The organism is Acaryochloris sp. 'Moss Beach', from assembly GCF_021497025.1.
GTDB classification, from domain to species: Bacteria; Cyanobacteriota; Cyanobacteriia; order Thermosynechococcales; family Thermosynechococcaceae; genus Acaryochloris; species Acaryochloris marina_A.
Genome location: NZ_CP071717.1, coordinates 2,478,057 through 2,534,967, shown reverse-complemented (window position 1 = coordinate 2,534,967; position 56,911 = coordinate 2,478,057). Strand labels below are relative to the sequence as shown.

The following is a 56,911-nucleotide window of genomic DNA, read 5'->3' as shown; positions in this document are numbered from 1 at the left end:
GGATGTGGATGGAAGGCTGTCGCTGCAAGACCCCCAAAATCCTAACGGAGAGGGGTTGTAACGCTGACTTTAAACTTTGAAGATGACGATCGCTGCCCACACGATTGAGAATGACCCCTGCAATCTGAATCTGTGGATCGAATGAGATATAGCCATGCACTAAGGCCGCGATAGAGTCGGATAAGCGACTACAGTCTAGAACTAAAGCGATGGGTAAATTTAAAAGCCGAGCAATATGAGCAGTACTGCCTCTTCCTTTTTGCCCTCTGGCGCCATCAAATAAGCCCATAACCCCTTCAATTAGAGCATAGTGGGTCTGCTGGGTATGGGTTTGAAATAGTCTCTGGGTATAGGTGTCAGACGTGAGAATGGGATCTAAATTTCGGCAAGGTCGATGGGTGACCACCGTGTGAAACATCGGATCAATATAGTCAGGCCCCACCTTGAAAGATTGCACGGTTTCCGGTCGACCTTGCAAGCTCGCTAGGATAGCAGCAGTCACAGTGGTTTTGCCCACACCACTTCGATCAGCTGCTATCACTAGTGACATGGATGGTCCTCTTCAATACGGTATTGCTACACCTCAAAGATGCTGTGCTAGCGTACAACATCTATGTTCAGAAAGTGAACTCTTCTCCCTCAAAACCTCTGATAGTCGGTGTCTTCGCGGAGTCTCCGTAGGTTCACGGGGAATTAGCCTTGAGGGAAAATAAAGAAATCCGTAATCCTACGGTTTTGGGTCCCTAGTAAACCCACTATTGTCAAATTTAGAGGTTGAATTTTTTATCACTGTTAAGGCTCCGTTACGGGTGATTGGCAATCCTGGGAGCCTTGGTTACTAAAACATTTATTTCCAACGGGGGGAACCATGGGAATATCCATTTATCCTGACTGGCAACTGGGTCGAGCATCTTTTAATCAAAAACGGCGAGCACGCAAGCAGAGAACCCACCGGTATAATCAGGGGCAGCTAGGAACCGAGTTTTTTCTGGAAACGAGTGCCGATACTTCGGTCAGCTATATGACCGCGCAAGGCCCTGTGGTCCGTCCAGGTGACTATATTGACATTGCAAGTCCAGACGGACACCTCAAATTTCAGGTTGATGAAATTGAATATTACAGCGATCCAGCGGATATGTGGATGGCTCAGCTTTACCCCTTAGCAGCATGACACGCTGCTAAGGGAGTACTGCGAGTCTTCTCGCCTTTGAGGTGCTTTAGCTCGATGCCAGCTGTACCATTTGTGCGGTTACGGCAAGACTTTCGGAATATAAAACGTCTTGGTCCCAGCGTTGTAATTGTTGGCTGAGCAAAGTCTCAGAGGATTGATCCTGCAGTGGAGTGACATGCTGAATGCGGCAGGATTGGGCTCCGCCGCCGGCTTCCATGCGCATACAGCCTTTTGTTTCTGAACAAAGTACCGTGCAACAATCCGCCTGTAAATTGGTGGAGGCTAGTTTCAGATCAATCATGTCTCCGGCGACTTCCCCAGGTTGGGTGGGTATGGCTGCTAGTTCTGCTTGAATCGTTCGCTGTTCGGAATTGACAAATTGAATCCGTTTGAGGTCATAGTCTCCACCTTCGGAGGTGAAGGCAACCGGTTGCCATTGCAGGCGACTGGCTAACCAACCCAAAAACATCAGTGCTTGGGCCGGATTTCCTTTCTCATAATCTAATGTGACGCGATCGACTTCGCTGAGGGCGGCTCTTCTGGTCGGTGGATCAAAAGCTTCTGCCGTTAATTCTTGCCAAGCTGCTAACCGTCGCCAGTTGAGGTCAACGATGTTGGTCCCTTGGGACATGAGTTCTTGCAAATGAATCAGCTCTGATTGAGCATCTTGATATTGGCTGGAATCGACAATCACAGCAGTGCAGGAAGTGGCTAACCGCTGGAATAGCTCCATATTGGCGGCAGGCAAAGCCTTCCACCACAAAAATTTGGGGAGGCCACCAATCATGAGGGACTGGACCAGTCCGCCTACGCGGTCAAGGGCAGTTTCGGTGCCCTTGAGAGAAATATACTCACAGCAAATCAGTGAGCTGCGGTTCTGCTTTTTGACAGGGCAGTAGGCAGAAAGCTGGGCCGATACCCCTTCGTCTTCACCGGCCATGGGGAAGAGGGAGATGACTCGACAGGGGCTTTGGCTTGCGATCGCATCTGCAATACCGGCCCCCCCAGCATCCAATACATAGCCATCATTCTGAGCCTGGCTGAGTTGCTGTTCCTTCATTGCCTGACGTAGTTGGGCGAGAGTTTCAGGATTTGGCTTGCCTGTTTCTGTCAATCCGAACTTCGTTTGGGCTGATCGCAGCGCTGCCCCCATGCGTGGGCCATAAATGCCATCCACGGGGCCGGTATAAAATCCCAACGCAGCCAGAAGCTGTTGGGTTTCTTCCGGTTCATAGACGATTAAGCTAAAGGTCGCTGCTCGGGTGGCGGTGGGAAACATACCGCCATTGCCCGAAGAATTATAGCTGGTCCAAATCTTGCTTAACTCAGCATTGATGTCATTCAGGGAAACGTCTTTTGGGGCTTGTAAAGAGACGATGGGAGCAGATTTAGTAGTCATAGACCTGATGAAGACAAAGGGAATGGAGAAGGAATCACAAATATGAGTGTTCAGGGATTACAGCCGACGCCAGCGCCGACCATCGCGATTAAGCAATAGTTCAGCCGCTTCCGGTTCCCAGGTCCCGGCCTCATAGGTGGGCACTAGGGCAGGATCTGTGGGCACTTCCCAGGCCGTTAACGCAGGGGTTAAAACCCGCCAAGACTCTTCAACTTCATCCCCCCGGGTAAAGAGGGTTTGATCCCCCAGCATGGCGTCCAAGAGTAAGCGATCATAGGCATCCCCCGTGGATTGGCCAAAGAAAGAGCCATAGCTAAAGTTCATGTCTACAGAGCGGGTCCGTAAGTCTGGTCCGGGCATCTTGGCTTCAAATCGTAATGAGATCCCTTCATTAGGCTGAATGCGCATGACTAATACATTTGGATTCGCCTGCTGGGCAGCGGATTGAAAGATTAAGAATGGCACTTGGCGAAAATGGATGGAAATTTCTGACACTTTTTTGGGCAAGCGTTTGCCAGTGCGCAGATAAAAGGGCACTCCTTGCCAACGCCAATTGTCAATCAGTAGCTTTAAGGCTACATAAGTGGGCGTGGTGGATTTGGGATTAACACCGGGTTCTTGGTGATAGCCGGGCACCTGCTCGCCTTTCATCCAGCCCTGGGTATATTGGCCGCGAATGGCGGAGTTTTCTAAGTTATGGATATCTGCCAAGCGCATCGCTTGGACCACCTTGACTTTCTCCGTGCGAATCGCATCTGCATCCAGAGAGTTAGGAGGCTCCATCGCCGTTAGGCAAAGCAACTGCATAATATGGTTTTGCACCATATCTCGCAAAGCACCAGAGGTTTCGTAATAGCCTGCCCGCTCCTCCACCCCGACGGTTTCAGCTACGGTAATTTGAACATGATCAACAAATTGTCGATTCCAAAGCGGCTCAAAAATGGCGTTAGCAAACCGGAAGATCAGCAAATTCTGAACGGTTTCCTTGCCCAGGTAATGGTCGATCCGATAGACCTGATTTTCGGCGCAGACTTCTTGGACGACTTTATTCAATGATTGGGCAGAGCCCAAATCGTGACCAAAGGGTTTTTCAATTACCAGCCGTGTTTTGACCGGATCTGCCAACATCTGGGCTGCCCCCAACTGTTGAATGGCCTCCGCAAAAAACTTGGGAGACACGGCTAGATAGAATACCCGGTTGCCCATCGTGCCGCGACGGCCATCCAGCTCTTCCAGACGGGTTTTTAGCTTTTGATAGGCTTCGGGATCGTCCATATTGCCAGGGCAATAAAATAACCCTTCAGCAAAGCTGTTCCAGACCTCTTCGGACTGTATGCCATCTGAGAATTCTTCAATGCCTTCTCGCATCTGTTGACGGAAGAAATCATCACTCCACTCGCGTCGAGCAACCCCGACAATAGTCAGTTCAGCCGGAAGTCGACGCTGTTGTTTGAGATGGTAGAGGGCAGGAACCAGTTTCCTTTGGGTGAGGTCGCCAGAGGCACCAAAGATCACCATGATCAGAGGTTCTGGTGTACGTTCTTGACGTAGACCGGCACGGAGAGGATTTTCAGCAAGCGTAACCATAGGCTGGGCAAACAAAGGGGAATAGGTGAACTTGGAAACTGTGGGAATGAGTATTAGGAACTAGAGCAATATGATGTCTTGGCAATGCCAAATACTCTAGACCCAACACTAAGGATCAAATGGTCTCATCGGTAACTAACCGTTTATCTTTTGCTTCTAAAGACTTCAGCAATGAGCTAAAGGGCTGCACAACGTTGATCCTTACTTCAATCACTTCAATAGTTGGTGTCATAGATGGCATTGCCTGGTCTTCTCAAAGATGGCTGGATTGGGGGTGATTCCATGAATGCCTTGATCTTGGGGCATCTGCTGCAGCTTACCCGATTCAGTTAGATCACGACTGAGATTATCTATCCCAAAGCTTTGATCGAAGGTACTGATTTCTAGGAGATGATTCGTCATAGGAAACTCTGTAATCGATCGGGAAAACAGTTGCAGATGTTGCCATTAAGGCTTCAGCGCGAGTTCTTCTTCTGCCTGTCTTTCTCTGTCTTCAATAAAGGACTCAACTAAGGCCACATCCTCTGTACTCCCAATAATCAAAGGTGTGCGGGCATGGAGATGATCGGGAATAACGTCCATTAAAGGGGACTGGCCAATACTCGCTCGCCCTCCAGCCTGCTCCATCAGATAGGCCAAAGGTGCAGATTCGTAGAGGAGTCGCAGCTTACCTTCAGGATTCTTCAGCGTTCCTGGGTAGATAAATACGCCCCCTTGGAACAAAATGCGATGGAAATCTCCCACTAAGGCCCCACTGTAGCGGGCAGTATGGCCTTCATGACGGTGAACATAGCGAGTAAAGTCACGGAGGGCCTCCTCCCACTGCCAAAAATTCCCCTCATTGACGCTGTACACCGGACCATGTTTGGGGATGGTGAGGTTTTCAGCGGCGAGAATAAACTCTCCTATACTTGGGTCTAGGATAAAAACATGGACCCCTTTGCCGATGGAATATACCAGAACGGTACTGGGACCGTACAGAATATAGCCTGCGGCAATTTGCTGATGCCCATCTTGTAGGAGATCTTGTCCCGTATGGTCGGGATCGTTGCCGACTTGTTGACGGATAGAAAAAATAGAGCCAACATTCAAGTTCACATCAACGTTGGAGGACCCATCAATGGGGTCATACAGCAGGGTATAACGACCAATGGGACAGTTCTCAGGAATATAGTAGGGCTTCTCCATTTCTTCGGAAGCTAGTCGGCAGACGAGGCCACTTTGCTTAAAGGCAGCAATAAATACTTCATTGGCATAGATGTCCATTTTTTTGACTTCTTCGCCCTGGACATTGACGTCGCCCGTGAAGCCTAAAGCGCCTTCCACCAGACCCGCCCGGCTTAGGCGGCGAGCAATTATTTTCCCTGCTAACCCAATCCGAGTCATCAGAGCACTCATATCTTGGGCTTCTGGACCAAAACTTTGGAGATGTTCTAGAACGTGACGAGACAGGGTTGTGCAGTCCCGATCCAGTGCAAAATCGTAACTCAGTTCAAGTGAAGTGCTGTCAGAACTATTCATTATTAATGCCCCGTAATGGGTGACAGACGGCCCTGTTGCGGGTGGCTCTGTCTTTATACCTCCCATCTTAAGAAGGCATTCTGAAAATGGCCTGAGTCTTTAGGTGAACTACAGAATACCTTTATATTCTGCGAGTTTAGCCATTCTTATCCTTGTTGATCCAGGGGTAAGCAACACCTGTCCAAATCGCTGGTTTATCTCGGTTGGAAGGGGCGATAAGGCAGGTCTTATGTCTGTTAATTCGGTGGGTAAAAACTGGTGATAGAGAAATTCTGTCAGGTGAAAGGACTTTGGGAATGCTGGTCGATCGGTGGTCAACAAGAGCGTGTCAGTGATGTCATGGCCCTGATTCACAAAGGGTGACCGTTATCGTCTATGTGCTCCAATCTACTGTGAAAATTATCTCCATTTCGGGCGAAAAATAGCCTAGGCTTTTGTATGACTGCCTTTAAACTCTTAGCTTCCATCCTATCCTTGCCCCACTATGCTTACTGCATCTGCTCAGCTTCATGTCATTACTGATGGCGAAGAGATCAATCGAGAATTTCGGTTAACGCAAGCCACCTTTAGTATTGGGTCTGATCCAGATAACTCCCTTGTCTTGGAAAGTGGATCGATACTGCCGCACCATGCCGAAATTTTGTGGCAAACCGATCATTATGTTCTGAAGCTGTTGAGTAACCAAGCTATCCTCCAAGTCAACAAGAAACCGCTGCTATCGAACGAACCTATCAATCTCCATCCTGGAGATGAGATTCAGATTGGCGATACGGCCATTCATTTCCGAGAAACCCTGGGAACAGGGGTGTTTCCCCAAGAGTCAATTTTGCCAGGAACGGTCGTTAGTCAAACCCATTGCGATCGCGTTCTACAAGTCACCACTTCTAAATGGACCCAGGACTTTCCCCTCAACCAAGAAATCCTGACCCTAGGCCGACATCCCCAGTGTGATATTGTCATCGATTTACCTGTGGTCTCTGACCGTCATGCCCGCTTGAGTTGGGAGAATGAGACCTACACCATTAGTGATCTAGGGAGTGCCCATGGGCTCACCTTTGCGGGAGACCGGATTCAGGAGAAAGCCCTCCAGGATGGAGATTTTTTCTCCATTGATGATCAGGTCACGTTGACCTATCAGGTCATTCCGCAAACGGATGTCATCGAACAGGTCGAAACCCTTGTGTTGCGAGAGTTGAAAAGCCTGAGCTTTGGCCGCGATCCACGCAATACTACGGTGATTGATCATCCTGTAGTCTCCCGGTTTCACGCCCAAATTGATCTCAAAAGCGGCACCTGGGTGATCGAAGATCTCCATTCGTCGAATGGCACCTATGTTAATGGTCGGCAGCTCCGTAATCCTCAACCCCTCCGTCCTGGCGATACCATTCGTATCGGTCCGTATCACTTTGTCTTTAACTTTGATGAAACTCTGATTCAGCAGAATGACTCGGGAAATCTGCGTCTAGATGCAGTCCATCTGAGTAAGGTGACCAGTAAGAATAATATTCTTTTAAACGACATTTCCTTGTCTATTCTGCCCCAGGAGTTTGTCGCTGTAGTGGGTGTGAGTGGAGCAGGGAAGTCGACTCTCCTCGACGCTTTAAATGGACTCCGCCCCGCTACCAGTGGCTCGGTCTTAGTGAATGAGCAGGATCTATATAAGAACTTCAACCTCTTTCGCACGGACCTGGGCTATGTTCCCCAGGACGATATTATCCACCGCGAATTAACGGTGAGTCAGGCCCTGGATTATGCTGCCCGCTTACGCCTCCCGGCTGATGTAACGCGCGCCGAGCGCAAACAGCAGATTCAATCCGTTCTCCAAGATTTAGAGCTGCGGGAACGGGAGCATCTGCGTGTGCGTTCCTTAAGTGGAGGTCAGCGTAAACGGGTCTCTATTGGGGTTGAACTATTGACCCAACCCAGTTTGTTTTTCTTGGATGAAGCTACCTCGGGTTTGGACCCTGGTACTGAAACCTTGATGATGCGCTTACTGAGGCGGCTAGCGGATCAAGGGCGAACTATTCTCTTGATTACCCATGCCACCAAAAATGTGATGGTTTGTGACCTGGTTGTGTTTTTGGCTAAGGGGGGGCGGATTGCCTATTTTGGCCCTCCTGCCGAAGCCCTTACCTATTTTGGGGTGGAGGATTTCGATGAAATCTACCTAAAAATAGAAGGGGAGCAAACCCCAGAAGCATGGGAACAGCAATACCGTCAGTCCACCCTCTATCAGACCTACATCACTCAGCGTCAGGCAACTTTATCTGTCCCGACGACGCCCCAAAAAGCGAAATCTAAGCCCCCTCAGCCCCGAACGACCGCTATTTCGGGCTGGCGACAATTTTCTATTCTGGCCCAGCGCAATTGGACTATCTTGCGTCAGGATCGTGCCAGCCTGATTTTGATGCTGGCATTAGCCCCCATCTTGGGATTGCTGGATTTTGTCATGTGGCAGCGCCCCATGTTTGATGTCACGAATGGCGATCCGGGTCAGGTCTTCACGCTTTTATTCATTACGGTCTTGACTGCTGTGATGGTCGGTAGCTTGGCGATGATGCGGGAGATTGTCAAAGAACGGGAGATCTACCGACGTGAACGGATGATTGGGCTGAAAATTTTGCCCTATGTGCTCTCTAAGGTATGGCTCAGTTTGCTGCTAGCCCTGTATCAAGCGGCGATCTTTTTGCTGACGAAGGTATTGGCCGTGGACTTGCCGATTGACTGGCACAACCTGCTGGGCATGTATTTCACTCTTTTCTTAGCCACTTTGGGCGGCATGGTCATGGGTCTATTTGTCTCCGCATTGGCCCCTAATCAGAGTGTGGCCCCTTTGCTAACCATTCTATTTCTGCTCCCCCAAATTACCTTTTCTGGAGCCATTATCTCCCTTGATTCTTTAGGGACGCCAGGACAAGTTCTTAGCCAAATCACGGTCACGCGTTGGCCCTATGAGAGTTTAATTACATTGTCTGATGTGGGTAAGGATATTGCCGGAGATTCTTGTTGGCAACTGTCGTCAGACGAGCGCGAAAAGTTGAGTGACAAGGACCAAGAAAAATGCCAGTGTCTGGGGCCGCAAATATTTACTCAATGTACCTTTCCTGCCCTACGCCAAGAATATGATCCAGCAGTGGATCAGCCTCAGCCTGCTAAACCTGAGGATCCGGGTGATCCTCCTAAATTAACGGCTGATAATCGGTCTACCTATGAAGATGAGATAGAAGACTATAACGATAAGGTCAAGGATTATCGTGACCAATTGGACACTTGGCAAGATCAGTTTAGCGACTGGCGAGAGAAACGTGGGACTGCGATTGCAGCTGCAGAACTGTTAGTCGGTCGTTTTCATGACAAGGCTGGCACTGCATTTGCCGTCAATGTCGGTAAACATTGGCTGAAATTAGGACTAATCATGGTGGGAATGCTGAGTCTGGTGGTTTTTATCCAGCATCGTCAAGATGTCATCTAATTTTGATAAATATATGTAAATTTAGGTTTCAAACCACTGATATTGCCCTGCTTCCCCTGAAGAAAAAAGCTATCTTGTATGAGGTGGTCCCATACTGACGTTTTTAAGGTCGCGTTCTGTATCTGTCGGTTGTGAACCGTTCGAGCAGCTATCAATTCTAGGCTTCAGTTTTAGCTTAAATATTTTTCTCTAATCCTAGGTCTGCAGATATGGAATGTTATACGGTTCAAAGCGTACGTAGATAAATTGCTTTGAGTCCAATTCCACCATAGCTCAATTCATAGGGCACTCCCATGCACGACGAAAGTATCATTCCACCTTCTGTTCCTAGGCTCAAAACCTTGGTGGGTTCTGAGCTTAATAGCCATCGGTGGCAAGACAAGCTACTGCCAGTCGATACAATGTTGGGAGAAGCAGATGTGGCAGTCTTGCGGCAAGAATTGGAAACCGCCCATGATTTGCTGCAATATCAGCAATGCTTGATCGATTCTCTCACTGAGCAATTAGTGGGGCATGAATCCCATCAGGTCCAACTCGAACAAGATTTAGAAAATGCCGAGCGTGATTCTCGGCGAGAAGCAGAGAAGCTGCAAGAGTTTCAGTCGATTTGTCAGGACTTGCGATCGCAACTTCGTCGCCAACAGGCCCGCATTTATGAATATAAGACGGTGCTGAAAAATAATTCCAACACATTTGCACCGAATGCCAAAGTAACCCCTCGCCAAATGGTCTCCTTTGGGTATGCCACCGTAGCTGTGGACGATTCTCTGATGGTCTCTTCTTCCGCAGTCTCTCCTTGGTCAGCAACTGATTCTGTGAGTAGCGTTTCCGATGCATTTGCGATTTGCTGTCGTAAGCTTGCTGCCTTAGGTTTACAGAATACATCCGACGTTCGGCAGACTAGCCCCCAGGCTTTGGCTTTACCTATTCCTCAGTCTCCTGAGGAGAAGAAACAACCTCCAACGGTAGATGTAGAGCTCCAATCATCCTATCCGTCTTCTCCTCAGCCAGAACTCCCTAATTTCGTTCATTAGGCTGATAAGTATACTACCCTTTCAACGTCATCAAGGGTTCAAGAATAGTACATAAACTCGACAGGAATACGGAATAAGGTTTTAGCGATTTTGGAGAGTCCAAATTTTCGTTTTAAGCCCTGGGGAAGTTCTTGCCACTCAACGATCTGGAATCCCATTCGTTGATAATACTGGCATAGTCGTTGCCCAAGACATTCGAGATAGAGGGGGTGGGATGCATTTTCGATTAAGTGTTGAGCCAAAATTGTTCCCAGTCCTTGACCTTGATGGGTGGATTTAACGACTAAACTACCGAGTTCTTGAGCGCCTGGAAAGACCCGTAGTTGGCCACAAGCAACAATCGTTAAATTCTGTTCAATCACCCAAAACTGAGCCCATCGGATTTGCGTCGGATCCAGTCTGGCAGACCAGACTAATCGCCGAATTGAGCCGATATCTGTGGCTATGGCAGGGCGCAATTGGCAATCTTTTGGCAGTAAAGGCTTCTGCATATTGACAAGTTGCGCTAGTTTAGACGGTAACGATCAATGGATTCAGGTGAGCAAGTATGGCTAACTTACTGCCACTTCCCGGGCTATCTAATTATACAATTGCTGTTCTTACCCCCCAAACTTTTGAAGAAACCGCCCAGGCGGTCGATGCCCTCAAGGGGGGAACCGTTATCTTATTAAACTTTGCCAGCTTGGGGACTGAACTGGCTCAACGATTTGCCGATTTTGCTGCTGGCAGTACATGTGCGATCTCAGGACATCAACAACAACTGGGGCATCAAATCTATTTGTTTACGCCCCCCACCGTTGACATCATCACACAATTAAAGACTTGCTGAGAGAGTGTTTGTCTCGGCAAGCCTTTAATTGTGATTTGAATGGTGCAAGATACAGTTTATCCAGCCTGGTGAACCAGGCTAATGGGTAACTGCGAGAACTGCTTACTTGAGAGCAACTTTTCCGCCTGCATCTTCCAGGCTCTTCTTGGCTTCTTCGGCGTCCTCTTTGGAAACCCCTTCTTTAATAGATTTGGGTGTAGATTCCACCATTTCTTTGGCTTCTTTCAAACCTAAGCCGGTTAGAGTACGGACGACCTTGAGAACGGCAATCTTCTTGTCGGCAGGGACTTCTTCCAAGACGACATCAAATTCAGTTTGCTCTTCAGCTTCTTCAGTAGCACCTGGTGCACCAGGTGCTGCCATCATCACACCAGCGGCAGGAGCAGCGCTCACACCAAAGGTTTCCTCAATTTGCTTGACTAGATCAGCAGCTTCTAGGAGGGTTAGGGATTTTAGCTTTTCTAGAATTTCTTCAGTTGCAGACATGGTTCACTTCCTTATATGTATTCAATGGTTTGATCGAGAATGCGGTCAGGCAGATTTATCAGAGTCTGCATGAGCGTGTAACGCCCGGGCCAGTGAAGCGGGAACCTCATTGATACCCACAGCAACTTTGGCAGTTACAGAATTGATAGCACCAGCAATTTGAGCCATCAAGACTTCTTGTGACGGGAGGTCACCGATAGCCTTGATATCCTCTTTGGAGAGGAGTTGGCCATCCATGATGCCGCCCCGAAGCTCCGTTTTCTTGGTTTCTTTTTGAAAGGCTTGGTAGGCCTTAATGGCACCACCTAAGTCATCCTTAATCAACAAAAAAGCAGAGGAATCGGATAACCAGTCTGATAAAGGCTCCCATTTTTCATCACCTTTGATGGCTCGACGCATCAAGGTGTTTTTGGTGATTTTGCACTGAGCCCCTGCAGGCCGCAGCTTATTTCGCAGCTCCGTGATTTCAGCAACAGTTAACCCTTTGTAGTCGATGACAATCGTCATGACGACATCACTTAGGTTCTCTTGCAGTCCTGCTACAATTTGCTGTTTATCTTCTAGGGTTCTACCCATCCTTCTGTTCACCTCCTTAATCGGTACATAAAAATGAAACTTATCCCCATAACAAAAGACCTTGGTTATGGGTAGGGCCAAGGTCTTTTGAGAGTGCTGACTCAAAACGTTAACAGAGTGTTTTAAGGGCAATCATTCAAAACCTCAGTAGGCCATTAAGCATTTAGCCCCTACCATCTACGGTCTTTCGATATTCAGTTGAGGGATTAATTCAAAGGCTCTATCCTTGAAAAAATTTGGGTGTTTCCAGACTTATTCAGCCAGGGTTAGGTCTCGCAGAGACGAAATATCGACTTCGATGGATGGTCCCATAGTGGCCGATACATAAAGACTTCGCCAGTACTTTCCCTTGGCACCTGAAGGACGATTCCGATCAATGGTGTCTTGCAATGCTTTGAGGTTCTCTAACAAATCTTCTGCAGAGAATGTTGCTTTGCCAAACATCACGTGAACAATGCCGGTGCGGTCTGCGCGGAACTCAAGCTTACCAGCTTTGAATTCTTCAATGGCTTGAGGCAGATCGAAGGTCACAGTTCCTGCTTTAGGAGAGGGCATTAATCCGCGAGGACCAAGAATTCGACCTACTTTGGCGACCTGGGGCATCATATCTGGGGTCGCGATCAGTAGGTCAAAATCCATCCGACCTTGCTGAATTTCAGTGATCAGCTCTTCAGAGCCAACGATATTGGCACCGGCATCCGTAGCTTCTTTGACCTTTTCTCCACGGGCGACTACAGCAATGCGAACTTCCTGACCGGTGCCTTTGGGTAAGGCAACTGTTGTCCGTAGTTGTTGATCCGTATACTTGGGGTCAATACCGAGACGAATATGTGCTTCAGCAGATTCTGAAAACTTAGCCGTGGCCGTTTTACACAGTAACTCTAGTGCTTCTAGCGGCTCATAAGCGCGTTCTGCAACTTGCTGTCTTAACTCGCGCATTCGGCGAGATTCTTTCTTAGTCATAATTTACTCCTGGGGTATTAGCGAAGCAATGGCCTCTTCCCCAAATGGGTTAACAAAGACGGGTACTAAATCATACTCCGATGCCTGGGCTTAATCAACGACAGCAACGCCCATGTTGCGGGCGGTTCCAGCCACAATATTCATGGCTGCTTCAATGTCATTGGCATTGAGGTCAGGCATTTTGGTTTGGGCAATTTCCTGCAATTGAGCCTTAGTGATTTGGCCGACTTGGGTCTGGTTGGGTTCACCTGATCCTTTCTCAATGCCAGCGGCTTTCTTGATCAGAACAGACGCTGGGGGTGTTTTGAGGATAAAGGTAAAACTGCGATCTTCGTAAACTGAAATTTCAACAGGTACGACGAGCCCAGCTTGATCAGACGTTTTGGCGTTGTATTCCTTACAGAACATCATGATGTTGACACCATGTTGTCCTAAGGCGGGTCCAATTGGGGGAGCAGGGTTGGCTTTGCCAGCTGCGATTGCCAATTTAATGATTGCTACTACTTTTTTTGCCATGGATGAATTACTCTTTTTTCACCTGATTAAATTCCAATTCTACGGGGGTATCCCGCCCAAAAATCGAAAGTAGCGCTTTGAGCTTGTTCCGCTCAAGGCTAACTTCAATTACTTCACCCTCAAAGTCTTTGAATGGACCATTGAGAACTTGAATCTTATCGCCAACAGACATATCGACTTTGACTACAGGCTCTTGTTCTTGGGCCTGGCGGAAAATTCGCTCGACTTCTGAAGGGCTGAGAGGCATCGGTTTGACATGGCCACGGCCACGACCGTACCGACGTTGTTGTTCGGCACCGACAAAGTTGATGACGTTGGGGGTGTTTTTGACCACCTGCCAGGTTTCGTCATCTAAAATCATGCGGACTAGCACATAGCCTGGAAATACTTTTTCTTCGCCCGTTAAACGGCTGCCATCTTTCCGAACTTTGATGGTGGGCGTTTGCGGGATTTCAATTTGAACAATGCGGTCTGCAACATCTAGGGTTTGCAAACGTTGTTCAAGGTTATGCTTGACCTTTTTCTCGCACCCGGAGGCAACTTGGACGGCATACCAATGCCGAATTTCGAGAGAACCTTCAGGGACTGAACTAACAGCCGGGGTTGTACTTAGGGGGTCATCAGTCATGGGTACTTATCCAAATACGAGTGTGGAAACCCACCTAAACAAGTTATCGATGAATGAGAAAATAATCGCAGAGAGAGAGACCATCAAAAACACTGCAATCGACTCACTAATCAGCTGTTGCCGATCGGGCCATACCACTTTCTCAAATTCTTCCTTAGTGCTTTGGAAAAAACTAGTAGAGCCAGCGGCACTAGAAGTTGCTGCCACAGCAGCTCGCTCTGGAGTAGAGCTAGAACTCTCTAAAGACTCTCCAGTATCAGCAGTAGTGGCAGCTATCGGTTCAGACGTCGCATCAATGTTGGATGGGGGTGACGGCTGACTATTTGCTGCGTTATTTTTTTTCTTTCTTCTTTTAGCCACTTTTGCTAATCCTTGGATGCCAACTGCTGGGTATTTATACTCCGAGCTTGCCCACTATCGAATGTAAATTGAGCTTGCCCACTCAATGGGCTGATCGCTTGTGCAGATTAGGCAATTGCATGATCAAGCGAACCTAGGGCATGAGTCTAAGAGCAATCTGATTGACTCAGCCCACGACACAGTCCATCTAAACTGATCTGAATTGAGCGCGCCTTGGAGGACTCGAACCCCCGACATCAGGTTTTGGAGACCTGCGTTCTACCAACTGAACTAAAGGCGCATAGGGCTACCTAGATGGACTGAGTAGGTTTGGGGTCTAAGGGACCTCTCTACTTTCTCAAGTTTACCTTGCTACGGTAGCACTCATGGACGATTGAGGCGGGCTGGATAATGTGTGGATAACCCTAAACTCCATCTACAGCTCTCGATCAAACCGTTGCTTGACACGAGTTGCCTTGCCGACGCGATCGCGTAAATAATACAGCTTAGCTCGGCGCACTTTACCTCGACGAACCACTTTGATAGTGGTGATGCGAGGAGAGTGAATTAGAAAAACTCGCTCTACACCGACACCCTGAAAAATTTTCCGAACGGTGATGGTCTCATTGATCCCACCATGACGCTTAGCAATGACGGTCCCTTCATAGGGTTGGGTGCGCTCTTTATTGCCTTCTCGGATTTGAACTCCGACTCGGACAGTATCGCCAACATAGATGGTTGGTAATGTTTCTTTGAAATGCTCCGCTTCAATTGAGCGAATGATCTCCTCAGCGTGCATAATTTTTCACAAAAAGTCACAAGATCTAAGGATACTCTATTTCCCGACTAATCGTCCATCATTTATGACGGTTTTTGTGATAATAGATTTATGCTGGTCAGCGATAAAGTGGGTCTAGGTCTGCATAGAAGTGGATTGACTTAACTCTGGACCAGATACTAAGGTTCGCAACATGGATTGAGGCTGATTGCGTTGGAGCCAATTCGCTTGCAAAATATCTGTTGTGCTATCCACACTCAGGGGGCGACTGAATAAATAGCCTTGGACAATTTCACAATTTAGGGACCTGAGCAGTTCTAGCTGTTCTTCATTATCGACACCCTCGGCAACCACTTTCAGATCGAGGCCTTTGCCTAAGGCAATGACTGCATTGATAATTTCTATATCCTTAGATGCAGGCTTTAAATCTTGAATAAAGGACTGATCAATCTTCAAGGTATTGAAGGGGAGTTGCTTGAGATAATTGAGGGAAGAGTAGCCGGTGCCAAAATCATCCATGGCGATGTAGACACCCAGCGCTTGCAAATTACAGAGAATGGACTTTGCAAAGTCCATATTTTTAACCGCAATGGTTTCTGTAATTTCCAGTTCGAGTTGTTGTGGATCTAAGCCAGTACTTTCTAGGACCTGAGCCACAATTTCAACTAAATTCGGTTGATAAAACTGGCGAGCAGATAGGTTGATGGCAACGGATAAAGGCGCTAATCCCATTTGGTGCCAGAGCACGGCTTGTTGACAGGCTGTTCTTAATACCCATTCTCCCAACTCCACAATTAAGCCGGTTTCTTCCGCAATTGGAATAAAAGTGGCGGGTGAGACTAAGCCCATTTCTGGATGTTCCCAGCGCACAAGGGCTTCTAGGCCGACAATCTCACCGGTACAGATATTGACCTTGGGCTGGTAGTGAAGAATAAATTCATCCCGATCTAAGGCGTGACGCAAACTGTTTTCTAGAATGAATTGCTCTTTGGCATTCATCGTTGGGTTATACAGCTGGCAAGTGCCCCGGCCCTGCTCTTTACTGCGATATAAGGCAACGTCCGCATTTTGCAGCAAAATTTCTGCTTCTTGGCCATCTTCGGGATAGATGGCAATGCCAATGCTGGTGGTGACAAACAATTCATGTCTGCGGATGACAAATGCAGCTTTTAGGGCATCCAAAATTCGATAGGCCGTGTTAATGGCGTCGTTAACGGACTCAATTTTAGGTAAGAGAACGGTAAATTCATCCCCACCCCACCGCGCGACCGTGTCTCCATCTCGCAAACAATCTTGGAGGCGGAGTGCCACTTCTTGGAGAAGCTCATCACCGATGGAGTGCCCTAACGTGTCGTTGATTAACTTGAAGCGGTCTAAGTCCATAAACATGACCGCAACACTGCCATTGTTCCGTTGGGCGGCTGCTAAGGCGATATTCAGGCGGTCGTTGAAGAGGACGCGGTTGGGCAGATCAGTGAGGGCATCATGAAAGGCCTGATGGCGGATAATTTCTTCTTTGTCCTGTCGTTGTAATGCTGCGCTAATACTGGCTGACATGGCAAATAGAATGGACTCTTCTTGCAGAGACCAGTGATATTCGCGGGTGCAATTATGCAGTTCAATAAATCCCCAAAATCGGTGATTGACAATAATTGGAACTACTAAAATCGACAAAATACTGTCTTGAGCTAAGACCTGTTGTTCGATTTCTGGCAGGTCTTGGACCAGGCTGCGAATAGTGACCTCATCCGTTAAGGCGTGATACCAACGTCTGAGATGGGGCGAGTGATAGCTTTGCTCCTGTCTATGGGGACGGTGGCGTACGGACTCTATGGATGAACGAATCCACTCAAATCGCATACTGGTACCGCTTTCACCAGTGTCTGGTAGCGTGTGGTTTTTGCAAATACAAATGCGATCGACACCAGCGGCTTCTCCTAAAATCGCCAAAGCAGTATCGATGGCGTCGTATCCGACATTTTCAAGGAGATGGGTGGTGGCTTGAGCCACACTCTGTAGCAAGCGATCGCGTTTACGAAGTTCAGCTTCGGCCAGCTTGCGCTCCGTAATATCAAAGACGCAGCAGCGAATCAGATCACTTTCGGAAATAAAGTGAATGGATTGCTCATACATCTTGTCGGCAACGGTAATTTCCCGGACCAGGATGTTGGTATCAGAGGTGTGAATGAAATTGAGCAGGCCGTTTAAGGCTGGATGTTGCATCCCCAGGAGAGGGAGTTCTGGAAAGGCGCTGACGGCGGCTGGATTGAGATAGGTGAGTTCCCCATCGAGATTAATCTCTAGCATGGGGCTGGGAGAAATTTCGGGGAAGGAGGCCAGTCGGATCAGGGGAGCTTCATCCAGGCCTTCTTCTTCTAGGGCTGAAGGTTGTTCTGGGACGACGGTAGATTGAGAGGCGGGAGGGGTGAAGAGGGCTTCGTGATCAGCGGTACGACAATATTCCTCAAATTCTGCGTCGGATTGAGGAACTACGGCAATGTATCGGGCTTTAATGTGGTTGCCAAAGGTGAGCAGATCTTGATCTTGGAGGCGGCGTGAACGGCATTTAACCCCATTGATTTTAATGCCATTGGTACTGCGTTGGCCTTGTAAGTCTCCATCAATAAGTAAGAAGCCATAGTTATTCGGATCAGAGCTGGTCACCCGCAGTAATAAAGCATGCTGACGGGAGACTGCTTTTGAGTGCAGCACGATGGAATTGGTTGGATCACGCCCCAAAGAATGTGAAGATGCCTCGAGAGGCACCAACCTTAGCCCTTCTTTGTCCTCAAAAAGGAGCAAATGTCGGGCCTGTTTTTTCTGATTGATTTCCACAACCAAGTCGTACTCAAGTCTATTGAGAGTTGTAAAAAGGCTGGTAACAGCAGCGCCTTCTTTTTAAGTTTCTGCATTGATATCGACAACCTCATAACCTATTGCTAGGTTTCCCCCTTGAGGTAGAACGAATTGGTTCTTGATCTCTAGGATGCCCAGAAAAGTCTATTTAAAGTGCATTTTTCTTTAGGCATTGATTTAGCAGTCTGTTCATAGACTCAGTGTTCATTTATGTTAAAGCTAATTACTCTCAATTGACTGAAGATGCCTGCTCGAATTTGGCTAGTTGGAGGGACGACCGAAAGTGTGCAGTTAGCATCTGCGTTAGATGGTGCTGGCCTCCCTGGCGTGGTTACGGCCCTGGCTGACTCGGCTCAGGATCTGTATCCTCCGTCGTTGAGCCTAAGAATTTGTACGGGCGCTTTGACGGATCACACCTGGCAAACATTTTGCCAAGATCAAGAAATTGGCGTGATTTTGGATGCGTCTCATCCCTATGCCACGGAAATTTCGAAATTGGCCATACAGGCATCAACCCAGCTTCAGATTCCTTACTTACGATTTGAGCGGTCCTCTGGGGTTGATAATACGGCTGCACAAAATCCCTGGGTGGTGGAGGTTGATACCGTTTCGCAACTAGTGAATGGGCTATCGCTGAAGGGACAGAGGGTTTTACTAACGATTGGCAGTAAATGGCTCCCGCAATTTAAGGAATGCCAGTCCACCAGCACATTATTTGCGAGAATTTTGCCTCGTGCTCGGGCGTTTCAGGTGGCAGATGAGGCGGGATTTAGTTGCGATCGCATCATTGCTTTGCGCCCTCCTATTTCCTTTGATCTGGAAAAAGCCCTCTGGCAGCAATGGCAAATCTCTGTTGTCGTCACTAAAGCATCCGGTCAACCGGGGGGCGAGGATATTAAGCGTCGCGTGGCGCAAGCGTTGGGAGTAACCTTGATCATCATCAAGCGTCCCCTATTGACCTATCCTCAGCAGACGAGCGATATGGAAACAGCGGTGCAATTTTGCCAGGCTGCCTTACATCAGAAACCAGTCTAAAATATTGGAGGCCAGACAGCTGATGTGGGCTGCCATGATCTGAAATACGCTCAGCTATGACCACACCTTCCATTGTTAAAGTCGAATTGCTCCTCCAGGGGGGCCACCATCAAACGGTTTATCTGCAGTCTACAGACCCACTGCTACAGCGTCTGTTCCAGGCTGTTTCGGCCGCGGCTCACCCTGAACGGCCCCCAGAATTGTTCCAAATTCCGTTACAGGCTGGTCATGCTGGGCTCTGCTTTTCTAGCCAACATTTAGTGGGTTTGGTGACTGAACCCCCCATGTATATTCAGTCAGACCTCAATCCAGCCCCGGCGGAGGTGATCCCATCTCCCTATGTGCAGATGGATGAGTTCTTAACAACCGTTGAACATCAGGTCTTACTCCAAACAGCCATTCAGCGAGAATCTGCCTTTATACCGACCCAAACTACAACGGATACCCCTGACTATCGACAGTCCATGATTCTGCCGAATGTGGACGGATTGGCCAATCACATCATGAAACGAATTGAACAAGTCTTGCCAGGGGTGTTGCAAGAACTCAATCTGCCGGTGTTTACAGCCTCTGAGATTGAAACGCAGCTTACGTCCCATAATGATGGCAACTTTTACAAGCTGCACAACGACAGCGGTAGTCCAGATACAGCTACTCGCGAGCTGACTTACGTTTACTACTTCTACAAGGATCCCAAACCTTTCTCAGGGGGAGAGCTACGGGTGTACGACAGTAAAATTGAGAACAACTTTTACGTTGAAGCCGATTCCTTTCAAACCGTTGATCCTCGCAATAACAGCATCGTCTTTTTTCTCAGCCGTTATATGCATGAAGTCTTGCCGGTTCATTGCCCCTCGCGCACGTTCGCTGACAGCCGCTTTACGATTAATGGTTGGATTCGGCGTTAATCAACTGGGAGTCACAACCTGGCCAGGGTGACCTGCTCATCTTGGTCTTGATATTTACCCTGACGGGTTTCATAACTGACGGTACAGGGCTCGCCTTCAAAAAATAGTAATTGGACAATCCCTTCATTGGCATAAATCCGGCAGTCTGCGCTGGATGAGTTAGAAAACTCTAGGGTTAAATGGCCACGCCAGCCGGCTTCGGCTGGGGTCAAATTGGCGATTAGACCGATACGAGCATAGGTGCTTTTGCCGATACAGATGACGGTAACATTTTCAGGCACTGCTAAACGCTCTAGGGCTACCCCTAGACCATAGGAATGAGCGGGCAAAATAAAATAGCTGCCATTCTCATCGGTATGTAGGTCCGCAGGCTCTAAATTAGCGGGATTAAAGTGTTTGGGATCAACGATGGTGCCAGGAACATGGCGGAAAACTCGAAATTCATTCGAGCTGAGCCGCAAATCATAGCCATAGGATGACAAGCCATAGCTAATGACTTGCTGAGATACCCCTGGATTTTCTTCAACTTCCCTGACCAGATGGGGCTCAAAAGGGCTAATCATGCCTTGAGCAGCCATCCTGGTGATCCAGGCATCATTTTTGATCACAGAAACCTCTTGCGGACTAAGGGCAAACGTTGCGTCGCATTTCAGTAATTTGGTCGGCGACATCCATGAGTGATGAGGGCATATTGGGCCCTGTCAAAATCATATCAATATGCCGAGGACGCTGCTCAATCAACGAAAGGACTTCTGATTCGGGGATGAGATTCAGGTGGAGAGCCAAACTGAGTTCATCCAAAATGACGAGGGAGTAATCCCCCTCTGCGATCGCAGTTTTCGTATGTTGCCACAGATCTTCCATGGCCTGCATTTCATCGGTCTCTAGCTCTGGTGTATCAATACAGCGAGGTAGATTGCAGCGATACCAGTCCAAGTTTTGGCAAAGGTGCATGGGGTGGTGGTGGCCCATATTGATGCCCCCTTTCAGAAATTGGACAACGAGTACCCGTGTTCCTTGCCCAGCCTCCCGGAGTGCTTGTGCCATCACCGAGGTGAAAAAGCTGCGATGAGGTGCGGTAAAGATTTTGACTAAGCCTTCGATGATGTGGCGTGATGGGGCGTCGAAGGCGCGAGGCGGCGTATCTAGCTGGGCTACCATAGTTTAGATGCTAACAACAGATGTAGCGTTCATCTGTAACTTTCCTCCATAGTCAACACCATATCTATAGGATTCGTCAACACTTTTATAGGAAGTATTAAGTTTTGAAAGAATCTTTTACTTAAGCCTGGATTTCTTTTGGGCGATGACTAGAGTATGCTGATTGGGGCTTAAATTGGCTATCCCATACTGTGTATTTGCAGGTGGAAAATGCCAGTTCCTGTGTAGTTGAGAATTAGCATACATGACTTGGCAACGTCCTGATGGCCGTCAACCGGATCAGCTCCGACCGATTCGGTTTCACCGAGAGTATACCCACTTTGCCGCTGGATCGGTACTTGCAGAATGCGGGCAGACGAAAGTTCTGTGCACGGTCTCTGTGCAGCCTGGCGTACCTAGGTTTTTAGAAGACACAGGCCAGGGTTGGTTAACCGCAGAATATCGGATGTTGCCGGGGGCGACCCCAGAACGGCAGCGCCGAGAACTGATGAAATTATCGGGACGAACCCAAGAAATTCAGCGGTTGATCGGTCGGAGCTTACGAGCAGCCCTCGATTTACAGGCCTTAGGAGAGCGCACTCTAGTGGTAGACGCCGATGTCTTACAGGCAGATGCAGGCACCCGTACAACGGCAATTACCGGTGGATTTGTCGCTCTAGTGGATGCCGTCAATCAGTTGGTGAACAAAGGGGAGCTGTCTCAATCTCCGATTCGTCATCATGTGGCAGCAGTTTCCGTGGGTTTGCTAGAAGGTCAGTCCTTTCTAGACCTTAATTACCCCGAAGATGTGGGTGCTGCTGTGGATTTGAATGTAGTGGCAACGGAGCAGTTAGAGCTGCTAGAAGTGCAGGGGACTGCCGAGGAAGGTACCTTGCCTCGGCCTCAGCTCAATCAAATGTTGGACCTCGCTGAACTTGGTATTCAACAGTTAATTGAAGCCCAACGTCAGGCTTTAGCTTCCTAACGAACTAGGCTTTGGGTGAGATGGTCAACAATTCGGTCTAGCCCGACGGAGTGAGAGGCTTTGCACAGTAGGCGATCGCCCGACTGAATATGTTGATCGAGATAGTCCATTAAGGCTTGATGTTCGGCAAACTGCTGGGTGGGAATAGATGTGGCTCCCTCTGCAAGAGCGGTCCCTTCGGGGCCTTCATCTAAGATCAAGAGCTGATCGATATTCAATTCTTGTACGAGGTGACCTACCTGCTGATGGAGTTCGGCGGCATAGTCCCCTAATTCCTTCATGGGTCCCAGGACGGCAATGCGCCGCTCACCCGGCGTTTGAGCGAGTAAGTGGAGGGCTGCCTGCATTGATTCCAGGCCAGCATTATAGGTTTCATCTAAAACCACCACATTGTTGGGCAGGGTGAGTTTGCGAGCGCGACCGGAGGGGAGTTCTAGCGATATACCTTGCTGTAGGGGCATTAAATCAAGGTTGAGATGCTGGGCGATGGCTAGGGCGGCTAAATAGTTCAACGCATTATGAGCCCCCGGTAGGGGCAATGGGAAGGAATGGCCCGCTACCTGTAGGGTTTGAGTCTCTAACTGTCCTCGTAAATCACCAGACTCCAGGCCATAGGTGACTTGAGCCCCCGACCAAACAGTTTTGGCGGTTTCAACCAGCAAGGGATTATCGGCATTGAGAACCGCGAGACTGTCTGAGGGCATCTGGGCCAATAGCTCACATTTAGCGATCGCGATCGCTTCCCTGGACCCTAAACGACCGATATGAGCAGTGCCGACGTTGGTAATGACGCCAATGGTGGGTTGGGCAATCTGAGATAGTTCTGCGATTTCTCCGGGTCCTCGCATCCCCATTTCCACAACGGCATAGTCATGATTGGGCGTTAACCCTAACAAGGTTTTAGGAACGCCAATTTCGTTGTTGTAGTTGGCTTCTGTTTTGAGGACGGATCCTGCAGTGCCGAGGACAGCGGAAATCAGCTCTTTGGTGGTAGTTTTGCCGACGGACCCCGTGATAGCAATAATCGGGATTTGAAACTGCTGCCGCCACCACTGGCCTAAGCGTTGATAGGCCACGAGGGTATCTGGAACCACTAACTGGGGAATGGCTGCGTCGATGGGGTGATCGACAATGGCGGCGATGGCCCCCTGCTGCACTGCGGATTCTACAAACCGATGACCATCAAAGTTCTCTCCCGAGAAGGCGAGAAAAATTTCATTAGGTTTCAGGCTGCGGGTATCGGTATTAACGCCTTGAACCTGCTGGGAGGTTAAAGCATCAGAGACATGAAGGGGCTCTGCGGACAGAATCTCGATCAGTTGGGCAAGGTGAGCCTGCAAGGTCATGGGAGAGGATGCGTTCTAAAGACTGCTAGTCATTATCCCCTAAACCTTGCGGGCCGTCTTCTGATGGCCCTAGTTGGAGGAGTCTCGTAGTCCGGTCCAGCCGATACTGGCAAATGCGATCGCAAGTAAGATACCCCGAATCCCTGCTCGGAGACGGGTCATGGAGCGTTCTCCTTCAGCCCGCTTGATCACATCAGCTTTACGTTTTTCAGCATCGGCCAACTGTCCTGCGACTTGGGTTTGCTGTTGTTGGAGCTGCTTGACCCGGGCATCCACATTTTGTTTCAGCACCTGGGGGTCTTTCTTGAGCTGGGTGAGGGCGGCCTTCTGCTGGGGCGGCATCTGGGGATTATTCAGGAGCTGATCAAGCTGGGTGGGGTCTTTACCGATGGCTTGCCATTGTTGCTCTTCTAACTTGACCTGATTGAGCTGCTGATCAATGGTGGTTTTGTTACGAGTCCATTCGGCGTCAACTTGATCGAGGGCCTTCTGAATCACATCTCCCGTTTTGGCATAGTGAAACGGAATAATCAGCAGAAACATCAGCCCTAGGAGACTGGCAAAGACAAAGGTCCAGAACTTGGGGTCTTGCCAAGCAGCCCTCAGTTCTTTGTCGTCTTGAGTGTCAGCAACGAGGGGTGGCTTGGTATATAAATGAAACCAGAAGCCTGCATAAATCAGGGATAAACCGATCAGTGGAATCACGCCGCGATCGATTAAGTCATTGAGTAGGGTCAGTTGGACTTCTGCATTGCCTAACTGGGGCGAAGTCAAGCGGACCAAAAAATCTAGAAAGAAGGTCAAGATTAGAATCAGACCCACCAAGGTCAGAACCCGGGATGAGGGCGGCAAGTTAGGGCGGTTCTCAGAGACGGTCATGAGTCACTTTAGGTTGAGGGTGGACAACGAAATAGAGAATAAGCGAGTGTGACTTCTCCTGACGCTCATGCTGACGCATAGAGCGCGGGCTTCTCAAGATTACTCTTGAGTTCTTCAAGCTTCGTTCGGTCTTGTCTAGCATCAGTCCCCTGATACCCCGATAGATCCCGTCCACTTGCAGTTTGAATACCCGATAGACCACGGGCATTGATAACTTGACCACTGGCAACATCTCTAGGCTTTACAGACCCACACTCATGACACTCATGAATCCTCATACTTAGGTCTTTCTTTACCCTGGCTCCACAGTCAGGGCATTCTTGAGACGTACCATTAGGGTCAACCTTGGCATAGTAAACTCCACGCTTGAAGCAAACCCAAGGCAAAACCACATTCAGGAATTGCCCAAGCCCTGCATCAAGAGTATGTTTGCCCAACAAGCCTTTTGCCATGATTCGGAAGTCTAAATCCTCAGCAAAGATCATCTGAGCTTGGTCACACAAGTGATGAGCCAGCTTAAATTGCCAGTCCAGCCGAGATGCCGCAATTTGTTCATGGACTCGCCCTATTCTCTGAATCAGCTTGGCACGATTATTAGACCGTTTTTGCTTCCGCTTCAAACATCGTTGCAGCAATTCCAGCTTGCGGTGAAGTTTGTCGAAAAAGCGAGGTCTATCAACCTGTTCGCCATCACTGGTACTCAGGAAATAGCTCAGCCCTACGTTTATACCTATGGACCGACCGTGAGGCGGCACCTCTGGGATAGACACATCTGCCACCAAGCACAGGGAGATATACCACCCAGAATGTTTACGAATGACTCGCACTGTCTTAATCGCAAAACCATCTGGTATTTGCCGATGGAAGACAATGGGCATCAGCCCAATTTTGGGCAGCTTAATTTGTCTACCTTGGATGGGGCTGCTTTTGAACTGAGGAAAGAGAAAGGATCGGTACTGCCCAAACTTCTTAAAGCGTGGGAAGCCGTGACCTCTTTCCTTCATAGATGTAAATGCTCCATCCAGTTGTCCAATGACCTCTTGCAATACTTGAGAATGGACAGCTTTAAGCCAGTTATTCTCTTTCTTTGCGACTGCCAGTCCTTTTTTCTGAGCGTAATAGCTAGGGTAAAGGGCATCAGCCGCAACGATATATTCGGACTGCAAAGAGCATCGATCTGCTGGACACTTCCGAGAATTTATCCAGTCTTTACGTTCTCGCAGGGCATAGTTAAAAACCCTGCGGCACGTCTCAAGCCAGCTCAGCATTTGCTGTTCTTGCTCAAAATTTGGGTAGATCCTGTATCGGTAGTTCATTACGAGCATAAGTTGATTTTAACAAATTTAGGGAATGTAGCTTTACTCCCTAGAATATGTTTCCTGCGGTCACGCTCCTTATATTCTGCTTTTGACTGTGAGTGGAACGAAGCGGTCAAAAGCGGGGCTGACGGAGGTCAGCTAAACAAGCCGGAGACAAATCGAGCTCAGTATTCCTCGGATACTTGTCAAAGCTTCTGGGGATTATGATTCGCATTCTTTGGCCATTTGTCAAACCTAGGCCCTTCATTCCCATCCTTCTGGGTTTACTGATGGTGAAGCGAGGTAAGCGGTTCCTCGATTTTAATCCAGATGAGGGACAGGGGGCAGGGCCAAAAGGCATGGGTGGGTTGGTGAGCTAGGTGTGAATCGATTAACCCGTTGAACGTTGAGGATTATATTGGGGAGGATAAACCCTAGCTGTGAGCGCAATTGTTAAGACAGTGACGACTCAAAACCGCTTGTCCCTTGATCCCACTCACGATTCATCTCAGCAGGTAGAGACCGCCCCCTCCGTTGCAGAAGCTGAAACCGCTACACCTGAACAATTTCAATGGACACAGCAATGGTATCCAGTGGCAGTGGTTGAGTTTTTGGATCCGAAAAGCCCTCATGCCATTCAGCTATTGGGAAAAGATCTGGTGATTTGGCATGATCAGCAGGGAGAATGGCATTGTTTTGAAGATCGCTGTCCTCATCGCCTCGCAACGCTATCAGAAGGACGGATCGAAGTAGATGGCACTTTGATGTGTGCGTATCATGCCTGGCGATTTGATGGTGAGGGCCACTGCTTAGATATTCCTCAAAGTCTGGATTTAGAGACGGCTAAACAGCATCGAGCCAATCCGCGATCTTGTGCCATCGCCTATCCGACCCAAGTTCAGCAGGGTTTAATTTGGGTGTGGCCAGATAATAGTGAGGCCTCCCAGTCCCTCAGCCAGGAGCGTTCTCCTCGGATTATCCCGGAGCTAGAAGAGTTGCCCGATCGGGCCATTAAGCTGTTTTGGTATGTGCGAGACTTGCCCTATGGCTGGGACTTTTTTATGGAAAATATTGCGGACCCGGCCCATGTCCCTGTCTCCCATCACGGCATTATGGGTAATCGCTATCGGGATGCCAATTATTACGATATGAGTGCGGTGCGAGAAGTCTCGACTCAAGAAGGCTTTGCCTTTAACATCACACCCGTCTCCAATACGATTTTAAGAAAGGCAGTCCACAATTTTCAGCCTCCTTGTCATATGCGGATTGAAACCACTTTTGCGAGAGAGGGGCAAATGATTTTGGCACTCTATGCCAGTCCCACTCGTCCCGGTTGGTGTCGCCACATTGGCTGCCAAGTCTTGATTAAAGATAAGGATGGGAAAGCGCCCCCTGGGTTGGGCTTTTTTGCTTGGCCGATGCCGAAATGGTTAGGCCATGTATTGGCCCCCCTATTCCTCCATCAAGATTTAGTGTTTCTCCACTATCAGGAAAAACGAATTGGGCATCAGGAGCAGGGAAATTGGCTAGAGACGGTCTATACCCCTAATCCCCAAGACAAAATGGTGATTGCCCTGCGGCAGTGGATCAAAACCCGAGCAGGCGGAGGGATTCCCTGGCAATGTGACCCCCAGCTCCCTCCCCCTCAGCGAGATAAAGAACAGCTCTTTGATGTTTGGCATACCCACACTAAAGATTGCCAAGTTTGCCGCCAAGCCTTGAAACGGATTCAACAACTGAAAGTCGTGATGTTGATTAGCGCAGTGGTTTGTTTTGGATTGGGGGTGATGCTGGATGCGCGATCGCAAGCCCTATACGCCATCACTCATTCTGATACTTCTTTATTCTTAATGACTCCCCCGCCTGAGTTTTGGGAGTTAGCGCTTTGCAGTGTGGTGTTAGCGACAGGGGGCTATTTACTCCAGCGCTTTAGCCGCATGTTTTATGTCTATGAATTTGATCATGCCCATAATGATTGACCTCTAAAAATCAGTCATCAAAGGAAAAACTGGGGGGACTTGGGGTGCGGTCCCGAAACTGTTTACAATCGGAATGCGAGATAACCATTCAATTCGGTACTTTGCGCTTGCTTCGGAGTACTGAAACCCTAATTTAACTATGACTGCGGTACAACCCCATAAAAAAGCCAAAGCCCTCAAATCCACGAGTCGCCGACCGGCTAAAGAACTCTGTAGTGAATGTGGTCTTTGCGATACCTACTACATTCACTACGTTAAGGAAGCCTGTGCCTTCTTAAATCAGCAGGTGGCTGAGCTGGAAGAAAAAGCCCATGGCCGCAGCCGTGACTTGGATAACGAAGATGATTGGTACTTCGGGGTCAGCAACCAAATGATGACGGCCCGCAAGGTCGATCCCATTCCGGGGGCGCAATGGACGGGGATTGTCAGCACCATCGGCATGGAACTGCTGAAGCAGGGCAAAGTTGAGGGCGTTGTCTGTATCCAAAATACGGATGAAGATCGATTTCAACCCAAGCCGATTATTGCCCGTACCCCAGAAGAAGTGTTGGCGGCTCGGGTGAATAAGCCCACGCTATCTCCCAATCTCTCGGTGCTAGAGCAGATTGAACAGTCGGGCATGAAGCGCCTCTGTGTGATTGGAGTAGGGTGCCAAACCCAAGCTTTACGGTCGGTTCAGGATAGCTTAGGGCTTGAGAAACTCTATGTGCTGGGGACGCCCTGCGTAGACAACGTGAATCGAGCAGGGTTGCAGACCTTCTTAGACACCACGAGTCGTTCCCCAGAAACGGTTGTCCATTATGAATTTATGCAGGACTTCCGTATCCACTTCAAGCATGAAGATGGGTCGATTGAGATGGTGCCCTTTTTTGGTTTGAAGACCAATAAACTCAAAGACATTTTTGCCCCTTCCTGCATGAGCTGTTTTGACTACACGAATTCCCTGGCGGATCTTGTGGTGGGTTATATGGGTTCTCCCTACGGCTGGCAGTGGATTGTGGTGCGCAACGAGACGGGCCAGGAAATGCTGGATCTGGTGATGGATCAGCTGGAAACCCAGCCTGTAATTTCTGAAGGCGATCGCCATGCGGCGGTGCAAAACAGCATCCCTGCCTATGATAAGGGGGTGACCTTGCCCATGTGGGCGGCGAAACTGATGGGCGTTGTGATCGACAAGATTGGTCCCCGAGGTTTAGAATATGCGCGGTTCTCGATTGATTCGCACTTTACCCGTAACTACCTGTATGTGAAGCGTAACTATCCTGATAAGGTAGATGCCCATGTGCCTGAATACGCAAAGCGCATTGTCAGTCAATATGACTTACCGGACTAAATCTGCATGACCCGACCGCCTGACGCTCTATCCCGGTCGCCCAATCTTAAGAATTTGGGTGGTGCATTCCGCATTGTGGGCTGGATTAGTTTCTGGATCAAGGCGGTGTTAGGCATCATCTCGGGAGTAACGGTTCTGTTTGCCTTTTTCAGTCGTGCTAGTAATCCGAATCAGGCGGGCAATACGATCAGCGGATTAGGACTGTTATTTACGGTGACCGGAATTTTGCTCTTGGGTGTGAGCGTTTTCTGGAGTTTTCGCTATACCCGCTGGGGCCGTCGTTTTTTAGCGCCTTCTAGTGAAAATGCCCCCTCTAAAGCCGCTACCCTGAGATTGCTGAAAATGGTCCTGCTGACGGATCTCATTGGCATTTTAGTGACGGTGATTGGGGGTGAATGGTTTGTCGGTGCGATTATTGGCAAGGCCATTTCTCAGGGGGTCGCAGTGTTTAGCCTGAACCCCAACCAACTGGTGGAACCGATCGATCTATTTGTGATTCAAGCTTGTATTAATACGATTGCTGGGCAGTTTGCAGGTGTGGTTGCGTCTCTGTGGCTGCTTCAGCGCACAACACAACAGCGCCCAACAGGATAATCTATGGCTGTGACAGAACCTGACTTGCCGGGATTAACATCAGAGATCTTCTGGGCCATCTTGGAAGATAAGATTCCTGATGAAACAGTCAATCAGATGCTCTGGTATCACTTGGGCTATCGCTATGATCAAGCCTCTCAGACATGGGATATCTCACAAGTCGATGAAGTGTGGACCGAAGCCTACCCAGATCCCCCAGATTTTATTGGGAGTCGTCCTGCCACCATTAAAATCACTCGCTCCATTCCCAAAGAGAACAAGCAGTTGTTGAAAGAAGAGCTTGGCTTTGGTGGGTACACCATCGATGAGCTAAACCCTCGCCGTACCCGACGGGCAACTGCAGTGAACTGGTTCTTGAATTATCTGAAGCAGTCTGCAGCCTCAAATGCTTGATGAGTCGGGATGCTAGCAAATATAGAACGTTTAAAGAGTGAGATTCTGAATGGGATCTCAAAAGATGGTCACTGATTGAGGAGAATAAAACCTACTACCAAGACATGTCTTAGTAGTAGGGAGTTAATGAAGATGGATTCAGTGACTTTCACTATGGAAAATCACTTGCACTCCAAAATGGGCCGTTATAGAAAGCGACCCTTCAGTATCGTCAGGTATATCAACCTTTCATCCTCAATGTCATAAGCATTAGTTCGAAAGATGGGCTGCACCATTTGGACCACGAGTGATGATTTTTGGACTTTCGGAAGACCGGGTAGTGGTGTCGCGCACTGATTTAGTTTGGGCAATGTGGGCTGCACCATTCGGCCCCTTAGTCGTCACTGAGAAACTGGGAGCGTTCGAATGTCTCGAAGCGTTTTCCACTTTGACTTGATGGGCAGCAAAATTAGGGCCACGGGTGAGGGTTGTTTCGGCCAGCGTTGGTGAAGTAAAGCCAATGCTGTGGAGAGTAAGACTGGTTAATACCGATAATGCGGTGCGAGTAGTACGTTTCATGTCTGTGTTCCAACTTCATTGCCTCTAATGTACGAGAGGTATCTGAAGCTGGAATGATGACTATCTGGGTAAATTCATCTGATTTACTGAATAGTCCATGAAAGTTTTATAAGAATTATGAGAACTGAGGATTAAATCGAAATCAGCTTTTGAAAGGTGGGTTGTTGATGCAAGACTTGTAAGTCGGGATCATTGCTAGCCAATTCACGAATGGCCTCTGGATTGAGGTTCATGGCTTGTTCAAGGCTAGAAATTGCTTGATCTAGCTGTTGATGATGGGCGTGGCAGCAAGCTTTGTTGTACCAAACTTGATCATCCTTCGCATTCAGTTTGATCGCTTTTTCATGGGTAGCAATGGCTTCTTCATATTGCTGAAGTTGGAGCAGGGCTAACCCCTTAGCAGCCCATACTTCGGCCTCCTTTTCATCAATCGATAAGGCCTTATCAAAAGATTTCAAGGCTTGGGCATAGTTTTGACATTGATTGAAGGCTAAGCCGCGTCGGAACCAAGCTTGATGAAGGCTTGAGTCTAGATTGAGGGCTTGATCGTAACTTGCGATCGCATCTTCGTATTGTCCTAACCAAGACAGGGCAATGCCACGGTCGTACCAAATCAGTGCCCGATCGGGATCCTTCTTTAGGGCTTGTTCATAGCTGTTGATGGCTTCTTCATAGCGATCGAGCTGGGCGAGCAATGTGCCATAGAAATACCAATCTTGGGAGGGGGCGCTGCCCAAATGAAGAGCCTGCTCATAGCTACTCACCGCTTCTTCGTATAGACCCAATTGGCAAAAGGCTAAAGACCGATTGTGCCAACTATCTAAATGATTAGGGCGATGGGCCAAGGCCCGATCGAAGCTACGAATCGCTTCTTGATACCGTTTTAGTTCAACTTGGACGCAACCTCGCCCAAACCATACTTCGTTATTATCTTTTCCATGGGCGATAGCCTGATCAAACTCAGCTAAACTCGCTTCCAGGTTTTCAGAAGGTGTGGCATGGTTAGGTGGCTGAGGCTGACGAAATAATCTTTGAAAAAACACCACTGCAAAACTTACATCTCGAAAGAGGACGTGACTCTATTGCTGAAAAAAGCGATGGCCTACTGCAACTCAATGCAGGCTCCCCCGACCGCTGAGATCGCAAGCTAAACTTGCTATTCACTGTATGCTGGGACACGACTAAGACAGACAATTGCTGCAAATAGCCTGGATATCAAATCTCCATCAACACCGATGACTGTAGTGTGCCCATTTTGATCTAAAACTTATAGGCTTTAATCGGTAAATCTGTTAACAAGTATGGATTTGACCGTTTGCTAGAGAAATTAGCCGATTGACTGTATTTCACCATCTTTTGACAATACAACAGCCCATGAGGTCATAAATGTAGCGAGTAGTACCAATGACTTGCCTAAAGTCTGGTAGAGGCAATGTCTTAATATCTTTAGTTTACTGCTCTCAGGCACATGCAAGGTCTAGAGCCAATGTATTCAATTCTTTGGCTTATAGTCAACCAGAGAAGCGCTATGATTCAGCTGTAGATGCTGCGAACGCATCGACGATGAACCGGTCACCTGTGACTGACTCCTGAGTCAGCGTTGCCCATGTCTCCTTGCCAAGAGGTTTACATCACTGGAGTCGGCAAATTTTTGCCAGGAGAGCCCGTTGCCAACGCGGATATGGCGGCGTACATCGGCAGTATTAGTAAGCGTAGCTCAACCCTAGGAGCCGCTATCTTGCGCAAAAATGGGATTAAGCAGCGCTTCTACGCCCTAGATACAGCAGGTGGCTACCGATATACCAACGCAGGGATGGCGGCGAATGCCATTCATGATGCTCTTAAACAAGCTCGTTGCCAGCCCGAACAGGTGGATCTGCTAGCAACGAGTACCACCCAAGGGGATTATCTGGTGCCAGGGTTTGCGAGTGCAGTCCATGGTGAGCTAGGTATTCCACCGCTAGCAATTTTTTCATTTCAGAGTGTTTGTGCCAGCAGTCTGATGGCGGTTAAAAATGCCTGGCTCAATGTCAAAGTGAGCGAGTCTCAGCTGGCAGTCGCGAGCGGGAGTGAATTTGCGAGCCGCTGGTTTCGCCCTAAGGTCTATCAGCCTTTTTACGATCAAGATGCCAGGCCCGATCCACAAATCGAGTTCTTGCGATGGACCCTCTCCGATGGGGCAGGAGCTGTAGTCTTAGAGCCCAATCCTAAGCCCGATGGAGTATCCTTGCGGATTGATTGGATTCAGTTTAAATCCTTTGCCGACCGGTTCCCGCCCTGTATGTATGCCGGGACCAAAAGTAATACTGGGCCTGAGGATATGGGATGGGGATTATACGAATCGCCCCAAGCGGCCTATGAAGCGGGTGCTATTGCCCTCAAGCAAGACTTCGATATTCTCTACGCCATGTTTCCGGTGTGGGTTGGCTACTATCTGGAGCTGCTAGAGAAATACGATCTGGATCCCAATGCCATCGATTATTTTTTACCCCATTATTCTTCCCACTCCCTAGGCGAAGAGATGAAGCGATTGCTGCTTCGCACAGGAGCCATGATTGCGGAAGAAAAATGGTTCAATAACCTAGAACGCTATGGCAATACCGGGACGGCCTCCATCTTTATCATGCTAGAGGAGCTGGTTCAGCAACAGTCTTTGCAGCCTGGACAACGGATCCTTTGCTTTGTGCCCGAAAGTGGGCGCTGTATTGCGGCCTTTATGCATTTAACGGTGGTGTAATTCCATGCAAACCCAACCTCGACTTCATAGCAACGTCACCCAGTCCCAGCGAGTGCTGCGCCAGTTAACGATGGTATGGGCCGATTTTGAAAGTCGGTTGTTAAAAGTACCGATTGTCGCCCGCGCAATGCATCAGCAGCTCAGGCTTGCGGATTATCTCACCTTAATTAGCGATCATTACCAGCAGGTGGTGGAAGGCAGCGGCTGGATTAGCCGAGCAGCCTCTTCGATTACAGCCCCCTATTTGGACCAGCGTTCTGTCTTTATCCGCCATGCGGCCACAGAACATCTCGACTATCAAATGTTGGAGAAAAGCTATCTGGCCTCCGGGGGCCAAAAAGCCGAATTGATAGGGGCGCACAAAAATATTGGGTCCGAAGCGCTTTCAGCCTGGATGTATCAACGGGCATCTCAGCCCAACCCCTTCGATCTGTTGGGGGCCATGTTTGTGATCGAGGGCTTAGGAAAGCGGTTCGCCCAAACCTTTGCCAATGCCTTAGACGAAAACCCCTTAATCACCGATCCAGATCAGCTAGAGTTCTATCGCTATCATGCAGCCCATGATGAAGATCATCTGCAAGAACTCGAAGATCTGCTGGCTAGCTCAATTTTGGATATAACAGGAATGGATGAGGCGATTGTCCGCACCGCCAAAGTTACCGCTCGGTTATATCTCTTACAGCTAGAAGAACTAGGACATTATTGATGAGTTGGCAGACAGAGTTTGATCAACAAATCATTAATATCAAAGACCCCAATCCTTGGCTGGCGCTCTATTTGGATGCCAGTTTGCCCCTTCACGATGAATCTAAGCGGGCATTGCTGAGGGGCCACAACAGCCGCTCCCGCCGGATCTTTTTGCCCTTTGTGCGCCCGTTGGCCAAGCTGATGATTGTGGTGGTGAAGCTACTACGAATCGTGATCCCCGAATGGTTAAGCTCGTCTCGGCTGCTGCATCAGCTTATTTATTGGGGGTTGAAGTACTTTGTGACCCCCGATAGTAATTATCTGATTTTGCGGCATTTCGTGATTGGGACGGAGATTCTCAAGTTTATTGCCGATAATGCTGGGGTCGAGATTACGTCTACCCAATCCTTGCGCCCCACCTGCTTAGAAGATTTGAAGGCCAATACCTTCCTGATTCACGATTTGAATATTTACAACTTTATTATTGAGTTGAATCAAAAGCTCAAGGCTGAGAATCGGACGCTAGAGGCCCCTCAAAGCCTCAACTTTGACGCGATTACGGATGGAGAATTTGAGATCAATCCTGGATGCCAACGATGGACTAATTTTGTGGATTTGCAATCTGCCATTGAGGCGTATACACCAGTCTATGCTTTGTTTTTATCCGATCATGATTTTTGGCGGGCCACCAATTCGTTGCAGCTAGATGAAACCATTGCCATTTACATTAGCAAGTTGTTACAAGATCCGATGGCCTTGAGCTTAGTCAACAATCGTCATCCCTGTATTCCGTTAATTACGCTGCATGCTGGCTTTCGGCTGATGCTCCACGGTATGGATGCTGAAATCTTGCATGGCTATTTACGGCAACAGAAGCGAATGCAGGTTACCCTATCGGCATGAGGGTAAAGGGTTTATCTCGCTTGTTCAGGCGAATACAGCACATCACAGAATAAATGGTAGGACTTGTTAATGGCCGATATCGTATCCTCAAGGCATTAAATGAAGGGGGATTCGGTAAAACCTTCTTAGCTGAAGATGAGCAAATGCCATCTCGGCGATTTTGTGTGATTAAACAGCTCAAACCTGTGCTTAACAATGATCGGGTGCAGAAAATTGTTTTAGAACGATTTCAGCGAGAAGCGGCCATCTTAGAACGAATTGGCCAAGGGCATCCTCAAATTCCCGATCTATTTGCTTACTTTGAAGAAACTGGGCAATTTAATTTGGTGCAGGAATGGATTGAAGGCCAGACCCTCACGGAAATTGTCACCGCCCAAGGCTCACTGAATGAAGCAGAGGTGATCAAGCTGCTTTATCAGATTATCAATGTGCTCAATTACATTCATGGCCACAACATTATTCACCGAGATATTAAACCCGACAATATTATTGTCCGTAATGCTGATCAACAGCCTTGTCTGATTGATTTTGGTGCCGTCAAGGAAGTGATGGCTACCCAAATCAATGCTCAAGGACAGCCCAGTCGCTCGATTGTGATTGGCACCCTTGGCTTTATGCCCAGAGAGCAGGCAGCGGGGCGACCTACGTTTGCCAGCGATCTATATAGTTTGGGTTTAACGGCGATTTATTTGCTGACGGGCAAGTTCCCCGATCAGTTTGAAACGGATAGTGCGACGGGACGATTGCTGTGGAAGCAGGATTGTCAGCATCTGAGCTCCCCCTTTAGAAGTTTGCTGGATCAACTGGTTAAACCCCATCCGAAACATCGGTTTGCCACGGTGGCAGCTATGCGAACGGCATTACAGTCTGTGGCTCAAGCCAGCACGGTGCTCTCCCATCCCTCGGCTGAAGATGAAGTTGCTCCTGCAGCCCCTTCACCTCCGCCAGCAGTCCCTGAGCCCTCTCCTGCTGAGCCTGCGCTCCAGACCCAGCAGCCTAAACGTCGATTGAAGTGGATCGGATTAGGGGTGGGTGGCGTTGCGATCGCATCCACAAGTCTCTTTTTTCTCTTCCGTCCCCAATGGCATTATTTCTGGGGGCAGCAGGCGGCCCAATCGGGGAACTGGCAGTCTGCCACGGAAAATTTTGAACAGGCCTTAGTGCTAAAAGATGATTACACCGAAGCGGCGCTTAAATTAGGCGAAACCTATGGTGAAATTGGAAAATACCCGGACGCCATCGCCCAGTTCGATACCTTGTTAAAGCAGCAGCCAGAAACCGCAGCGGCCTATCGAGAACGAGGCGAAATTCACTTTGCCACTGGGGAATACCAAACTGCGATCGCAGACTATAACGAAGCTCTTTCTCTCGACTCCAAGGATGCGGAAACCTATAACCATCGGGGAGATGCCCAGGTAGAAATGGGTAAGTATGAGGAGGCCATTGCCGATTATCGTCAGGCCATTCGTCTCCAATCTAACCAGGCTCAAGGCTATATCAATTTAGGCTCTGTCTTTTTTGTCCAGGGGAAGCTGGAAGCGGCGGTTAAAGAACTGGATAAGGCAATCCAAGCCGAGTCGAATCATTTATCAGCCCATGTGAACCGAGGTAGCTATCGTTCGGTTCTGGGGGACCAAGATGGAGCAGAACAAGACTGGGAACGCGCCCTAGAACTGTCAGTACGTACGGCGAAAGACTATACGAGTCGGGGCTATGCCAACTCTAGGTTGAATCAAAAACAAGATGCGATCGCAGATTACAATCAGGCTTTGACCATTAACCCTCAGCTCACCCGTGCCCATACCAATCTGGGAGGTGTCTTCTATGAACAGGGTGAAATCGAGCAAGCCCGTAAATCCTTTGATCAGGCTCTAAAGATTAATCCCAACTCTACCAATGCCTACTTGTTGAGAGGCGAGCTGCGGGCCTATCAAGGTCAGCCAGCGGATTTTGAAGGTGCTCTCAAAGATTATGATCGCGCCATTGCCATTAATCCCCAGGATCCCTTTGTCCTCAATAATCGTTGTGGTGCCTTATTTTCTCTTAATGAACTACAGCGCGCCCTCGAAGACTGCAACAAAGGTTTAGAGATTAACCCCAGCAGCGCTGCCCTACATACGGTGCGGGGCAATATTTATCTGCGATTAAAGCAGTATGAAAAGGCGATCCAAGACTATGGGCGCACGATCAAAATTAATGACACTCGCAACAGTGAGGTGCGGAGTCAAGCGGCTTACTCTAACCGTGCCAGTGCCAAGATCCAGCTCAAAGATTTAGATGGGGCTTTAAGCGATCTCAGTGATGCCCTGCGAATTAAGCCAGATGCGGCTGAAGATTACTATAAACGGGGCTTGCTTTATTCGGTGCAAAACAAACGCAAGGAAGCCATTGCGGATCTAAAAAAAGCAGCCGATCTCTATGCTGCACAAGGCCGAACGGGGAGTTACAACGACGTTCTCAGTGTTCTACGTTCTTTGGGAGAAGGGTAAGCATGCGTGTAATTGGTTTGATGAGCGGTACCTCCGTCGATGGCATTGATGCCGCCCTCGTGGATATTTCTGGCCAGGAACTCGATTTACAGGTCGATCTGATTGCGTCCCAGACCTATCCCTATCCCGATGCCCTCCGAGATCAAATTCTAGCGGTCTGTGCGGGGGAGCCTTTGAGTATCGAGGCATTGGCGATATTGGATGATGGGATCGCAACTCAATTTGCTCAAGCGGCCCAAGCCATTCAGGCAGATGCAACGCCGACCGCCGAACTGATTGGGTCCCACGGTCAGACCGTTTTCCATCGTCCCCCGCAAGACAATCTGGGCTATACCCTCCAACTAGGGCGGGGAGCTGTGATTGCCTATCAAACCAGCATCAATACGGTCAGTAATTTTCGTGTCGCCGATATGGCGGCAGGGGGGCAGGGTGCTCCCCTCGTCTCCAAACTAGATATCTGTTTGCTCAGCCATCCCGAGTTCTACCGCTGTGTGCAAAATGTGGGTGGTATTGGCAACGTTACCTATCTGCCCCCCTTAGCGGATGGGAACCAACTGGGGGTCGGCGTCAAAGGCTGGGACACAGGCCCTGCCAATGTTTTGATGGATTTGGCTGTTGCTCACTTTTCTAAAGGAGAACTGACCTACGATGCCGATGGGGCCTGGGCTGCCCAGGGGACACCTTGTCAGCCCCTGATTGAGGAATGGCTGCGGCATCCTTTTTTCCTAGAGCCACCTCCTAAATCTACGGGGCGAGAGTTGTTTAGCCCCGATTATTTGCAGACCTGTTTACAAACAGCGGTACCCTATCAGCTCAGTCCAGCCGATATGCTCGCTACCCTGACGGACTTTACGGCAGCAACCATCGTTTATAACTACGACCAGTTTTTACCCCATCCGCCTGATCAGGTGGTTCTGTGTGGGGGCGGTAGTCGTAATGGGTATTTACGGCAGTGCCTGCAACAGCGTGTGGGGAGTAGCCCCGTGCTGACAGCGGATGATTTAGGGTTGAGTGCTGATGCCAAAGAAGCGATCGCATTTGCAGTATTGGCCTATTGGCGACAGCTGAAAATCCCTGGCAATGTCCCCACAGTGACCGGGGCAAAAGGCCCTGTTCTCCTGGGAGAATTACACCTCGTCTGATCCAGACGATTGACCCAATGGGCATCCTAAGGGAAGGACAAGGATTTACCTACATTAACGAAATGCCAGAGAACAAAGGCACTGCGGCTCACACCTTCTTATTAGATGCGGGCCGATGGACTTTCAAAGGGACTTGGATGGAACGTAACCAAGATCCCGTTGCCATCCATGGCCGCACCCTGGTGGCATGGAACTGTGATAGCTGGTTTACCATGGCGACCAAGCTTTTGTTTCCTGAAGAGTCGGCGGTGGCCCGTCAAGGTACCTCAGAAATTATCATGCAGTATCGGGGACGTTTAGGCAGTAACGACCAGCGGTATACTTACGTCCTCAAACATAGCCAATTGGGCCAAGTAGAAGGGGAAGGCTGGATTGGTCCCGAATCTATTGTCCAGCGGTTTTGGGTATTAGGCGATCGCGATCGCCGTAGTGGTTTTGAAACGATTCATCGCATTGCCGATAATAGCTATCGTTTATCGAGCGGCATGATGAGCGAGCATTATCTTCTCAATACGATGGAAGCCACCCTAGAGCGGCAACCTGGATAGTTGAGCCTTACTCTATCACTGGATGGAGTTCTGGGGTTTCCCGCAACAGATCCATGATTTCATCTCGATAGTCTTGAAATAAGGGCTGACGTTTGACGGCGTAAGTCCGTTCCGTCGGTAGGTTAATCGAGATCTCTCGCTGGACCGAACCAGGGCGAGCCGTGAGCACGTAAATGCGCTGTGACAGGAAAATAGCTTCGTCTACGTCATGGGTAATCATTAAGATGCTGGTGCCGGTTCGTCGCCATAAATTCAGCAAAAACTGCTGCATGGTTTCTTTCGTTTGCACATCCAATGCTCCGAACGGCTCATCCATCAGTAATACTTTGGGTTGTGAGGCCAATGCTCGGGCAATGGCAACTCGCTGCTTCATCCCCCCTGACAACTCTCTGGGATAAGCATCGGCAAACTGGGTCAATCCCACCACATCTAGATATTCAGCCACCCGCTTAGCGCGCAGGGGCTTAGCAACCCCCTGCAGTTTTAAGCCAAATCCCACATTTTTGGCAACTGTCAACCAGGGATAGAGGGTGTAACTTTGAAACACCATGCCGCGATCGGCACCCGGACCAATCACGGGCTGACCATCGACCATGATTTTGCCTGAGGTAGAGGCGTCTAGCCCCGCTATCATACGTAGAAGTGTGGTTTTGCCAGATCCTGATGCCCCTACAGCACAGACAAACTCTCCCGTCTCCACGTGCAGATTAATATCTTTGAGAACGAGCAGTTTCCCCTGACGAGTCGAGAAATGCTTATACAGATGGGAAACTTCTAAGTGCATAGTGATGAGTTAGTCGATTGCCCAGGGAGAGACAGCACGTTGTAGCCAGCGGAATAATAAATCTAGACCAAACCCAATCAGTCCCAACACAATGAGGCAGGCAAAAATATCATCAGTCCTGAAAAACTGTTCAGCTATGGCAATGCGTTTCCCTAAGCCTTCTTCTGCAGCAATTAATTCAGCAACCACGACTAAATTCCAAGAGGCTGCCATATTGACACGAAAGGCATCCAGAATATTGGGAATCACATAGGGAGTAATCACCTGGAAGAGTACTTGGTGACGTCTTCCCCCTAGGGTATAAGTTGTTTCCAACAATTCCTTGGGAATAAACTTGACGGCATCCATCACCATCAAGATGTTGAAAAACACCGTACCGATAAAAATGAGGGCGATTTTGGGTCGTTCATCTACCCCTAAATAGATCAGTAACAGGGGCGTAAAGGCGGGCGCTGGCATATAACGAACAATGCCCATAATCGGTTCCAATAAGGACCGAATACTGGTAAATGTCCCCATCGCTATGCCAACAGGCGCAGAAACAATTGCAGCGAGTAGAAAACCTACCCCAACCCTAAAGCAGCTCATCAACGTATCATGGACGAGCAAGCCATCAGAGTAGAGATCGCGTAAGGCTTGACCCACTTGGGTAGGAGATGGCAAGAAGTCGGAATTAACGACTCCAGTGCTAGCGATTCCCCACCAAAGTCCGAAGGGAAGAACGATGGAAGTCACCATTAAGGCCCACTTGAGATTCCCTGGAATGTCCTCAGCAATACGCCAAAAAATAGTGGGTTTTAATCCACCAGACTGATGGTTCGGTTGGGGTGGGGGAACTGACGAGTTGGAGGTCATAATCGCTGCAGAGACACATGACTAATCTGGTATTCCTGGAGCGAACTAGCTCCAGGAATAGAAGGGAACTATGCTTGCTTGGCTTGATAGGCCTTAACAAACTGGTCATCCAGCACTTGGGTTAAATCCGGTGCTTCTTTAATGAATTCGACATCCACCATAAACTTAGCCATCCGTTTGGCAGCAAAGGGCATATGCTTCATGTCTTCACCATCCGAAAATGCTTCCAGATTATCTTCTAGGGAGAAGAAGCGCGTTCCTTCTTTGAATTGCTTCATCTCTTCCAGAGAGACCCCGGCCCGCTTCGCCATAATTTCATCAGCCTTTTGGGGATTTTTATCTATGAAGGCTAAGATATCAAACCAAGTATCTACCAGGGCCTGCACTTGATCGGGGCGATTATCCACTAAATCTTGGGTCACCACGAGCAAGTCTGGAATGGCACCCGGAAACTCTTTGGACGAGATCAGCTCTTTACTGCCTTCCCGCTTTAACGCTGTTGCCCAGAACGGGGGAAATGCCCCGACTGCATCCACTTTACCTGCCACAAAAGCAGTCACGGCCTTACCCGTTTCCAAGCCCACGATCTCCACATCGTCTCGCTTCATGCCGTTTTCTTCCAGGGCTAAGGTCAACAAAAAGTCGTCCACTACTCCTTCTTCAACGGCAACTTTCTTACCTTTCAAGTCTTGAATACTATTAATATCGGCCGTAACGATAATCTTGTCATTACCAGCAGAGTTGTCATTGACTAGGACCGCGACTTCTCCCTTGGTGGCACTGCCGGCAAAGGAAATCGTATCGTTGAGGGTTTGGCAATTGCCGTCTAATTGACCCGCTGCCAGGGCTTCCATTGAAGTGGTGTAATTATCAAACCATTTGAGTTTGATATTGGCCTTATTTTTTTCAAATAGCCCTTCTTGCTCGGCAATGGCCCAAGGCCACCAACCGGCCCAGTTACTGTAACCAATCACAACTGGCTCCCCTGAGCCGACAGAAGAGTCGGTTGTCGTCTCGGGTGAGGAGCTACAGCTGACGGTCAGCAGCAAACTGCAGAAAAATACCAAACATAAGGATAGAAAATTTCTTCGCTTCATAGAAGTCTTTTACCTGCTTACAAACAACTAATGACAACCGACTGCAGTCCGACTCGGCTGGGCGACCTGTTGACGCACCCATTCATACCATTCAGCAAGCCCTGCTCCTGTTTGTGCAGATACCGGAATAATCGTGGCATGGGGATTGAGCTGACGGACATTCTGGCTGATTTGCTCAATGTCAATATTGAGATAGGGAACTAAATCTATCTTGGTCACCAATAAACAATCGGCTGCTTGAAACATCACGGGATATTTCAGCGGCTTATCTTCCCCCTCTGTCACGCTGAGTAGGGCCACTTTGGCATGCTCTCCTACTTCAAACTCTGCCGGACATACGAGGTTCCCGACATTCTCTACCAGCACTAAATCCAGTTCACTAGGATTCGTGCAATGCTCCAATTGGTGGATGCCACCCGCGACCATCTTGGCGTCAAGGTGACAGGATCGCCCGGTGTTAATGGCCACCACGGGGACATCGTAAGCCCGTAATCGATCGGCATCCAATTCGGTGGTCATGTCGCCTTCGATGACGGCCAGTTTGAGTTCTGGGCTGAGAGCCGCTAGGGTTTTCTCCAACAGCACCGTTTTTCCTGCACCAGGGCTGCTCATAATGTTGAAACAGGTCACCCCCCATTCATCAAAATGTGCTTGGTTGTGATTGGCCCCTTCTTGATTGGCATGTAAGAGGTTAATGCCTAGGGCGGCGTCAACAGTTTGGTGCATAAGCTTGGGCTGAATCAGAACAATATTCGATGTGGTCAATTTTGAGTTCGCGACCGGACCGGATGTCTTCCATCGGCGTTCCACAGTCAGGACAGGAATACTGCAAGCCGATGGCTGGGGAATATTCTTTTTGGCAGGGGTGACAAAAGGCGATTAAAGGCGTTTCTCGAATCACCAGTTCTGTCCCGGCTAAGAAAGTGTCACGGGTTTGAACTTCATAGGCGAACTGCAAGCTGACGGGTTCAACACAGGTAAACCGACCGACAACCAAATGAATTTTGGTGATTTTTGGATCTTCGGGTTGGGAGTCGTACCAATCTTTGACCGTCATGATCAGGGCCTTGGTCATGTCCGTTTCATGCATGGCCTAAACCCACTCAGAACCCACTGCCATATTGGCTTCAGGGTGAATATAGTCGGGTGTTTGCTGACGGGGCAGTTGTCCAGAGAGAACCAGATGGGCCATGGTATCGCAGATCACCCGCGTGGCCATCAGAGAGGTCATATCGCTGACGTCATAGGGGGGCGAAACTTCGACAATTTCCAGGCCACAGACGGGCGCTTGTCGAATGATTTTACCGAGCATATAGAGCGCTTCTCGGGGCATGAGACCACCGGGTTCTGGCCAGCCGGTACCGGGGACAAATCCGGCATCAATACAGTCAATGTCGAAACTGATATACACACAGTCTGTGCCGTCCAAGGCTCTTTCTAGGGCGAAGTCAACGGCAGCATCTAGCCCCATTTCGGTAATGTCAGTGACGGTCAAGATATTAGTGGCTCGCTCTCGGCAGACTTTGACCCCTTGGCGAGGCACTTGCCAACCACCGATGCCTAGCTGTACCAGGTTTTTAGCGGGAGCGTTATCCATGTTGGTGGCATGAAACCAAGGACAGGTGTGCATGCGCTCATCTAGGTCGGTTTCTTGGGTATCCACATGGCGATCGAAGTGGATGATACCGACTTTCTTATCTCCCAAATGGCGGCAGACGCCGCGAACGGTGGGGAAGCCAATGGAGTGATCGCCCCCTAAAATAATGGGAAAAGCCCCAGAACTGAAGATATGGGCTATTCCTTTAGAGATTTGGTCAAAGGATTTTTCGTTGTTGGCGGGGATAGTGAAGATATCGCCCACGTCACAGAGGGTAATCTGCTCCCGCAAATCGATGCCCATCTCGAAATTGTAGGGGGTATAGAGGGCTGAAATCCGACGAATGCCCTGAGGACCGAAGCGTGTGCCGGGACGATAGGTGGTGCCTGAGTCATGGGGAACGCCCACAACAGCAATATCGTACTCACCGACTTTACGCACATCTTCTAGGTAAGGCGCTTTGAGAAAGGTGTTGATACCTGCATAGTGGGGCAGTTCTCCTCGTGAGAAGGTAGGAATGCTGCGATCCCGGATGCTAGCTGCTGCTTCTAAGCCCAGTTCTAATCCTCGATCGACTTCTTGTTGCCAGCCTGTGAGGGGGAGTTGTGCTTCTTTTTCTAAGGCACGATTGGCCTCGGTGGAAGAAAAATCAGGATTAGAGTTTGGAGGACCAAAGGTCGGATTTTCAGCCATAATATCGAGAAAATGTGTTTTTTACTTCGTCAAGCTAATTTCTTTATTGATGTTGTTTCTCCTTCGCCATTTTAGAGGAAGATGAGCCCTGTCCATTTAAAACACAAAACCCGCGGAGACAACCATTAACGGATACGGCGTTAATGTTCATTCTCCCGGGCTTTTATCCCTCCGTGTCACTCACTGCCAACCGGTATAAAACAGGTATGAAAGCAGCTAGCTGTTTCTCTTGGACCAGGCATTTAAGTAAGGACGGAACTCAAATCGGAACCCTAGAAACAAGTATTTTTTAAGGAATTATTGTTTTTTGATGAATAGAGTATGTATACAAGAAATATCAAGTCTATCGGTTGATTGTTGTATTGGTGGATACAAAAAAATGAACCTTAGAAAGCACAAGTCTTAACAGGTATGAATTAACTGACTTAAGGAGAGATTAAGACTGAATGAGAGAGGCGATAATGGTCTTGACTCCACTGATTCCCTTGGCAGCGTAGTCGAACTAACTGGTTCCATCCTCCTATCCAAAGATCGCCCTTCTGGTCAATCAAGAGATCTCGCATATAGCTCAACGCTGATAGATCAATGAAAGTGGGGGTTGCTTGGCTAGGCTCTCGAATGGAGAGTCCTGACGTGTAGTGCAAAAAATAGGTGTTGGTCGGTTGCGATCGCAGATCCCATACCTGCAACATCTGTCATCGGTTGGAAGGTTTGGGGCTTCCAAGTTTTTTGGGTCGTTGTGATCTGGATTGTTGACAAATCTTAACTGACATGTCATCTCACTCTAACGTTACTCGTATATGACCTGGATGTGACTCGCAGAGCAAGAAGAGAGTTTACAGGCTACTTAATAACTTGTTTAGTTCGTAAATCCAACCGTAGTAGTCATCGGCCAGGGCTTCGCGGTCCTGATGAATTTGAGCCTGGATTAAAGTCACCAATTCTTGGGCGCGATCGCAATTATGCGGCTGAACTTTGGACCAATCTGGATTATGTGCAAATCGTTCTGCTAGAACCACAGACATGGCTTGTTTCTCCCTACGGTGTGATTTAGGATCGACACCCAACTGTGACAATCTCTGCGGAACCGGTGTACAGGTTTGCTATCCAGCATGTTAGTTACAGCCTTTGCTAGCAGTGGCTATAGCCGTTTGCACCTGTGATCTTGATCACGCATCTCTAGTCTTATCATTCCCGAATAATAGCTATTAATTTTATCAGCTAGAGAAAATATGAGCCACGGCTAGATAGAATTGAATATAGAATCATTTAGTTGAGATATTGATAATTTCCCAACTATACTGTCTTTTTTGGTGAATGCTTAGGATTTTAAGACGCCTTGATTCCACTCTTCAACGCGTTATGGAAGCTCTGATAAAGTCCCCTACGACGGCTGTCTGACGATTGGCAACCAGGACTACATGTTAATTTTGAGCAGAATAGTAGGCTGTTCTCCCCGCTCCAACTCAGGACCTGATCGGCTGTTGATGCGCTGTTGATCGATGCGCCAAGTTTGGGTCAAAAACGTTTGGACTGCTTTGATCCGATTACTGTTCATCACGGGATTTTCTAAGGTTTCGGCCCGAGCCACAATATCCACCGATAAATTAGGCTGTTGTTGCAGAATCGTGCCCACCTGATTCAACGTCTGTTGACTCTCGGGAGAAATGGCTGACAGGTCTAATTCAAAAGTTAAGGGGGTGGGGAACGTCGGTACTCGCTCCAAAATGACCTGAGTCATCGGCGACTGGAGTCGATTGCGCAGGTCTTCTCGCAGTAATGTTTGGGCATCACCCCCAATGTCACGATTGCTGAGATAGAAAATTTTTAGAGTGAGGGGGGCAATCGCACTCGTGCTGACTTCGTGACGGAGGGGGAGAGCAGGAGCGGGAAGTACCATCGTTCCCAAGGCAGTATCAACCGTTTGCAGTAAATTAACCTGAGCCTGGGAGACGCTGATAGGTGAAGCTTCTGGGGTGATAGGTTCTGTCACCACCGGGTCATCGGAGAGCCGAGCTAGCAGCTCATTGGAAGCCGTTAAAATCTCAATCAACTGGATATCCAGAGAATTGGCCGGTCGGTTTAATTGGCGGGCCAGGGTCTCTCTGAACCGCTGCCGCTCGTCGAGGGTATACGGTTCGCTGGTAAATACCGTTAACTGAACCGTTAGCTTGTCCTCGATGGCAGTTGTATTCAACTGGCTAATGTAGGACCGAGGTTCTCCAGTGGCCGTATTGGCAAAATTACCTTGCCAGATCGTGGTGGCTAGTCGGCGCAGGGCGTTATCTTCCTGTTTCTGAGCTAACTGTGTCTGTAAGCGAGAAAAAGATTGACTGAGAGGAACCAGTAACACCAGGATGGGGAGTAAAATTACCGCGAGTCGGCTGGGTAAGCTGCCAATTTTCTGGAGCTGATTGGTGACCGGCAGACGCGTCAGTAAATTTTTGACCCATCGGCTTTCGGGATCCTGTTCATGCCATTCGACGGCCTGGGATTTGACTTCGGGCATGCCGATGTTGAGGGCCAAAAACACCAACATGGACATTAAGGTGATGGCGGCTAGATTAGTTAAGAATAATAACCCTCCCCCACGGGCCACTTGAAAGCCCCCAATGCCTACCACATCAGAGCTGAGACGGATACCAATGCCGTAGCCCACCACACAAAGGGGTGGCATCAGGGCCACAGCGATCGCTACTCCGGGAATGGATGTAACCACGCCCTTAGGTTCTTTGGCTGTGGCAATCGACCCTAAAGCCCCAGAGAACAAGGCAATAAATAGATCTAGGGCATTCGGCTGTGTCCGGGCCGCAATTTCAGGGGTGAGTTCTTTAAAAGGAATAGGGGCAATAATCAGGATGGCAAAGACAATGGCAGCCAGACAGCTCACTGCTAAATTCACGATAGCCCGGGTGCCTAAGACCAAATCACCCACAGCAAAGGCTAAGCCATTGGCCAAAATGCCTCCCATCAAAGGAGAAATGAGCATGGCACCAATAATGACGGCTGGACTATTTAAGACCAGCCCGAGGGTGGCAATGCCTGCCGAGAAAAGCACCTGCAGCCAGTAACTGATATCCCCTAAACTGACTGAATCGAGGAGGCTGTGATAGATTTCTGCTTTACGGCGAGGACTGATCTCTAGATGATCCGCCAGCCAGTTACGAAGGTGTATTGCCACAAATTACTCCCCAGGACATACCATTGTTAAGCCTAAGCCCTTGTCTTTCCAAAATAGATCCGCAAGAGCATAATATTTGCCAGTCTTCCCAATTTAAAGGTCAAAAATACTTGGAATGCCAACACTCGCTACTTCGACATCCTTGATGAGTCATCACCAGACACCATGATTGGAGAAATCGCGGCTGTTAGTGCGGCGTTCCTGTGGGCCGTGGCTTCGATGATTTATGCGACCTTAGGCCGTCGAGCCCCTGCCCTGGCCTTGAATCTAGGCAAAGGGGTGATCGCGATTGCCTTACTGGGCATCACCATTGTTGTTCAGGGTCTCGATGCTCCAGCGTTGGCTGGAAGAAGCAGCCTGTTGTTGCTCTTGAGTGGGGCCATTGGCATTGGGTTTGGCGATACGGTGTATCTGGAAGCATTACGGTATCTGGGGGCCCGGCGGACGCTGTTATTAGGCACCCTAGCGCCTCCCATATCGGCCTGTCTGGCCCTGTGGTTTTTGCGGGAGCAGCTCTCTCCGTTTGCCTGGGGTGGGATTGCTGTCACCATTATGGGAATTGTCTGGGTAATTAGTGAACGGGCGGCTGAAACCCATGCTGCGACACAGCAAGGACGTGGTTTGTTCTATGCATTCTTGGCTTCTTTAGCTCAAGCCATTGGCGCGATTCTCTCGCGGGCGGCATTGGACAATACGGCGGTCAGCCCACAATGGGGGGCTTTGTTGCGGTTGGCGGCCGGCGTGATTGTGGTGGTGGTTTGGGGGGTGGTGCGGCAGCAGTTACAGGCCTGGTGGCAGGCTATGAACACTACCGATCTGCTGCTCCGACTGTTTGCGGCCTCGTTTGCCGGGACCTATTTGGGGATTTGGCTGCAGCAGCTCTCCCTCAAGTACACGGTGACGGGGATTTCCCAAACCTTGAATGCCACGAGCCCCTTATTTGTATTGCCCATTGCCGTGTTAATGGGTGAGCGCATCAGTTCCCGAGCATGGCTGGGAGCTTTCATTGCAGTCATTGGGGTGGGTTTGTTATTGGCTCACACTGGATAAGCATCGCCATCTCCTACACCATAAGTCCCCCTGGAGATCTCCAAGGGGACTATAACTGACTCTTGCATTTTGATATCAGCGCTGGAGTGAGAGAAGAGAGCTGTGGAAGACTTGTTGCAGAATCTCTCTAGGTTGGGCTAGTGCTAACCAACGCCGATGCGTCCCGTTGTCTTCAGCCAATTTTGCACTTCACTATAGTTGTTGGGGGCAATTTTAATGGCGCGCTTCCAGAAGTCGGCGGCTAAAGCGAAAAAGCGTTCGGCTTCATCCAATTCGGTGGCTTCTTCTGCTTGCTCGCCCTTGTAATGGAGAATGACCCCAGTGTTATATAACGCCTGGACTAAATTTGGATTTAACTCTAACGATTGATGGTAGTAATCCAAGGCTTTTTCATGATCGCCATTGTTGGCAAAAATCAATCCCATGTTGTAGAGGATATAACTTTTGTCGAAGGGATCTTCTTCTAGAGTGAGTGCTTCGGTATAGTTGCCCAGTGCTTTTGCATAGTTGCCATCTACCTGAGCCGCCATTCCAGACCGATAGTACTTGAAAGCATCTTTGGACTTTTTATCCGTAGGAATGACTTTCATGACGACATCGGACATTGCTGAAAAAGCTTTATCTATAAAATTGTCGCTAGGCATAATGACTTCAACCGTTGTAAGACTTGAATCAGGCGTATGTAAATATCGCGTTAAAGCGTTCGTACTTTAGTTTAGCAGTAGTCATTTGGGATGAATCGAGTGTTGTCCTGTGGCGGAGAAACTCTTGGTATGACGGTGCTCTGGAGTGCTGATTTCAAGGGTGCTGCAAGCTGGTGGTCAACAAAGCTAAAAAATTGTTGAGACAATGCATAGAAAGTGGCACAAACAAGGAATGCGTTTGCCAGCGGGCGACTCCAAACAGCAGGCCAAAGCAAACGATTTGGCTGATCACTAGTGGACCATACTGCACATGTAAGATGGCCCAGCCGACTGCCGTAATGACAATGGCACCGCCAGACCCTAGCCGAGAAGATTGAAGACCGTGGAATAGGAACCCCCGAAAAAGCAGTTCCTCAAACACAGGCGCAATTCCCACAATGGCAATGTAGAGCAGGATGGGAAATTGAGCGGTTTGATAGAGTTTGGCGGTAAAAGTGTCTTGATACTCCAAAGACCGCAAAATCGATTCTGACAGCAAAATCAGGGCCAGTAATAGCCCATTCCAGATGAACCAGGCGGTCCACCGCGGTTTGCGGAGGGCGAGGTACTGTTTAACGGTGAAGGCCGGGCGAACCTTTAACAGCGCGTAAATCATCCCACTAGAAACGGTACCCGAGATCAGGGTGGCTAGGGATAGCACCAGGCCATCTGTTTCGATCTCTGCCAGGACTGCTTCTGGGGTGAGACTGGGGTCTTGCACCATTTGCAAGATGACGAAGAAGAGTGCGATCGCACTACTGATACTGAAGAAAACCACCAAAATTAGGATTGTTAATCCTACGGTTTCCCTGGCATTCCAAGGTTTAGTCGGGGCAGAATTCGACGGTTTCACAAGTGCTATTTGTCAGGAAGAATCGTCCTCACTTTAGCGTGGTGAGGAGGCTTTGCCATTCCTGCATTGGAGATGGTCGCCCAGTGGGTCTGAGTAGAACCCTGCGAGTCTAAGCGCAGTGACAGACTGGGCGATCCGAGTTGACGTCATTAAGCCGCTTGGGGCTGGTCGACAGGAGCAACGGGCTGCTCTTCTGGATTGAGGCTATACCAAGCCGTTTGAGTCCAAACTTGAGAGTCGTTGTTATCAGCGGACGTGACTTTGAGTCGATAAGGAGCAGCAATGGTAATGCTGTCATTATCCTGGGAGTGAATCCAGCTGGCGACCCAATGGGCCATATCCACAATTTCTTCCGGTAAGACCGTCAGGTTGAGGCTCCAAGCAGAGTTGAGGCCCAATCCTGTTTTTTTGTGGACGCTCTTGGTATTTGTGAAAACACCGCTGGAGGGATTAATGGTAATCCGCAACGTCAGGGGTCGATTGGGGAAGAGAGAGTCGGGCGTGGTATGGGCCTGAACGCTGAGGTAGTTAAAGCGCTGATGATCATCTACCCAAGATGCGATCGCAGCGAGAGACGGGCTAAAAATCAGGGAGTTGTCTTTGGTTACAGACACGTCCCGTTTCATAGCCGTTGCAAACTGGGTGTAGAAAGTTTCTCGAAGTTGAACCAGGATTTGTTTGGCTTCTGGAGTCATGGGGTGTACCCTCCTCAAAAAATAGAGAATGAAACGGATGTAAGCAGAATTACAGCGGACTTACTTTTGTCGATACCACCTGACTGAGAGTTAAATTCATGAAGAATCTAACTCACAAGGTTATATTCTTCTTTTGCCCATCTCTGTGCTGTAACGTACATCAAGTCTTCTAATGATCATGAACACATAACAATTGTGATCAGGATCAATGGGTGCTTTAAATAGGTAATCTTCAGTATGGGAAGAGGATTTCCTCGCCTATTCATCGATACAAAACAACCCAGAGTTCGAGTTTACAACCTGATACATTTTTCTGGCCCTCTATACTCCTAATTCATCGTTGGAGCAGGAGGATAAAGCAGAACAACCGTATATATACGGAAGTCTCATCAGATTTTTTTACCCCTCACAGGTTCTGCTCATCTGGCCTCGATAGGCTAGGTGGATACACCATTGTGAGGTCCATGAAGAAACTGCGACAGTATAGATAAGCAATTTTACAGAGTTGACTGCGTCATCCATTGTGTTCCCCCATTGAGTCCCTTAGATTTTATCTAGCAACCAAAAAATAATGGCAAAGTGACGCAGTATTAAGAGTGATTTCGATCACGCACATGATTGATTTAAAGCACGGTTTAGATACAACAAGATCACGGTTTTTCCTAGGTTTTTAACTGAAGATTAAACAAGTGGTAGTGAGACTTTAAAAATGAAAAGATTTCCCCAAGCTTCAATTCTCTCTGGTTCTATCAAAGCAGTTTTGGCAGTTAGCGGTGCCCTAGTTTTAGGAAGCACGGGCCTTGCTGTTGCAGAACCCACAAATATTGCTGCCTCTGGGCCTTCGACGCCCCTTGCTGATGGCACGTATCTCTATGGTGATTCTGACCAAGCCAATCAAATCGGTCAGGGTTATGTCGTGTTCAAAAAGCAGGGTCAGAAAGTAACGGGTGCGTTTTTCTATCCCCAATCCGAGTTCAGCTGTTTTACGGGCACGGCCAAGAATCAGCGTTTGGAAGTATTATCTTTGGGCGCACCCCACGAAAATGCCCTAGAAGTTGAAGTCCCCCTCACAAAAATGCATCACATCAAATCTGTGGGTAACACCGAGCAGAACAGTCTGAGCATGTGTCAGCAGGAAGTGGCGGCCTACCAAAAACAGCAGCAAATTGCGGCACCTGTGACAAAGTGGACCACCCCTTAAGGGCGTGAGGCTGAACGCTTTAACTCGCTCTCTCTACCCGAATAATATTTTCTGTAACGCTCTCAAAAGTGTCGTCATGACTGATCACAAACAGCTGATGGAAAGATTTGAGATGCCCCAAGGCTTCGGCCAACTGTCGACGACGCAGTTCATCCATGTTCGTTGTGGGCTCGTCGAAAAACGCAATATTGATATCGACTAAGACTTTCAGCAAGGCTAGGCGCACGGCTAAAGCAGCACACATCTGCTCTCCCCCCGACAGGCTTTTGAAGCTACGCCAATGGCCCTGCTCTTGTACCTGAATTTCGTAATCTTCAGTCCACTGTAAAGCCACATCAGGTCGATCGAGCAGCTCCCGATAGAGCCGATCCGCCTCCCAAGAAATTTCTGTTAGGTAAAATTTGGTGATTCGAGGACCACTTTGTTTGTAGACGTTGCGAGCATCGGTAACGAACTGTGAAATTTGGCGCTTATCCTCTAAAATCACCCAGATCTGATCGCGCTCTTGGGCGAGGGCTTGCTTGGCTTCCAATTGCTGATCGAGATATTGCAGCTGAGCCTGTTGGGGGGCTAGTCCCCCCTGGAGCTGGTCATGGTGTCGCTGCAATTGTTCATAGGTGTGACTCACTTCAGCTAGCCGCTCAGGATTATGATCTTTGAGCTTTTCCTGCCATTGGGCTTGAGCACCCGTTAACTGGGTTTGGAGTTGGGTTTGGGTAGCGATCGCACCTTGGCGTTGCTGATCTAGGTCTTTAAAGGTATTGGCCTGATTCCGATGGCGTAAATAGCGCTGATACACCTCCTGATGCTCTTGCTGGATCTGCTGTTGGGCATCGACTTGGGCTTCTAGATCTCCCAAGGCTTCGACCTGGGTTTCAAAGGTTGTGAGGGACTGCTGATGACCTTGACAGGCCTGTTGAAGGCGAGTGATCTCTGCTTCTAGCTCGGTGGCTCCTTGAAGCTGCTGCTGCAAGATGCGGACATGGCCCTGGGGGTCGCTGAGTGCCGTTAGCTGGGTATTGAGCTGTGCTAGTTGGCTCTGGAGCTGGGGCTCTTGGTTGAGGGTGACCTGGATGCGATCGCATTCCTGCTGCAGTGACGTCATCCCTTGCTCTAGCTCCGTTAGCTGCTGCTGTTGGGCCTCTAGCATCAACCATTGGGTTTGGGCTTTTTGGGCGGCTTTGAGTTGGGTTTTTATCTGCCGAAGCTGTTGCTTGAGGTTGGTGACGGCCTGGGGATCAATAATGTCGGCAAAAGCTGTTTGGAGCTGCTGAATAATCTGGTGGGTGAGGGCAGCCCCTTGGTCCAAAATGGTGGCGAGTTGAGTGGTCTGGGCTGGGTTCAGGGTGGAACGACTGAGCAGATCTTTCGCTGTGTCCACTTGCTGCTGATAGTGCTGTTGTTGGGGTTCAGCCTCGGTCAGTAATGTCTGTAATTCTGTGGCAAATTGCTGGGCGGCGGCAATTCGTCCCAGCCGTTCTTGAATCTTCTGCTGCTGGGCTTCGAAGTTAGGAATGGCCTGAACTTGTGGTTCTAGGGCGACCAGTTGGCGAATGGTCTGGCTGAGGGTTTCCCAACTCTGCTGCTGTTTGTGGATTTGCTCTTGCAGTCGCTGTAGATGTTTTTGGTCGGAGACCAGGGTTTGTAAGGCCTGTTGGCAAGTGGTCTTTTCTTGGTCGAGCTGCTGTTGTTGCGGAACTTTGGTTTGCCAGTCCTGGAGTTCTGCTTCCATCTTGGCAAAGGTGGAGAGTTGGCCTTGGTTTTGGGAGAGGAGGACTTGCTGATCGCGGAGGGTATTTTGGATGCGATCGCGTTCTTGCAGCAGTTGCTGTCGTTGTTTTTGTTGTTGAGCGAGGGCCTTGAGGGTCTCTTGGGCCGCTTGATAGGCCTGAAATTGAGGCCGATGCTGACGACAAATCTGGACGGCTTGGTCTGCCTGCTGCCAATTCTCCTCTAAGAGCTGGAGAATTTCCTGTTTACTGGTCCATTGGGTTTGGAGATGCTGGACCTGTTTGTCTAGGGTTTGGATGGCTTGGTCTTGGGTCTTTAAATCCTTGAGTTCAGTCCGAATCTCACCCAACTGCTGAGCCAGGGTTTGCATCTGGGCCATCTGCTGAGTCAAGGTTTTAGCTAGCTCTAGCTTCTGTTGCTTAAGCGCTTCCCATCCTTCGAGTTGCTGGTCGTAGCCTTGTAATTTTTGCTCTAGCTGTTGGACCTGGGCCTGGGCATAACTGGTTAATTTTTGGGCCTGATCGTAAGCCTGTTTATACTCTTCCACCTTCAGAATGGGATCGAATACCTTTTTGCGATCGCCCGCTGATTTGAGGAAATCCACTGTAAAGGTGCCCTGGGGAATGCCAATGGTTTCCGCAAATAGTTTGGCCAGTTCCGTATGGACCCCCACCCCCAAATGTTCACAGAGCCAGCAGCGGACATCATCTAGTTTTTTCAGTTCTAGCTTGCGGTTGAGCTGGGGGTCGTGAACTTCATAGCCCCGACTGGTACAGCGACGCACCTCGTAGATCCGCCCATCCAAGTGCGAGACAAAGCTGACGATGGCTTGGGCACTTTTGGCCCCGACGGTGATTAGTTCGGCTCGCTTGTACTCGCTGTGATCAAATAAAACCCAGGCAATTGCTTCTAGAATGCTGGTCTTCCCTGACCCATTTTCACCACAAATAGCATTGGCCCCCGGTCGGAATTCATAGTAGCGATCGCGATGGGCCTTAAAGTTTTTCAGCGTAACGGAGAGAACTTCCATCCGGCAGGATGTTGCACCTTATGAAAATGAGCATTCACATTATTATTGCGGTTTTTTTGCCCTCTGACTTGAAGCGCTTATGAGCTGGCTGGTTTCACTAAGGTACAAGCAACCCGAAACCCAATATGATTGCTTTGTTCAGAGGCCGCTTCCCAAATGCGAGAGGCGGAACGACAGCTCGCAGCTTGGGTATTCCAGGCCCCTCCCCTCAGTACACAGGCAAAGAAGTATTGATCTTGCCAGACGCTGCCGTCTACTGGGGCATTGCCATAGTTGCCATGCCAATGGTCTGCACACCATTCCCAGACATTGCCATGCATATCGGATAACCCATAGGGATTGGCCGGGAATTTGCCCACTCGGGTGGTTTGCTGGCGAAAATTGCCTGTCGGTCCAGCTCCATAGGCTGCTGTGCCATCATAGTTGGCCAGTTCTGTGTTGAGGGTTTCGCCAAAGGCAAAGGGGGTGTTACTAGCGGCGCGGCAGGAATATTCCCAAGCAGATTCACTAGGGAGGTGATAGTCCTTCCCAGTTAACAAGGAGAGTCGGTTACAGAATTCGACCACATCAAACCAAGAGACGCTTTCGACAGGGCGATCATCGCCCGTAAAGTGAGACGGAGAATCATCCAGTTCGCGCTTGACTGCGGGTAAGGCGGCCACCAAACGCCATTGGACCTGAGTGATGGGATAGCGACTTAAATAAAATTCTGGGATAGACACAATATGCTGGGGACTTTCGGTCTGCTGCCGATGCTGCTCGCTAGGGGGTGAGCCCATGGAAAAGCGGCCTGCCGGAATCTGCGCCAACTCCAGGGTGACATCCTTACCGAGATCCTCGGTGATGTGGCCAATCGGATGAAATTGGCGACTCACCACTTGGCCTTTGGCATCGACCTGGGCGACTTCCGCTTGGAAGGAAGGGATGGAAGATTTGGGTTTAGGCTGCAGTTTGGTGGGCTGGGCCGGGGCCTTGGGCTGAGATCTGACTGCTTGTGGGGGCTGTCTGACCAGAGGTCTGGGCTGCTCGAACGGCGGGTATTTTGGGGGAGGGGGGGCGGGGGGGTTGCTTTGGCAAAACCGCGCACTTCTCTGAGCACTGCTAAGGCGGAAGTATATCGCTCCGCTAGGTCTGTGCGGAGTAACTTCTCCAGCACAGGCTTTAATTCAGCACTCAAGGGCTGGGGAAGATGCTGTTGCCAGTGTTCGACCCATACTTCTCCACCTTGGATGGGTAAAGCATGAGGTGCAACGCCTGTGAGCAGATGGACACAGGTGGCACCTAGACTATAGAGATCGCTGCCGGGACGAGCTTTATCGACGGCAAAGACTTCTGGTGGTGCGTAGCTGGTATTCTCTCGAACGCTATCGGTTTGCTGTAACTGAGATAAACTGAGTTGCTTGGAGACACAAAACCCCACCAGAATCAGCTTGCTATCTGAATGCTGACGCATGATGTGAGCGGGTTTCAAGTCCCGATGAATCACCCCTTGATCATGGATCGTCTGTAAGACCGGCAAGAGCTCTAGTAACAAGGCCCGGACTTGATTCTCGCTGAAGGCACCCTGATTCTCAATGACTTGTTGCAAGTCTTGGCCGTCGATATATTCCTGGACTAAATAGGGAATATAATTTTCTTCGAAGTAAGCTAAAATGCTGGGAATATGTTGGTTTTTTTTCAGCCGTCTGAGTTGTTCTGCCTCTTGTAAAAACGGTTCAACAACCGTCTGGCTGGCATCCGTTCCCTGGGCTTGACAAATTAGCTGCTTGACAATGCAGGGCTCTTGCAAATTATCTCGATCTTCTGCAAGATACGTATGGCCAAACATACCTTTACCCAACAGACGAACCATCTTAAACCGTCGCCGTAACAGGGTTAGTTTTGTACCACACTGTTGACAAAACTTACTGGTGTCTGGGTTGAGGGGTTTCTCACACTTGGGATTGAGACAACAAACCATTGCTTAGATATTCATAGGAATCAATCGAAAAGAATCACTCAGCACACTGACATAGCTTATTGCTCAAGTACTACTTTGATCGTGTTATCCAATAGACACTTGAAATATTGAAGCTACCATGTTTTGAAGCATTAGTCTGCTAGAGAAATTGAGGCACTCACAGAACTCAATTACCCCCCCTATTTCTGTTACTAATACCTTACTGTATTGATAGTGAGTATTGGCATAAACCCATCGAACTCGTGTTAATAACGGTTGCTCGATCGACTTTTTCACTGCAAAAAACTTGAGCAAATTCGGTTTTTAGGGGGATAGAACTGGACAGACCACTCGAAAGCCTAAATTACTGCTCTTAAAGTCGGCATCCGCAAAGGTTCGATAGGCAGCCCGAC

57 protein-coding genes, 1 tRNA gene and 1 riboswitch (2 of these 59 only partly in view) are annotated in these 56,911 nt (G+C 49.0%); of the genes, 20 read left to right on the top strand and 38 right to left on the bottom strand.

Annotated elements, in window-relative coordinates:
- On the bottom strand, nt 1-550 hold the 5' end (the start) of the coding sequence (locus tag HRE53_RS11760) for a cobyrinate a,c-diamide synthase (protein ID WP_235110632.1). It extends 869 nt beyond the left edge of the window; the window shows 550 of its 1,419 coding nt (coding positions 1-550); the start codon lies at nt 548-550; its stop codon lies off the left edge, out of view.
- 318 nt (nt 551-868) lie between these two features.
- Here HRE53_RS11760 and HRE53_RS11755 point away from each other — a divergent pair, with 318 nt between their 5' ends.
- The gene (locus HRE53_RS11755) at nt 869-1,171 is read left to right on the top strand and encodes a hypothetical protein (protein WP_212663600.1); all 303 of its coding nucleotides are present in this window, start codon (nt 869-871) and stop codon (nt 1,169-1,171) included.
- A 46-nt stretch (nt 1,172-1,217) separates the two neighbouring features.
- Here HRE53_RS11755 and opcA read toward each other — a convergent pair whose 3' ends face one another.
- From opcA to fbp, 4 genes are all read right to left on the bottom strand, one after another.
- Entirely contained in the window at nt 1,218-2,570 is a 1,353-nt protein-coding gene (gene opcA / locus HRE53_RS11750) for a glucose-6-phosphate dehydrogenase assembly protein OpcA (RefSeq protein WP_235110630.1), read from the bottom strand.
- A gap of 57 nt (nt 2,571-2,627) precedes the next feature.
- The gene (gene zwf, locus HRE53_RS11745; RefSeq protein ID WP_212663598.1) at nt 2,628-4,157 is read right to left on the bottom strand and encodes a glucose-6-phosphate dehydrogenase; all 1,530 of its coding nucleotides are present in this window, start codon (nt 4,155-4,157) and stop codon (nt 2,628-2,630) included.
- 228 nt (nt 4,158-4,385) lie between these two features.
- Nucleotides 4,386-4,559, bottom strand: coding sequence for a hypothetical protein (locus HRE53_RS11740; RefSeq protein WP_235110628.1), 174 nt, complete (start codon nt 4,557-4,559; stop codon nt 4,386-4,388).
- A 45-nt stretch (nt 4,560-4,604) separates the two neighbouring features.
- A complete protein-coding gene (gene fbp, locus HRE53_RS11735; RefSeq protein ID WP_212663597.1) occupies nt 4,605-5,678 on the bottom strand; it encodes a class 1 fructose-bisphosphatase in 1,074 nt (357 codons plus the stop codon).
- A 484-nt stretch (nt 5,679-6,162) separates the two neighbouring features.
- On the opposite strand from fbp, the gene HRE53_RS11730 reads away from it, so the two are divergent.
- Together HRE53_RS11730 and HRE53_RS11725 are read left to right on the top strand one after the other, a co-directional pair.
- Nucleotides 6,163-9,150, top strand: a complete 2,988-nt coding sequence (locus HRE53_RS11730; protein WP_235110626.1) for an FHA domain-containing protein — start codon at nt 6,163-6,165, stop codon at nt 9,148-9,150.
- 293 nt (nt 9,151-9,443) lie between these two features.
- Nucleotides 9,444-10,184, top strand: coding sequence for a hypothetical protein (locus HRE53_RS11725; protein ID WP_235110624.1), 741 nt, complete (start codon nt 9,444-9,446; stop codon nt 10,182-10,184).
- Between the two features lie 38 nt (nt 10,185-10,222).
- Here the strand turns inward: HRE53_RS11725 and HRE53_RS11720 are convergent, their stop codons facing one another.
- The gene (locus HRE53_RS11720; RefSeq protein ID WP_212663594.1) at nt 10,223-10,675 is read right to left on the bottom strand and encodes a GNAT family N-acetyltransferase; all 453 of its coding nucleotides are present in this window, start codon (nt 10,673-10,675) and stop codon (nt 10,223-10,225) included.
- Nucleotides 10,676-10,731: 56 nt separating this feature from the next.
- Here HRE53_RS11720 and HRE53_RS11715 point away from each other — a divergent pair, with 56 nt between their 5' ends.
- Nucleotides 10,732-11,013, top strand: a complete 282-nt coding sequence (locus HRE53_RS11715; RefSeq protein WP_212663593.1) for a cell division protein SepF — start codon at nt 10,732-10,734, stop codon at nt 11,011-11,013.
- A 102-nt stretch (nt 11,014-11,115) separates the two neighbouring features.
- Here the strand turns inward: HRE53_RS11715 and rplL are convergent, their stop codons facing one another.
- The 9 genes from rplL to HRE53_RS11670 form a co-directional block, all read right to left on the bottom strand.
- Nucleotides 11,116-11,499, bottom strand: a complete 384-nt coding sequence (gene rplL, locus HRE53_RS11710; RefSeq protein ID WP_212663592.1) for a 50S ribosomal protein L7/L12 — start codon at nt 11,497-11,499, stop codon at nt 11,116-11,118.
- 45 nt (nt 11,500-11,544) lie between these two features.
- Entirely contained in the window at nt 11,545-12,075 is a 531-nt protein-coding gene (gene rplJ / locus HRE53_RS11705; protein WP_212663591.1) for a 50S ribosomal protein L10, read from the bottom strand.
- 252 nt (nt 12,076-12,327) lie between these two features.
- A complete protein-coding gene (gene rplA, locus HRE53_RS11700) occupies nt 12,328-13,038 on the bottom strand; it encodes a 50S ribosomal protein L1 (protein ID WP_235110621.1) in 711 nt (236 codons plus the stop codon).
- A 90-nt stretch (nt 13,039-13,128) separates the two neighbouring features.
- Nucleotides 13,129-13,554 (bottom strand): 50S ribosomal protein L11, encoded by a 426-nt coding sequence (gene rplK, locus HRE53_RS11695; RefSeq protein WP_212663589.1) that lies wholly within the window; start codon nt 13,552-13,554, stop codon nt 13,129-13,131.
- 7 nt (nt 13,555-13,561) lie between these two features.
- Nucleotides 13,562-14,182 (bottom strand): transcription termination/antitermination protein NusG, encoded by a 621-nt coding sequence (gene nusG, locus HRE53_RS11690; protein ID WP_212663588.1) that lies wholly within the window; start codon nt 14,180-14,182, stop codon nt 13,562-13,564.
- 6 nt (nt 14,183-14,188) lie between these two features.
- Complete coding sequence (gene secE / locus HRE53_RS35155; RefSeq protein WP_396124528.1) at nt 14,189-14,542, bottom strand: preprotein translocase subunit SecE; 354 nt, start codon at nt 14,540-14,542, stop codon at nt 14,189-14,191.
- Nucleotides 14,543-14,749: 207 nt separating this feature from the next.
- A tRNA-Trp gene (locus tag HRE53_RS11680) sits at nt 14,750-14,822 on the bottom strand.
- 135 nt (nt 14,823-14,957) lie between these two features.
- Complete coding sequence (rplS, locus tag HRE53_RS11675) at nt 14,958-15,320, bottom strand: 50S ribosomal protein L19 (RefSeq protein ID WP_212663587.1); 363 nt, start codon at nt 15,318-15,320, stop codon at nt 14,958-14,960.
- 114 nt (nt 15,321-15,434) lie between these two features.
- The gene (locus tag HRE53_RS11670) at nt 15,435-18,140 is read right to left on the bottom strand and encodes an EAL domain-containing protein (protein ID WP_212663586.1); all 2,706 of its coding nucleotides are present in this window, start codon (nt 18,138-18,140) and stop codon (nt 15,435-15,437) included.
- 258 nt (nt 18,141-18,398) lie between these two features.
- On the opposite strand from HRE53_RS11670, the gene HRE53_RS11665 reads away from it, so the two are divergent.
- A complete protein-coding gene (locus HRE53_RS11665) occupies nt 18,399-19,190 on the top strand; it encodes a cobalt-precorrin-6A reductase (protein WP_235110616.1) in 792 nt (263 codons plus the stop codon).
- 56 nt (nt 19,191-19,246) lie between these two features.
- A complete protein-coding gene (locus tag HRE53_RS11660) occupies nt 19,247-20,098 on the top strand; it encodes a 2OG-Fe(II) oxygenase (protein ID WP_235110614.1) in 852 nt (283 codons plus the stop codon).
- 11 nt (nt 20,099-20,109) lie between these two features.
- Here HRE53_RS11660 and dcd read toward each other — a convergent pair whose 3' ends face one another.
- Both dcd and HRE53_RS11650 read right to left on the bottom strand, forming a co-directional pair.
- Complete coding sequence (dcd, locus tag HRE53_RS11655; protein ID WP_235111096.1) at nt 20,110-20,706, bottom strand: dCTP deaminase; 597 nt, start codon at nt 20,704-20,706, stop codon at nt 20,110-20,112.
- Between the two features lie 16 nt (nt 20,707-20,722).
- Entirely contained in the window at nt 20,723-21,259 is a 537-nt protein-coding gene (locus tag HRE53_RS11650; RefSeq protein ID WP_212663583.1) for a P-loop NTPase family protein, read from the bottom strand.
- Between the two features lie 244 nt (nt 21,260-21,503).
- Between HRE53_RS11650 and rph the strand changes: the two genes are divergently transcribed.
- The gene (gene rph / locus HRE53_RS11645) at nt 21,504-22,223 is read left to right on the top strand and encodes a ribonuclease PH (RefSeq protein ID WP_235110611.1); all 720 of its coding nucleotides are present in this window, start codon (nt 21,504-21,506) and stop codon (nt 22,221-22,223) included.
- Here rph and murF read toward each other — a convergent pair.
- From murF to HRE53_RS11630, 3 genes are all read right to left on the bottom strand, one after another.
- Nucleotides 22,220-23,569 carry a UDP-N-acetylmuramoyl-tripeptide--D-alanyl-D-alanine ligase gene (murF, locus tag HRE53_RS11640; protein WP_235110609.1) on the bottom strand — a complete coding sequence of 450 codons (1,350 nt, stop codon included), beginning with the start codon at nt 23,567-23,569 and terminating at the stop codon, nt 22,220-22,222. The two genes, rph and murF, sit on opposite strands and share 4 nt — an antisense overlap.
- Nucleotides 23,570-23,638: 69 nt before the next feature.
- A complete protein-coding gene (locus tag HRE53_RS11635; protein ID WP_212663580.1) occupies nt 23,639-24,448 on the bottom strand; it encodes an HpsJ family protein in 810 nt (269 codons plus the stop codon).
- Between the two features lie 65 nt (nt 24,449-24,513).
- A complete protein-coding gene (locus HRE53_RS11630) occupies nt 24,514-25,764 on the bottom strand; it encodes a transposase (RefSeq protein ID WP_235110608.1) in 1,251 nt (416 codons plus the stop codon).
- A 206-nt stretch (nt 25,765-25,970) separates the two neighbouring features.
- On the opposite strand from HRE53_RS11630, the gene HRE53_RS11625 reads away from it, so the two are divergent.
- From HRE53_RS11625 to HRE53_RS11605, 5 genes are all read left to right on the top strand, one after another.
- Nucleotides 25,971-26,126: a hypothetical protein gene (locus HRE53_RS11625; RefSeq protein ID WP_235110607.1), complete on the top strand. Its 156-nt coding sequence runs from the start codon at nt 25,971-25,973 to the stop codon at nt 26,124-26,126.
- An 81-nt stretch (nt 26,127-26,207) separates the two neighbouring features.
- The gene (locus HRE53_RS11620; protein ID WP_315876584.1) at nt 26,208-27,725 is read left to right on the top strand and encodes a Rieske 2Fe-2S domain-containing protein; all 1,518 of its coding nucleotides are present in this window, start codon (nt 26,208-26,210) and stop codon (nt 27,723-27,725) included.
- A gap of 139 nt (nt 27,726-27,864) precedes the next feature.
- On the top strand, nt 27,865-29,058 hold the full coding sequence (locus HRE53_RS11615) for a Coenzyme F420 hydrogenase/dehydrogenase, beta subunit C-terminal domain (RefSeq protein ID WP_212663577.1): 1,194 nt from the start codon (nt 27,865-27,867) through the stop codon (nt 29,056-29,058).
- A gap of 6 nt (nt 29,059-29,064) precedes the next feature.
- On the top strand, nt 29,065-29,652 hold the full coding sequence (locus tag HRE53_RS11610; protein ID WP_235110604.1) for a DUF3611 family protein: 588 nt from the start codon (nt 29,065-29,067) through the stop codon (nt 29,650-29,652).
- A gap of 3 nt (nt 29,653-29,655) precedes the next feature.
- Nucleotides 29,656-30,045 (top strand): DUF1823 family protein, encoded by a 390-nt coding sequence (locus HRE53_RS11605; protein ID WP_235110603.1) that lies wholly within the window; start codon nt 29,656-29,658, stop codon nt 30,043-30,045.
- A gap of 249 nt (nt 30,046-30,294) precedes the next feature.
- Here HRE53_RS11605 and HRE53_RS11600 read toward each other — a convergent pair whose 3' ends face one another.
- Both HRE53_RS11600 and HRE53_RS11595 read right to left on the bottom strand, forming a co-directional pair.
- The gene (locus HRE53_RS11600) at nt 30,295-30,603 is read right to left on the bottom strand and encodes a hypothetical protein (protein ID WP_212663574.1); all 309 of its coding nucleotides are present in this window, start codon (nt 30,601-30,603) and stop codon (nt 30,295-30,297) included.
- A gap of 131 nt (nt 30,604-30,734) precedes the next feature.
- On the bottom strand, nt 30,735-31,649 hold the full coding sequence (locus HRE53_RS11595) for a tetratricopeptide repeat protein (protein ID WP_235110602.1): 915 nt from the start codon (nt 31,647-31,649) through the stop codon (nt 30,735-30,737).
- A 560-nt stretch (nt 31,650-32,209) separates the two neighbouring features.
- Between HRE53_RS11595 and HRE53_RS11590 the strand changes: the two genes are divergently transcribed.
- The 6 genes from HRE53_RS11590 to HRE53_RS11565 all read left to right on the top strand — a co-directional run bounded on the left by HRE53_RS11590 (nt 32,210) and on the right by HRE53_RS11565 (nt 39,109).
- Complete coding sequence (locus tag HRE53_RS11590) at nt 32,210-33,340, top strand: beta-ketoacyl-ACP synthase III (protein ID WP_235110601.1); 1,131 nt, start codon at nt 32,210-32,212, stop codon at nt 33,338-33,340.
- A 4-nt stretch (nt 33,341-33,344) separates the two neighbouring features.
- Nucleotides 33,345-34,046, top strand: coding sequence for an iron-containing redox enzyme family protein (locus HRE53_RS11585; protein WP_235110600.1), 702 nt, complete (start codon nt 33,345-33,347; stop codon nt 34,044-34,046).
- Nucleotides 34,046-34,930 (top strand): DUF6999 family protein, encoded by an 885-nt coding sequence (locus HRE53_RS11580; protein WP_235110599.1) that lies wholly within the window; start codon nt 34,046-34,048, stop codon nt 34,928-34,930. Before HRE53_RS11585 ends, HRE53_RS11580 begins: the two co-directional genes overlap by 1 nt.
- A 53-nt stretch (nt 34,931-34,983) precedes the next feature.
- Entirely contained in the window at nt 34,984-37,419 is a 2,436-nt protein-coding gene (locus HRE53_RS11575) for a serine/threonine-protein kinase (protein ID WP_235110598.1), read from the top strand.
- 2 nt (nt 37,420-37,421) lie between these two features.
- Entirely contained in the window at nt 37,422-38,561 is a 1,140-nt protein-coding gene (locus HRE53_RS11570; RefSeq protein WP_235110596.1) for an anhydro-N-acetylmuramic acid kinase, read from the top strand.
- Nucleotides 38,562-38,623: 62 nt separating this feature from the next.
- Complete coding sequence (locus HRE53_RS11565; RefSeq protein ID WP_304518431.1) at nt 38,624-39,109, top strand: hypothetical protein; 486 nt, start codon at nt 38,624-38,626, stop codon at nt 39,107-39,109.
- A 7-nt stretch (nt 39,110-39,116) separates the two neighbouring features.
- On the opposite strand, the gene HRE53_RS11560 is transcribed toward HRE53_RS11565, so the two are convergent.
- From HRE53_RS11560 to HRE53_RS11520, 9 genes are all read right to left on the bottom strand, one after another.
- Nucleotides 39,117-39,893, bottom strand: a complete 777-nt coding sequence (locus HRE53_RS11560) for an ABC transporter ATP-binding protein (protein WP_212663567.1) — start codon at nt 39,891-39,893, stop codon at nt 39,117-39,119.
- A 9-nt stretch (nt 39,894-39,902) separates the two neighbouring features.
- On the bottom strand, nt 39,903-40,748 hold the full coding sequence (locus HRE53_RS11555; RefSeq protein ID WP_235110593.1) for an ABC transporter permease: 846 nt from the start codon (nt 40,746-40,748) through the stop codon (nt 39,903-39,905).
- Nucleotides 40,749-40,816: 68 nt separating this feature from the next.
- Entirely contained in the window at nt 40,817-41,845 is a 1,029-nt protein-coding gene (locus tag HRE53_RS11550; protein ID WP_212663565.1) for an ABC transporter substrate-binding protein, read from the bottom strand.
- Between the two features lie 27 nt (nt 41,846-41,872).
- Entirely contained in the window at nt 41,873-42,571 is a 699-nt protein-coding gene (gene hypB / locus HRE53_RS11545; RefSeq protein ID WP_235110592.1) for a hydrogenase nickel incorporation protein HypB, read from the bottom strand.
- Nucleotides 42,555-42,935 carry a hydrogenase maturation nickel metallochaperone HypA gene (gene hypA / locus HRE53_RS11540; RefSeq protein ID WP_212663563.1) on the bottom strand — a complete coding sequence of 127 codons (381 nt, stop codon included), beginning with the start codon at nt 42,933-42,935 and terminating at the stop codon, nt 42,555-42,557. Before hypA ends, hypB begins: the two co-directional genes overlap by 17 nt.
- A gap of 3 nt (nt 42,936-42,938) precedes the next feature.
- Nucleotides 42,939-44,135: an agmatinase family protein gene (locus tag HRE53_RS11535; RefSeq protein WP_212663562.1), complete on the bottom strand. Its 1,197-nt coding sequence runs from the start codon at nt 44,133-44,135 to the stop codon at nt 42,939-42,941.
- Between the two features lie 150 nt (nt 44,136-44,285).
- Nucleotides 44,286-44,422, bottom strand: a riboswitch (guanidine-I (ykkC/yxkD leader).
- Between the two features lie 138 nt (nt 44,423-44,560).
- Nucleotides 44,561-44,827: a hypothetical protein gene (locus tag HRE53_RS11530; RefSeq protein WP_235110590.1), complete on the bottom strand. Its 267-nt coding sequence runs from the start codon at nt 44,825-44,827 to the stop codon at nt 44,561-44,563.
- Between the two features lie 144 nt (nt 44,828-44,971).
- Nucleotides 44,972-45,160, bottom strand: coding sequence for a hypothetical protein (locus HRE53_RS11525; protein WP_212663561.1), 189 nt, complete (start codon nt 45,158-45,160; stop codon nt 44,972-44,974).
- A gap of 392 nt (nt 45,161-45,552) precedes the next feature.
- Nucleotides 45,553-47,316, bottom strand: a complete 1,764-nt coding sequence (locus HRE53_RS11520) for a DUF389 domain-containing protein (protein WP_212663560.1) — start codon at nt 47,314-47,316, stop codon at nt 45,553-45,555.
- A 165-nt stretch (nt 47,317-47,481) separates the two neighbouring features.
- On the opposite strand from HRE53_RS11520, the gene HRE53_RS11515 reads away from it, so the two are divergent.
- A complete protein-coding gene (locus HRE53_RS11515) occupies nt 47,482-48,366 on the top strand; it encodes a DMT family transporter (RefSeq protein WP_235110587.1) in 885 nt (294 codons plus the stop codon).
- A gap of 143 nt (nt 48,367-48,509) precedes the next feature.
- Here the strand turns inward: HRE53_RS11515 and HRE53_RS11510 are convergent, their stop codons facing one another.
- The 3 genes from HRE53_RS11510 to HRE53_RS11500 form a co-directional block, all read right to left on the bottom strand.
- Nucleotides 48,510-49,010: a photosystem I assembly protein Ycf3 gene (locus tag HRE53_RS11510; protein WP_212663558.1), complete on the bottom strand. Its 501-nt coding sequence runs from the start codon at nt 49,008-49,010 to the stop codon at nt 48,510-48,512.
- Between the two features lie 154 nt (nt 49,011-49,164).
- On the bottom strand, nt 49,165-49,902 hold the full coding sequence (locus tag HRE53_RS11505) for a CPBP family intramembrane glutamic endopeptidase (protein ID WP_235110585.1): 738 nt from the start codon (nt 49,900-49,902) through the stop codon (nt 49,165-49,167).
- Between the two features lie 149 nt (nt 49,903-50,051).
- Nucleotides 50,052-50,597: a hypothetical protein gene (locus HRE53_RS11500; protein ID WP_235110583.1), complete on the bottom strand. Its 546-nt coding sequence runs from the start codon at nt 50,595-50,597 to the stop codon at nt 50,052-50,054.
- 709 nt (nt 50,598-51,306) lie between these two features.
- Here HRE53_RS11500 and HRE53_RS11495 point away from each other — a divergent pair.
- Complete coding sequence (locus HRE53_RS11495; RefSeq protein WP_235110581.1) at nt 51,307-51,798, top strand: hypothetical protein; 492 nt, start codon at nt 51,307-51,309, stop codon at nt 51,796-51,798.
- A gap of 19 nt (nt 51,799-51,817) precedes the next feature.
- On the opposite strand, the gene HRE53_RS11490 is transcribed toward HRE53_RS11495, so the two are convergent.
- From HRE53_RS11490 to HRE53_RS11475, 4 genes are all read right to left on the bottom strand, one after another.
- Nucleotides 51,818-54,559, bottom strand: a complete 2,742-nt coding sequence (locus HRE53_RS11490) for an SMC family ATPase (RefSeq protein ID WP_235110579.1) — start codon at nt 54,557-54,559, stop codon at nt 51,818-51,820.
- Nucleotides 54,560-54,636: 77 nt separating this feature from the next.
- A complete protein-coding gene (locus HRE53_RS11485; RefSeq protein ID WP_235110577.1) occupies nt 54,637-55,434 on the bottom strand; it encodes a formylglycine-generating enzyme family protein in 798 nt (265 codons plus the stop codon).
- A complete protein-coding gene (locus tag HRE53_RS11480; protein WP_235110576.1) occupies nt 55,431-56,519 on the bottom strand; it encodes a serine/threonine-protein kinase in 1,089 nt (362 codons plus the stop codon). Before HRE53_RS11480 ends, HRE53_RS11485 begins: the two co-directional genes overlap by 4 nt.
- A 303-nt stretch (nt 56,520-56,822) precedes the next feature.
- Nucleotides 56,823-56,911, bottom strand: partial view of a bifunctional serine/threonine-protein kinase/formylglycine-generating enzyme family protein gene (locus HRE53_RS11475; RefSeq protein ID WP_235110574.1) — the 3' end only. 1,816 nt of this gene lie beyond the right edge of the window; only the last 89 of its 1,905 coding nucleotides appear in the window; the start codon falls outside the window, past its right edge; the stop codon is at nt 56,823-56,825.

Excerpts from the sequence above, each read along its gene's own strand:
- HRE53_RS11755 (WP_212663600.1), top strand. The coding sequence starts at position 869 with ATGGGAATATCCATTTATCCTGACTGGCAACTGGGTCGAGCATCTTTT.
- opcA (WP_235110630.1), bottom strand. The coding sequence starts at position 2,570 with ATGACTACTAAATCTGCTCCCATCGTCTCTTTACAAGCCCCAAAAGAC.
- zwf (WP_212663598.1), bottom strand. The coding sequence starts at position 4,157 with ATGGTTACGCTTGCTGAAAATCCTCTCCGTGCCGGTCTACGTCAAGAA.
- HRE53_RS11740 (WP_235110628.1), bottom strand. The coding sequence starts at position 4,559 with ATGACGAATCATCTCCTAGAAATCAGTACCTTCGATCAAAGCTTTGGG.
- fbp (WP_212663597.1), bottom strand. The coding sequence starts at position 5,678 with ATGAATAGTTCTGACAGCACTTCACTTGAACTGAGTTACGATTTTGCA.
- HRE53_RS11730 (WP_235110626.1), top strand. The coding sequence starts at position 6,163 with ATGCTTACTGCATCTGCTCAGCTTCATGTCATTACTGATGGCGAAGAG.
- HRE53_RS11725 (WP_235110624.1), top strand. The coding sequence starts at position 9,444 with ATGCACGACGAAAGTATCATTCCACCTTCTGTTCCTAGGCTCAAAACC.
- HRE53_RS11720 (WP_212663594.1), bottom strand. The coding sequence starts at position 10,675 with ATGCAGAAGCCTTTACTGCCAAAAGATTGCCAATTGCGCCCTGCCATA.
- HRE53_RS11715 (WP_212663593.1), top strand. The coding sequence starts at position 10,732 with ATGGCTAACTTACTGCCACTTCCCGGGCTATCTAATTATACAATTGCT.
- rplL (WP_212663592.1), bottom strand. The coding sequence starts at position 11,499 with ATGTCTGCAACTGAAGAAATTCTAGAAAAGCTAAAATCCCTAACCCTC.
- rplJ (WP_212663591.1), bottom strand. The coding sequence starts at position 12,075 with ATGGGTAGAACCCTAGAAGATAAACAGCAAATTGTAGCAGGACTGCAA.
- rplA (WP_235110621.1), bottom strand. The coding sequence starts at position 13,038 with ATGACTAAGAAAGAATCTCGCCGAATGCGCGAGTTAAGACAGCAAGTT.
- rplK (WP_212663589.1), bottom strand. The coding sequence starts at position 13,554 with ATGGCAAAAAAAGTAGTAGCAATCATTAAATTGGCAATCGCAGCTGGC.
- nusG (WP_212663588.1), bottom strand. The coding sequence starts at position 14,182 with ATGACTGATGACCCCCTAAGTACAACCCCGGCTGTTAGTTCAGTCCCT.
- rplS (WP_212663587.1), bottom strand. The coding sequence starts at position 15,320 with ATGCACGCTGAGGAGATCATTCGCTCAATTGAAGCGGAGCATTTCAAA.
- HRE53_RS11665 (WP_235110616.1), top strand. The coding sequence starts at position 18,399 with ATGCCTGCTCGAATTTGGCTAGTTGGAGGGACGACCGAAAGTGTGCAG.
- HRE53_RS11660 (WP_235110614.1), top strand. The coding sequence starts at position 19,247 with ATGACCACACCTTCCATTGTTAAAGTCGAATTGCTCCTCCAGGGGGGC.
- HRE53_RS11650 (WP_212663583.1), bottom strand. The coding sequence starts at position 21,259 with ATGGTAGCCCAGCTAGATACGCCGCCTCGCGCCTTCGACGCCCCATCA.
- rph (WP_235110611.1), top strand. The coding sequence starts at position 21,504 with ATGACTTGGCAACGTCCTGATGGCCGTCAACCGGATCAGCTCCGACCG.
- murF (WP_235110609.1), bottom strand. The coding sequence starts at position 23,569 with ATGACCTTGCAGGCTCACCTTGCCCAACTGATCGAGATTCTGTCCGCA.
- HRE53_RS11635 (WP_212663580.1), bottom strand. The coding sequence starts at position 24,448 with ATGACCGTCTCTGAGAACCGCCCTAACTTGCCGCCCTCATCCCGGGTT.
- HRE53_RS11630 (WP_235110608.1), bottom strand. The coding sequence starts at position 25,764 with ATGAACTACCGATACAGGATCTACCCAAATTTTGAGCAAGAACAGCAA.
- HRE53_RS11625 (WP_235110607.1), top strand. The coding sequence starts at position 25,971 with ATGATTCGCATTCTTTGGCCATTTGTCAAACCTAGGCCCTTCATTCCC.
- HRE53_RS11615 (WP_212663577.1), top strand. The coding sequence starts at position 27,865 with ATGACTGCGGTACAACCCCATAAAAAAGCCAAAGCCCTCAAATCCACG.
- HRE53_RS11610 (WP_235110604.1), top strand. The coding sequence starts at position 29,065 with ATGACCCGACCGCCTGACGCTCTATCCCGGTCGCCCAATCTTAAGAAT.
- HRE53_RS11605 (WP_235110603.1), top strand. The coding sequence starts at position 29,656 with ATGGCTGTGACAGAACCTGACTTGCCGGGATTAACATCAGAGATCTTC.
- HRE53_RS11600 (WP_212663574.1), bottom strand. The coding sequence starts at position 30,603 with ATGAAACGTACTACTCGCACCGCATTATCGGTATTAACCAGTCTTACT.
- HRE53_RS11590 (WP_235110601.1), top strand. The coding sequence starts at position 32,210 with ATGTCTCCTTGCCAAGAGGTTTACATCACTGGAGTCGGCAAATTTTTG.
- HRE53_RS11585 (WP_235110600.1), top strand. The coding sequence starts at position 33,345 with ATGCAAACCCAACCTCGACTTCATAGCAACGTCACCCAGTCCCAGCGA.
- HRE53_RS11580 (WP_235110599.1), top strand. The coding sequence starts at position 34,046 with ATGAGTTGGCAGACAGAGTTTGATCAACAAATCATTAATATCAAAGAC.
- HRE53_RS11575 (WP_235110598.1), top strand. The coding sequence starts at position 34,984 with ATGGTAGGACTTGTTAATGGCCGATATCGTATCCTCAAGGCATTAAAT.
- HRE53_RS11570 (WP_235110596.1), top strand. The coding sequence starts at position 37,422 with ATGCGTGTAATTGGTTTGATGAGCGGTACCTCCGTCGATGGCATTGAT.
- HRE53_RS11565 (WP_304518431.1), top strand. The coding sequence starts at position 38,624 with ATGCCAGAGAACAAAGGCACTGCGGCTCACACCTTCTTATTAGATGCG.
- HRE53_RS11560 (WP_212663567.1), bottom strand. The coding sequence starts at position 39,893 with ATGCACTTAGAAGTTTCCCATCTGTATAAGCATTTCTCGACTCGTCAG.
- HRE53_RS11555 (WP_235110593.1), bottom strand. The coding sequence starts at position 40,748 with ATGACCTCCAACTCGTCAGTTCCCCCACCCCAACCGAACCATCAGTCT.
- HRE53_RS11550 (WP_212663565.1), bottom strand. The coding sequence starts at position 41,845 with ATGAAGCGAAGAAATTTTCTATCCTTATGTTTGGTATTTTTCTGCAGT.
- hypB (WP_235110592.1), bottom strand. The coding sequence starts at position 42,571 with ATGCACCAAACTGTTGACGCCGCCCTAGGCATTAACCTCTTACATGCC.
- hypA (WP_212663563.1), bottom strand. The coding sequence starts at position 42,935 with ATGCATGAAACGGACATGACCAAGGCCCTGATCATGACGGTCAAAGAT.
- HRE53_RS11535 (WP_212663562.1), bottom strand. The coding sequence starts at position 44,135 with ATGGCTGAAAATCCGACCTTTGGTCCTCCAAACTCTAATCCTGATTTT.
- HRE53_RS11530 (WP_235110590.1), bottom strand. The coding sequence starts at position 44,827 with ATGTTGCAGGTATGGGATCTGCGATCGCAACCGACCAACACCTATTTT.
- HRE53_RS11525 (WP_212663561.1), bottom strand. The coding sequence starts at position 45,160 with ATGTCTGTGGTTCTAGCAGAACGATTTGCACATAATCCAGATTGGTCC.
- HRE53_RS11515 (WP_235110587.1), top strand. The coding sequence starts at position 47,482 with ATGATTGGAGAAATCGCGGCTGTTAGTGCGGCGTTCCTGTGGGCCGTG.
- HRE53_RS11510 (WP_212663558.1), bottom strand. The coding sequence starts at position 49,010 with ATGCCTAGCGACAATTTTATAGATAAAGCTTTTTCAGCAATGTCCGAT.
- HRE53_RS11500 (WP_235110583.1), bottom strand. The coding sequence starts at position 50,597 with ATGACTCCAGAAGCCAAACAAATCCTGGTTCAACTTCGAGAAACTTTC.
- HRE53_RS11495 (WP_235110581.1), top strand. The coding sequence starts at position 51,307 with ATGAAAAGATTTCCCCAAGCTTCAATTCTCTCTGGTTCTATCAAAGCA.
- HRE53_RS11490 (WP_235110579.1), bottom strand. The coding sequence starts at position 54,559 with ATGGAAGTTCTCTCCGTTACGCTGAAAAACTTTAAGGCCCATCGCGAT.
- HRE53_RS11480 (WP_235110576.1), bottom strand. The coding sequence starts at position 56,519 with ATGGTTTGTTGTCTCAATCCCAAGTGTGAGAAACCCCTCAACCCAGAC.